Below are 57671 nucleotides of genomic sequence, written 5' to 3'. Positions count from 1 at the left end.
AATTCGAAGTGCCGCCACCTTGTAAATGAGCCAGGTGTATGCGGTTGAATGAGCTCCACGTAGAACTGGGACAAATTGGACACCAAGTCTCGAAGTCTACTGCGGTAGTGAGAGAGCTTCGCATCATCACGGCTCAATGGTTGGGCCCAGTTGATGAAGAATGGGGGTTAGAAGTGGTAGATGGGGCGTGATCGATCTGGGCGATGAATTCGTTGACCCATTGAACGGCGGAGATGACATCAGCGGCTACGTTGAGTCCATTTGCTGCTTCGGCATAGAGGGATTCCCAGTCGGTTTCTTCAACCGCTACAGGTGGCCAAGGGTGCGCTTTGCGGTAAGTGAAGAGTCGGACGCAGGTTGATCGTACTTGCGTGAGATCTAGTTGCTCTTGGGTGCCCAGCAGCTGAAGGTCTACGAGGTCCCGGGCTCGGTCACTTCCAGGAGCGGTAGATGCATGGATTTTCTGGGCGATTTGATGATCTGCTGGCATTACCGGCACAGGAGCTGGGGATGGTAAGCCGAGAGAAGTGAACATGTCGATAAGGTTCTCAGCAAGAACCAGTACGGGGTGTTCCGCGTCGCCGATTTCATTGTGGCCCAGTTCAAAGGGGACGGTGCACCATGCTTTACCCTTGTAGTCGAGCTTGACGTCGAAGGGTTTCATTACATAGGAAGCCGGGACTCCTGCGGGTTTCAGTTGCTTCTTTTCAACAAGACGTCCGGTGAAGCCCTCCCATCCTTCTAGGAGGCGATCTGCGAAATCATCGCGGAACTTTGCCAGTCCACTGGCCCGTGCGGCGTCGAGGTCACGCGTGAATCGTGTTCCAGTGCCATATCGCAATGCCATAGCACTTCCACCTTTTACGGATCCTCCGGGGAGCATTTGCCCGACAATGACCAGTGCCATGGAGGTGCGTCGCCGGGTGACTAAGCTTTCCTCACCTTCTAAGTTTCTAATGCGCTGGTTGAGCGCTGTGAGATTTGCGGGTGGGGTTGGATACTTCATACGGAAAGTTCCTTACGTACCTGGCGCCATTCTGCAGAGGTGAGAAGTCCTTCGGCGCGGGCCCTGGTCGCGGCGTCTCGTAGTCGTGATGCGGGTACTTGTCCGCGGCATTCAATGAGGGCTTCGGCAACCCGTTGCGCCGGAATCCCCTGATAGTGAGTCACTTTTGTGTCTACGGAAGCTCGAACGAGATTTATATAGCTAGGCATGGCTCGACGTACGCGATGGGTTGTACCAACTGTAATCTTTCGAGGGTTCACATCCGCCAGGCCCAGGAGGGCAAGGACAGTTTCTCCTCGCAGGTGGGAATCGGCGCCCGCCCGCAAGGTGGCTTCCGCGAACTGATCGTGGTCAGTTGGTGGAATGTCGGTGACCCGGTAAAGGCGGTACCCGGTGTGTTCCAAACCGCCTCGGGCGGCAAGTTTTGGCAGCTCCACCGCCGGCACACCAGCGTCGGTGGCGCCGGTGACAGTGACGTAGCCATAGTTGTCGTAGGCGATCTCTCGCAAGATGTCTCTATAGCTTTGCTTCATGTCAATATTATACCGTTAACAGTATAAAATTGACACCACTATCAGCGGGCAAAATCCCTGTGCTGTATTGCCGAAGGCCGTGACGACAGGACTCCTCAACCCAGCGAATCCTGCAGTATGCGCTCAATGATGCTCGCCCTAGGTCTATTCGCGAATGGCATGTTCAGGTAATGCCGCTGTTTCGTCGCCGGCGGAGTGAAGTTATTTGCTGAACGCCCTAACGTGCTCGGTAGCCCAACCCGCAGGATGCCAACGACGAAGCCCGGTCTTGAGCTACCCAGGGTAGTTCCACTGATGATCAAACGAGGCGGAAACCAGAACACAGCGCGCGTCTCGTACTTATATATACGTATATACGGCAAGAGGCCGGGAAGCTGTTCATAACGAACAGCTTCCCGGCCTCTCGATGGCTGGAAGCAGCTAGCTGGCCGAGGTGGCCAGCGAAACTCCGCGCAGCCGGTCCATCTGCGGATCGTACAGCGGGTCGTCGACCACGGTCGCGGCGATCGGCTTACCGAAGTACTCGATCTGCACCGCATCTCCGGTCTGCACCGACTTCGGCAGCCAGGCGTAGGCGATGGGCTTGCGCACCGTGTAGCCAAAGGTGGCACTGGTGACATAGCCGGCCGGTTCCCCGTCCACGTAGACCGGTTCCTTGCCCAGAACCACGGACACGCCATCATCAACGGTCAGGCAGCGCAGCCGCTTGGTGGCCGCGGCGGCGCGGTCCGCCAGGGCGGACTTGCCCGCGAAGTCCACGGTCTTGGCGGCCTTGACCGCGAAGCCGAGCCCTGCCTGTTCCGGCTCGTGCTCGCTGGTCACGTCGGTGCCGAAGGAGCGGAAGCCCTTCTCCAATCGCATGGAGTTGAACGCTTCGCGTCCACCGGCGATGATGCCGTGCTCTTGGCCGGCTTCGAAGAGTACATCCCAGAGCCGTGCGCTGACATCCGCCGAGGCGTAGAGCTCCCAGCCGAACTCGCCCACGTAGGACAGGCGCATCGCGGTCACCGGAATGCCGGCGATGGAGATCTGCTTGGTGCGGAAGTACTTCAGCCCCTCGTTGCTCATATCGTCTTCGCTGACCTTGGCCATCACCTCTGGGGCCAACGGCCCCCACAAACCGATGCAGGAAGTCCCGGCCGTGATATCGCGTACCGCGACCCACTGGCCCGGGTTTGCCTCGTTGAACTTGCGGGCTTCCCGGCTGAGGTAGGCGACATCCACATTCGAGTTGATGCCGGCCTGGTAGAGCTCTTCGGAGATGCGGGCCACGGTGATATCGCTGGTGATGCCGCCGGCGGCGTCCAGCAGCAGGGTGTAGCTGACCATGCCCGGGGCGCGCAGCATATTCGCCGTGGTCAAGCCCTGGAGCATCTGCCCGGCTCCGGGGCCGGTGACCTCCACGCGCTTGAGCGGTGTCATGTCGAACATCGCCACGGCGGTGCGCGTCTTCCAGGCTTCCACCGCGGCAATCGGCGAGTGGAACATGTCCGACCAGTCATCGCGCGCCGGGGCGGCCCAATCCTCGGGCAGCTGCTCGAGCAGGGCGGCGTTGGCCTCGTACCAGTGCGGGCGCTCCCAGCCGGTGCCTTCCAGGAAGAAGGCTCCCAGTTCCTGCTGGCGGGAGAAGAACGGGCTGGTGCGCACATTGCGTGGCTTCAGCCGCGGCTCCAGCGGGTGGCGGATATCGTAGATTTCCACGAAGTTCTGCTGCGAGGTTTCGCTGACGTACTCCTTGGTGGTCTGCATGTCCTCGAAGCGGTTCAGGTCGCAGTCGCTCAAATCGGTCTTCGACTGCCCGGTGGTGATCAGCTCGGCCACGGCCTTGGCGATGCCCGGCGCGTGGGTGACCCACACGGCCTCGGCCACGAAGAAGCCGTCGACCTCCTTGGACTGGCCCACCAGCGAACCGCCGTCCGGGGTGAAGGAGAAGATCCCGTTGAAGCCGCGCTGGATCTGCGTATTGCGCAGATCCGGCAGCAGCTCCTTGGTCGCTTCCCATTCGGCGGCGAAGTCCTCGGGGGTGAAGTCCAGCGAGGAGGGCATCCGCTCGGAGGTGATTTCCTCGGGCTTGTAGGTCCGCAGGGTGTCCAGGTCCACGGGCATCGGGCGGTGCGCGTAGGAGCCGATGCCGATGCGGTCTCCCCACTCGCGGTAGTAGAGATCGCGATCCTGGTAGCGCAGGATCGGCCGGCTGGCGCCGTTGGGCAGTTCGTTGATGCCCGCGAGGCTCGGTGCCGGGGTGGTCCAGGCGAACTGGTGTCCCAAAGGCAGCAGCGGGATCTCGGTGCCCACCATCTTTCCGATATTCGGGCCCCAGAAACCCGCGCAGGAGACTACGATATCTGCCTCGAAGCGGTCCTCGCCGCAGATGACCGCGGTGACCTTTCCGCCGGATTGCTCGATATCGGTGACCACCGTGCGGTCGCGGAATTCCACGCCCGTGGCCTTGGCGCGTTCCATCACCAATTGGGTTCCCTTGGCGGCCAGGGCCAATCCGTCGTTCGGCGTGTAGAGGCCGCCGAGCACCAGCTCGGGGTTGAGCATCGGGAACTTCTTCAGGCAATCCTCCGCGTCGACCACGTGCGCTTCCACCCCATAGGAGCGGTTCCATCCGGCGCGGCGATGCAGATCGGCCAAGCGCGCCTCGGTGGTGGCGATCTCCAGCCCGCCCACGCGCAGGTAGGAGCCACGGCCGTCGGCGCCCACCAGCGAGTCGAGCTTCTCGATGGTGTACTGCGCGAATTCGGTCATGGATTTCGACCCGTTGGACGAGAAGACCAGGCCCGGGGCGTGCGAGGTCGAGCCGCCGGGGATATCCAGCGGGCCCTGTTCGATAACCAAGGTATTGGTGTGGCCCAGTTGGACAAGTTCGTCCGCCAGGTTGGCGCCGACGATTCCGGCTCCGATGATTACTACCCGAGGTGAAGTTTGAGACATGGGGGACTCCTTAAGTACTGATGGTGTGGTGGAGCAACTGCTGGCGGTACGGGAGGATGTGGCCGCGATGCCTAGGCATCGATGACCAGATCGGTTTGTGCGGTGGAGCAGCAGGGCAAGAACTTGCCGGCGGTGATCTCCCGGGCGCGAATGCCGCCCTGGTGGTTCATCTCCACGTCCCCTTCGAGCTTGACGACCTTGCAGGAGCCGCACATGCCTTCCTGGCAGTTGGCCCCGATGCGCACTCCTGCGCGTTGGGCTACCCCGAGGATGCGCTCATCCGAATTGATCTTGACGTTGATCGCGGTCCGCAGGAAGGTCATGGTCAGCTCGCCCTCGCCCACCGTGGGGAAGGAGGAGGCGGCAGGTGGCTCTTCTTCGCTGACCAGCGGCTCGGCCGGCGGCAACGGAGCATCGGAGTCGACCACGACCAGCTTTTGGCCGACGGCCTCCAGGGTGCCCGTTTCGTCATAGTCCGGCTCGTACATGCTCAGTTCCGGGGGCTGGCTCTCGTAGAACTCCTCCACCGATTCGGCGACTTCTTCCGCGATGCCCTCTGCCAGTGCGATTTCTGCCTGGTATTCGAGCAGCGTCTTGCGGTCGCCGGAGAAGAACTCCATGAACACCGAGGTGTCATCCACGCCGACTTCGCGCAGCAGCTTGGTGGCCGAGTTCAGATATCCTTCCGGACCGCAGGCGAACACCTTGCGGCCGTTGGCATCCGGGGCTACCGCCTCGATCATTTCAGCGGTGAGCCGTCCGGAGTATCCGTCCCAGTCTGCGGGTTTTTCGCGGTTGCCCAGCGAGTAGGAGACCCTGATGCGCGGATCGACCTGCTTGATGTATTCCAGCTCGCGCCAGAACGGGAAGTCTCCGGGCACGGTGCCATGGCAGAGCACCACCACATCGGCCTGGCCGGGCAGCGAGTGGATGGTGCGCACCATCGACATGATCGGGGTGACCCCGGCCCCGGCCCCCAGGAACAGGAAGCGGGCGCGGCGGTCGGAATCGCCTAGGTGGAAGGCCCCGACCGGGCCGAGCATGTCCAGCACCATGCCCGGACGCAGGTTCTCGTGCGCCCAGGTGGAGACCAGTCCCTTGGGGTCGCGCTTGATGCTGACATTGAAGGTCCAGGGCACGGTGGGCGCGCTGGAAATCGAATAGCTGCGATCCACCGTCTCCTGGTCTTCGCCATGTACGGGAAAGGCGATGTTCAGGTACTGGCCTGCGCGGAATGCCAGCGGGGCGCCATCGAGGCGGCGGAAGACGAAGGTCATCAGCCCGCCGGCTTCCTCGATGGTCTGCACGCATTCGGCCAGGAATTCCTGGGGGTGCCAGGGGCCCAGTGCGCGGGCTGCGCTCGCCGGGCCTTCTTGGCTGCTGAGCACCCTGTTCCAGGGCATTTCCAGCCCGCGCAGGCGCTGGGCGCTGCTCAGGAGCTTGGCGGTACCGGTCATGCCAGGTGCTCCAAAACGCGCTGCGTGTACCAGTTGATGAATGCTTCGACCTGGTATTCGCTCTTCATGTACGGGCCGGGTTCGTAGGCGGGGCTGTTGGCTCCGGACTGGCAGAGCTCGACAAAGGCCTTGTCCTGCAGATTCGTCTGCTTCCAGGTGTGGGTGAGCGTCTCCAGATCGTAGTCGTCGCCCTCCACTGCATCGTCGGCCACGAGCCAGGTGGTGCGCACCAGGGTCTGATGCTCGTTAATAGGGAACGCGGCGAAGGTGATCACGTGGTCGGACTGGAAATGGAACCAGCTATTGGGCTGCAGGTGCATGGAGCAGCGGCCCAAGCGGAAGTCGCGCAGCTCGCCGAGCAGCTTCTTCGAGAGCCGGTGCCCGTCGGCGGAGAAGGACTCTCCGTCGCCATCCAGGGATTCACGGGAAATGCGGATCCCCGCGACGCGGGTGTCCAGCTCCTCGACGACTTCGTACGGGATCCCGTAGCGGCGGCAGCGCTCTTCCAGCCCTGCCTGGGCTTTCTGGTTGCGTTCCCAGACTTCTTCGAGATGCGTAGGGACGGTCTCGTCGGTCAGTCCCCAGGTGGGGAACAGCGAGCAGGCTAGTTCCGGGTGGCCATCGCAGTGGTAGCACTCGCGGTTGTTCTCCATCACCAGCTTCCAGTTGCCCTCTTCGATGATGTTCTGCTGGTAGGCGACCTTGGCGCGGGAAATATCATGCGGGGCCAGGTAGGGTTCGAAAATTTCGGCGACCTGGTCGAAATCCTCAGGTGGCTCCTTGGCCAAGGACACAAAGATCAGCCCGGCGTGGATCCGGCCGTGGGCGCGCTTGAGCGCAAAGCAATTCTTGTCAAAGGTTCCCTCGCCCGGAGCCGAGGCGTGGATCAGGTTGCCCTCGGGGGAGTAGGTCCATGAGTGATAGCCGCACACCAGGTTGCCGGTGCTGCCCGAAGCTTCGGTCAGCACGCGGGCCCCGCGGTGGCGGCACACGTTGTGCAGCACGTTGACGCCTCCGTCATCGGTGCGCAAGACGATCAGCGAATGCGGCCCGTAGTCGAGGGTGACGTAGTCTCCGGCCTCCGGGATTTCGGCAACGCTGGCGGCAAAGAGCCAGTGGGTTCCGAAGATTGCCTGCATCTCGACCTTGAATACCGCAGGATCCGTATACAACGGTGCTTCAAGCGAGTAGCCCTTGCGCCGATTCTGAAAGAGTTCGGTAATCTCGGCGAGCTGTTCATCGCTTACCGTTGAGGCGAGCTTGCCACGCGTCGAGTGCGGAGTGCTTACCGAAGCGGTCATATTTTACTCCTAGAAGCCGGACGCCTGCAGGCGCCCATGAATGTGAAAATAGGGAAGATCCTTTGTGAGTCGAATCACCATATGAGTCGAGACTAGAAACAATCGGCCAACAAGAAAAGCGCAAGAAAGTGAATGAAATCGTGCAGAATAGGTGCATGATTGATCCTCGACTCATTACCCTTCGAGTCTTCTCCTCGGCGGGCACCATTGCACGGACCGCCGAACTCACCGGATACTCGCCATCGGCGGTCTCCGCACAGCTTCGTGAGCTGCAGCGTTCCCTGGGAATCAAGCTGATGATCAAGGATGGGCGCGGGGTGCGGTTGACCGTCGCGGGCCGGCACTTTGTGGCGGGACTCGACGACATTGTGACGCAATGGGAGCTGCTGCGGTCCTCGGCGCTGTCGGCCGAAGGGCAGGTCCAGGGCGATTTCGGGCTGGGCGGTTTTTCGACGGCGGCAGCGCAGCTGCTGGCCCCGCTGGCATCGACCCTGCGCAGAACGCGGCCGCATGTCGAGGTGCGGCTCATGGAGGCCCAGCCGCAGCGCTGCCTGGATCTATTGCTGGCCGAGCGGATCGACCTCGCCGTGATCGTGGCATCGCAAACACCTGGATCAAGTGGCGGCAACGCCAAGTTCGAGCAGACGGTGCTGCTCGATGACCCGCTCGATGTGGTGCTGCCCGCGGAGCATCGGCTGGCGATGAATAAATCGGTGTCGCTCTCAGAGCTCGCCGAGGATCCGTGGATCTCGGACTCGGAGCAATCGGTCTATCGAGCCCTGTTCGTTGCCGCCTTCACCTCGCTGGGGGTCACCCCGCATATTGCCCACGAGGCGGTCGAGTGGGAAACGATGATCGCCTTCATCGGGGCGGGACTGGGAGTGGGGTTGATGCCGCGCTTGGCGACCTTGGGCAGTGCGGAGAATGTGGTGCGCCGCCGAATCTCCGGAGCAATCAAGCCATCGCGGCGAATCGTCGCGGTGACGCGCAAGGGCAGCAAGGGGGCGCCGCTCATCGAGGAATCTTTGACGGTTCTGCAGAGCACCGCAAAGAGCATTATTTCCCAGCGATTGACCGAGGAATTGGACGGGTAGCCCCTCCCTCTGGCATCGGCGGGAGCGCGAGTCAAGTTTCGGTTTCCTATTGACATAGATCACACTCATGAGGAGACTTGGCCTAATTCCAATTAGTATCCAACTGATATTTCAAGGGAAAGGTCCACCATGGGCAACTTGGCAGTAAGCTACGCCGGCGCAGGCAAGGTCGAACTCATCGATTCGCCGTATCCGGAATTCGAATTGAAGGACGGCCCGGGAGTCCACCCGGCAAACATTGGCCGCCAGGTCCACCACGGCGTCATCCTGCGCACCATCGCCACCAACATCTGCGGCTCCGACCAGCATATGGTCCGTGGCCGCACCACTGCCCCGGAGGGCCTTGTGCTGGGCCACGAGATCACCGGAGAAGTGATCGAAGTCGGCCGCGACGTGGAATTCCTCAAGGTGGGGGACATCGTTTCGGTGCCCTTCAACATCTCCTGCGGCCGCTGCCGCAACTGCAAGGTCGGACAGACCGGCATCTGCTTGAACGTCAACCCGGACCGTCCGGGTTCCGCCTACGGCTACGTGGACATGGGCGGATGGGTCGGCGGGCAAGCCGAATACGTGCTGGTTCCATACGCAGACTGGAACGCGCTGAAATTCCCGGACCGAGACCAGGCCATGGAGAAGATCCTTGACCTGACAATGCTTTCGGACATCTTCCCCACCGGCTACCACGGAGCCATTGGCGCCGGGGTAACCGTCGGATCGACCGTATATGTCGCCGGCGCCGGTCCCGTGGGCCTGGCGGCGGCCACCTCGGCGCAATTGCTCGGCGCGGCCACCGTCATCGTTGCGGATCTCAACGCAGACCGGCTAGCCCAAGCGCGCAGCTTCGGATGCGAGACGGTGGACGTCTCGCTCGGCGATCCGGGCGAGCAGATCGCACAGATCCTGGGCACGCCCGAGGTCGACTGCGGCATCGACGCCGTCGGCTTCGAGGCGCGCGGCCACGGGCACGACGCCGGGAAGGAGCAGCCGGCCACCGTGCTGAACTCGCTCATGGAGATCACCCGGGCCGGCGGCAGCCTCGGCATCCCCGGGTTGTATGTCACCGGAGATCCCGGAGCCAGCGACGAGGCGGCCAAGCAGGGTTCGCTATCCATGCGCTTCGGGCTAGGTTTTGCCAAGTCCCATACCTTCGTCACCGGCCAGTGCCCGGCGATGAAGTACAACCGAGGATTGATGCAGGCGATTCTTTCGGACAAGGTCTCGATCGCCAAAAACGTCAACGCAACCGCCATTCCGTTGACCGACGCACCCAAGGGATATGCGGCCTTCGACGAGGGCGCGGCGCAGAAGTTCGTGCTCGACCCGCACGGCCTGATCGGCGCCTAGCTCGCGGAGCGCAGCGCGGGGACGCAAGGTTTACTCCTTCGGCCCCGCGTTTGTGCCGTAGCCGGTGCATAATTCGGCGACCGCCGTGCCCCTGCCAGTTCATCGAGCACGGCGGTCGCCGCCTTTAACCTGACCGAGCAACGACTTTGTTGCGCCCGTTTTCCGGTTGCGGGCAGGCCAAGCCGCGGAGCCATTGCGGAAGGCCGTCATGTTCCACCATCAAAGGAAAATCTATGAATCGCAGTGATCAACCAGTTCAAGATCTAGTCAGCGAGCTGCATTCGGCTCGCCGGCGCAGGCCGAGAAAATACCCGTCAGGCGGGACCGACTATTGGGTTTTCGGAATTGCCGGCGCCCTGGCGCTGGCGTTCATCGCTTGGGGGTTCGCCTCGCCGACAGGTCTGGGAAATACCGCGGGCAAGGCCTTGGACTGGGTGATCACGAATACCGGTTGGATGTTCGTGATTGCGGCTACCGTCTTCACCATATTCGTGCTGGTCGTGGCGGCCAAGAACTTCGGCCGCATCCCGCTGGGCAAGGATGGCGAGAAGCCGCAATTCAGCACCATCTCCTGGATTTCCATGATGTTTGCCACCGGAATGGGCATCGGACTGGTGTTCTACGGTGTGGGTGAACCGTTGTTCTTCTACATGTCCCCTCCGCCGGGAACGGTTGAGGGGCAGAGCGCCGCGGCCGTCGGCACCGCCATGGGCACCACGCTGTTCCACTGGACGCTCTTCCCCTGGGCCATGTATGCGATTGTCGGCTTGGGCATGGCCTACGGAAGCTTCCGCTTGGGGCGGCCGCAGCTGTTCTCCGCGATGTTCAGCTCAATTTTTGGTGAGCGGGTGGTCAACGGCTGGGGCGGCAAGACGATTAACATCTTGGCCATCCTGGCGACGCTTTTCGGGTCGGCTTGCTCATTGGGACTCGGTGCGCTGCAAATCGGCGGCGGAATACAGTCTGCCGGACTCCTGCCAACCGTGGGCTCCGGAGTTCTGGTCCTGATCATCGCGGTTCTCACCGCCTTGTTCGTCGGTTCGGCGGTTTCCGGCATTGAGCGCGGAATTCAATGGCTTTCGAATATCAACATGATTCTTGCGGTCATCCTCGCGGCCATCGTGTTCATCGGTGGGCCAACGTTGTTCATCTTGAACGTGATTCCAAACGCGGTGGGGTCCTTTATCAGCGATCTGCCTGAAATGGCTTCGCGAACGGCTTCTTCCGGCGACGGAACCATGGCCACCTGGTTGTCATCCTGGACTATCTTCTACTGGGCCTGGTGGGTTTCATGGACCCCGTTTGTCGGTCTTTTCATTGCCCGCATCTCGCGTGGCCGCAGCATCCGCCAATTCGTCACCGGAGTGCTGCTGGTGCCGTCTACGGTGACGTTGATCTGGTTCGCCATCTTCGGCGGCGGTGCGATCGGCCTGCAGGAGCGGGCGGAACGTTCCGGAGACATGGGCCAAGCCATGACGCAGATGGTGGATGGGGTGCCGAATATCAACTTCAATTCGGTGCTTTTCGATCTGCTTGGAAGTTTGCCCTTCCCCGCATGGTTTGGAACAGTGCTCATCGCGTTGACGGTGGTATTGATCGCGATCTTCTTCGTCACCGGAGCCGACTCGGCCTCCATCGTCATGGGCGCGCTGAGCGAACGCGGTGCCGAGGAGCCGTCCAAGAAGTCGGTGATTTTCTGGGGTGTTTCGGTTGGTGCGGTGGCCGCGGTCATGCTGCTGGCCGGAGGAGACCACCCGGCTGCGGCATTGAACGGATTGAAGAACATCACCATCGTCTCGGCGCTGCCGTTCGTGCTGGTGATGCTGCTGCTCTGCGTGGCGATTTGGAGAGATCTGAGCAAGGACCCCCTGGTGCTGCGAGGCAGGGTTGCGCTCGAAGTCCTCGAACAAGCCGTAGACGATGGGATCGATCGGCACGATGGAGAGCAGTTCTGCCTGATGACCACCGAGCAGACAATCGTGACGGTGCAGAATGCGCCCTTGAACGGTGAAGCGAAGGACGCTTTTGCAAATTTGGACGAGGAGTACGTTGCGGAGTTGGGCTCCCCGAATGGCATGCCCGATTCCCTTGGCTCCGACGGGGATCTGGAGACCGAAAAGGCAACCAAATAAGCCAAGGTCCTTCCGCACTAGGCCTGACGGGCCGAGCAATCCATCGCCTAGCTCGGTCCGTCAGGGTGCGCGACGCAAGGCCTGCTCAAAGTGCGTGACGTGCGCCGAGACCAACTGCGCCGCCAGCTCAGCTTCGCCTTCGAGGATTGCACGGAGCAAGGCCGAATGTTCGGTGATGTGCTCGGCGATCGGCGGCATTTGATCAATCACCAGGCACCAGATCCGTGTCACCAGATTATCCAAGCGGACGAGGGTTTCCTCAAGGTGCTTATTGGCGCTGGCCTTGTAGATGAGCCGGTGGATTTGCACGTCTAGCAGCAGCAGCGAACGCTGATCGACGCTCCCATCCAGGGCATCGATGGTGTCCAGGTAGTTGGTGATCTCGGCCCTGACTCCGGCATCTTTATTGGCCGCCGCATTTCGGGCAGCCAGGGGTTCGAGGCTCTGGCGGATTTCGGAAATATGGTTCAGCTCGTGGAAGTCAACGGCCGTGGCAAAGGTGCCGCGGCGCGGGTAGGAAACCACCAGGTGATCCGTTTCCAGCCGTTTCAAGGCTTCCCGAATCGGAGTGCGCCCCACGCCGAGTTCTTCGGCTAGTTGCGGCTCATGAATTGGGTGGGTGGGAGCGATTTCGAGCAGTACCAGGCGATCGCGAAGTACGCCATAGGCATGATCGGCCATCGATTGGGTACCCGTATCGGTGCCTGCGGTCTTAGGGGGCATCAGATTGTCGCTCTCTTCACTGGTCATATATCAGTTGCCAATAATCAAAGGGTATCGCTCGAGTGCCAATCGGTCACTTCCTCAGAGCTGCGAAAGAATCGTTGCGGACCAAGCGCCAGCGGTTCACTCACCGGTGCGGCGCCAGTACGAAGATCAGGCCTTGGCGCACTTGCGCCGCAGGCGGCCCTGAAAGCCAAGAAGGTGCGCCCGTTTGCCTGGGGGAACGTGGATCCGTAGGGTGGCAAAATCGCTTGATGCAGCGGTTTTCCGGGCAATGAAAAATCCCCTAAGAAACTTATTGACGCTGTGACGCAGCGAACATAGACTTGTGATCAGTTATTGATATATCAGGGATTGGAATCAGGGTTTGATCTGTCGATTGCCGAAGTTGAGATGCAGAAATCAACTTCCGATTTCGGAACGGACCTTGGGGCCGTGCGGGATACTGGCATTGGATTCACCCCTAATCTAAAATCATTGCTCACAGCAGCGATACCCTGCTTGGGAGGGGTGCGGATCTTCTGGCATTGGTGAGCCAATGCAAGAAGGAGGGCGTGGTTGGTCAACAACGACAGATCGCAGGCGTAGACCACATCGATTCCCCACGAAATGTACGAGGCATGACGGGACACTGTCATCTCGGTGAACCTAAGGAGCGGCAAAATGACCGAACTGAACAATAAATATGTCTTGACCCTCACCTGCGCAGAGCGCCCGGGGATTGTCCATGCCGTGACCGGTCTGCTGCTGAAGCACCATGGGGACATCCGGGAGCTGAAGCAGCATGATGACCAGCGTTCTGGGACGTTGTTCATGCGCATTGAGTTCGAAGTGTCCCAAACTTCCAATGTCGCTGCCGAAATCGCCGAATTGGAGTCGAGCTTGACCGAACTGGCGACAGAGCACGAAGCCACCTGGGGCCTGCGGGCCTCGGGCAAGAAGAAGCGCGTGGTGATCATGGTGTCAAAGTTCGGGCACTGCCTGCATGACCTGCTGTTCCGCGCGCGCATGGGGGAACTGCCGGTCGAGATCGCGGCGGTCGTCTCAAACCACCCGGATCACCGCCAGCAGGTGGAGTGGAACGGCATACCGTTCTTCCACGTTCCGGTCACCGCCGAGACCAAGCCGGAGGCAGAGGCCCGGCTCATGGAGCTCGTTGACCGTTTTGATGTGGACTTGGTCGTGCTCGCCAGGTACATGCAGGTCCTCTCCGATGATCTCACCCGGCAGCTCACCGGACGCGCGATCAACATCCACCATTCATTCCTCCCGTCCTTCAAGGGTGCCAAGCCTTATCACCAGGCCTTTGAGCGCGGCGTAAAGACCGTGGGTGCGACGGCGCACTACGTGAACAGCGAATTGGATGAGGGGCCGATCATCGCCCAGCAGGTCCAGAACGTTGATCACAGCTACGGGCCGGAAGATCTTGTCGCGGCCGGTCGGGATACCGAATGCAAGGCGCTCTCGGACGCGGTGCGCTGGCACTGCGAAGACCGGATTTTCCTCAACGGTTCACGCACGGTGGTGCTGCGCTAGCGTTTTTCCCGCAAGCCAGCCGGCAGATGCGCAGAGTTCCGCGTGGCGGGCTGAAGGTCGCATGCCGTTGAAGGGTGCTCGTGGATCGTTCGTGGCGAACGGTCTGCGAGCATCCTGCTTTATAGCGCTTCCCGTCAGTGGCGTTGGCTCTGCCGGTAAACGCTCAGGCTCAGCGTCAGAACCGTCAGCGTGCGCGCATCATTCAGATCCGCTTCAAGCAGTGATTCCAGCAGCGCGAGGCGCTGGTAGAACACCGAACGCGACAGCCGGCAGCGGGTTGCTGCCTGGGAGCGGTTGGTTGGCGAGGCCAGATAGGCTTCGAGCACGCGAAGGCACTCATCGCGCCGGTTGGCTTCCAAGGCCAAAATCGGCGCCAGCACTTGCTGTGGCAGGCGTTGCACGGCCGGTTCGTGGCGCAATTCATGGGTGAGTAGAGCCAGCGGGTAGTCGGCGGCCAAGACTACCGAAGTGCTTGGTTCCAAGCGCAGTTCACAGCCCTCGGTAGCCTGCTCGATCGAGGTCCGGATCTGCCCGAGCCCTGCAACTGTTTCGCCCAGATAGAGGGGTCCTTCGAGGGCATGGGATTCCACTGCTAGGCGCATCGCTTGCTGGAAGGCGTCTTGCAGCTGGATGCTCGCGGTCGAAACGATGCCAAAGAGTTTGGGCGTTGGTGAATGAAGTGCACCAATAACTAGATTCATCCCATTTCCGGCATGCTGCTCAATTTCTTTCACTGCGGCTTTCGGGTCTTGCCCCGAAGCAAGCCGCACAGCGAAGCCACGCAGGGCCCGTTGCCTGACCGGGAATCCGGCAGCCTCAAATTTTCCGGTCAGCAGCTTCAAATTGGTTTCCCGGCTATTGAGCAGATCGTCGAGCAGCTCGCAGGCCGTATCGAACTTCCACAGCGCCGGACCTCTTGTGCGCAATAGCTCGGTACCCAAGGCGATGGCAGCCATGGTCAGCACATGCAGCGAGCCGGCCGGGTGGGCGGCGGAGCCCGGTGCGATCAAGGAGCCAAAATTCTTGCCGTGGATTTGCACCGGAGTCACCTGGCGCGCGGTATTTCCCATGAGGTGCGAGGCTCGCGAGCGATCCTGCCAGTGGTCAAAGAAATCCGATGGCAATTCCACCGTGCTGGCGTAGCGCCGCAGATTGTATCCGGAATCTTCGAAGACCACCGGGCAGCCAAGAAACCTGGCACAGTCGTTCAGAACTGTTGCTGCCGGGGCGCCTAGTTGCATCAGGCCGGTGAAATGCTCGGTCACTTCACCGCCTGCTTCGATTCGCCGGGTTTGCGCGGAGAACAGCAGCTGATGCAAGGTCTCGGTGATCTCGACGAATGCCACCGGCTCGTGCAGCAGAATCAATGGCAGGCGCTGCTCCTTGCAGGCGCGGACAAGACCCGCGGGAGCTTCGGGGCAATGGGCCCCGAGCTCCACTACCAAGGCCGCTGCTCGAAGCTCAACTAATTCGGCAACAAACGGTTCAAACTCCGCCTGTGCGCCCCAACCGATGCCGGTGGTCAAGACCAGCTCCTGGCCGCGCAGGTAGGAGGCGGGGTTGAGGTTCTCCAAGACATGCGCCCAGCCAATGTGACGCTTCAATGACGGGGCATCGGCGATTACCTGCGGGCTGCCGACCAGCATGCAGGGCAGCTGCAGCAACTGTTCGACGGTGAGAATCGCATTGCCCGGACAGTCTGTCCGATTGGTCGGCGTTTTTCCGACAAGTGTCACTGTTGATAAGCCTCTCGCTGTGTAAAACTGTCAACGACATGGATCTTTGGTGATTCAGTTCACACGATACAGAATGTTTGGCTTTGGAAGGGGAATGCGTCGATGTTTGGTCTACCAACGTTCACGACCGTTGTCATCCTTGGGGTCCCGGCCCTCTGGGTAATCTATACCGCGGTATTCATGTGGCTCAGCCGCGGATGGAAGCGTGAAGACGTGGAGGACAACCGGTGAGCCTCGAAATCATCTTTCTCATCATCTACTTCATCGCCATGGCAGGTATCGGCTTCTGGGCGATGAAAAAAGGCCAGCAGGACTCCGAGGGATTCCTGCTCGGAGGGCGCAGCATCGGCCCGGGCGTGACGGCCCTGCGACTGCAAAGTTCCTCGATGTCCGGCTACATGTTCATGGGCGCCGGATCCCTGGGCTACACCCAGGGCTACTTTGGCATGTGGTACGCACTGGGCGATCTCGGCGGCGGCATCCTGAACCTTTCGGTCCTGGGCCGTCGCATGCGCAAGCTGTCCCAAATTCTGGGTTCCATTACCTCCATTGAATATCTGGAACACCGCTACCCGTCGAAATGGATCCGGCTGATCGCCGCCCCGGTGGCGCTGTTCTGCATGTTCTTCTATGTCCTGGCCCAGTTCATTGCCGGGGGACGCGGGCTGGAGATGGTCACCGGGGTGTCCTTCCCCGTGGCGCTGGCTATCGCCATCGGGGTGATCGTGCTGTACACCTTCCTCGGCGGCTACCTCGCGGTGGCCTACACCGACTTCGTCCAGGCCATCATCATGGTGGTGGGCATGGTCTGGATCCTCATTGCCACCCTGATCGCCATTGGCGGCTTCACCAAGGGCAACGAAGCCATTGGCGCCATCAACCCGAATATGCTGACCATGTGGGGCGCCGACCTCGGTTTCCAAGGCCAGTGGGGCGTCATCATCGGTGCGCTGCTGGTCTTCTCGATTGGCTATATGGGGTGGCCGCATGTGGTGGTCAGCCACATGGCCATGAAGAAACCGTCGGTAGCCCGCACCGCCGGTGCCTACTCGCTGATCTTCAACCTGCTATTCATTCCCGGCCCGTACCTTGTCGGCATGTTCGCGTTGATTCTGCTGCCTAACCTGGCCAATCCGGAAACCGCGATCTTCGAGGTCGCCGACGCGGTCTTGCCGACCTTTGCCGTGGGCATCGTGATGGCTGCGATCATGGCGGCCATCATGTCTACCGCCGACGCCTTGCTGCTGCAGGCCGGAACCATTGCCAGCCAGGATATCTACGCGCGCTTCATCAACAAGAAAATGAGCGACGGGCAGATGGTGTGGGTCTCGCGCATCACCGTGCTGGCTCTGGCGCTCATTGGTTTCGCCATTGCGGCCTTTGAACCGCCGGCGGTGGCGGCCATCGTCATCTTCTCCACCACGGTACTTGGCAGCGCCTTTGTCCCGGCGTATGTCTGCGCGGTTTGGTGGAAGAAGGCCAATACCGTCGGGGCTATCTCCTCGATGATCGCCGGCACGGCAGTTTCCGTCCTCTGGCAGGTATCGGGAGCCCCGGAGGCCACCGGCATCGATCCGATGGTCACCGGAATCTTGGCCTCCACCGCGGCCATGATCATCGGCAGCTTGGCTTCCCAGGCGAACCACCCCGTTCCAGAGCGCATCGTCCGGGCCTTGGACGAGACGGCGAAGATCGGGCCGATCCCGACGAAGATGCTCATCGGCCAGGACGCGTTGCTGGCGGGGCAAGCCGAAATGGCCGGCCGCAATGAGTGAGCTGGTGCTGCGCACCTTGGTCGATGAGCACTATGCCCAGTCGATATTGCAAGCGAAAGCTCCGGGCCTGGAGGTGACCTCCGCTCGACTGCGGCACCACCCATTTGCCGGTTTCATCTTCGACGTCTCGCACCTGGCCGGTCGCGTCGGAAGGACCCACGCGCTGGTGGACTACTACACCGGCAAGGCATTTATCAGCGGCCCGTGGCAGGCGGCCGATCCGGACCGGGCCACGCAGCTCAGCCCGGTGCAAGACCCGCAATGGAACACCATTGATTTCGACACCGCACGGCAGAAAGCCAAGTCGCTGCTGGCAACCGCCGCGCTGCGCCGCGCCCGATTGGCGTGGAAAGGCGGAGTGCGGGAACACCGCAGCGTCAACAAGGTGTGGAAGCCGAACTGGGTGCTCGACGCGAAACTCGACGGAAAGTCCTACCGCATCATGGTGGATGGGCTGAACGGAGGCTACTTCTTTATCGACTGCTGAAGTCGGGCACCGCGATGTAACTGGCAGTGCGCCTGCGCGACGTCTCTCCGCGGGAATCCAGTCGGGAACAAGCAGAGCGCAAGCCTATGGAAAACTGGGACACAATACGCACTTGCCAAGTTCGTGAAGGGTCGCGAATGCAGTGAACTGCTCGCCAGAAGTCGGACTGGGAATGCAGGAACCAACATCTGTAGGCAATTCACACGTTGCGCCGGCCCAAGGGGAAAGGCGAATCAAGACGGTCGGCTGCTACAAGCTGGCTGCTGTTGCCGATCGATATGGAGTCGCTCGGGCAGGCGGCCCGCTACAGTTCCAAGCTCGTCGGTGCTGGTGCGTTGGAGTTCTCGGACCAAGCCGATGCAGGCATACCAGCTAAGGTTCGAGTTCTTGAAGGTGGGTTGCAATTGCGCTGCGAGCTGTTCATGATCAGGCCGCGGGTAAGCGCACAGATCCCGTCGATATGCCCGGGGCAGGAAACGGTCAGCTGACGCGATGCGGTAGCCCGCGGTGTTGCCGGCCGACCGGTATCCATCGATTTTCAGAGGGTAATTGGAAGCTTGGAAGCCTTGCTCTTGGAGGCTCGTGCTTTGGAAAGGACATGGATTTGTTTCTGAATCACGTGATTCCGACTCAGGGTCCCACGCCACTTTGGCCTAACCCGCTGCCCGTTTGGCTGCCAAGATCATCGGAAGAGATGCAATTTGGCTCCCATGCCCAAAGGCACCGTGCGTTGCGCCTCCTGGAGTAGGCCATTGGTATTAACCCTGGCCTCGATAATGGACATACCTCGATGACTAATATCTTGCTAAAAATGAGAGTCAGCACACCTGGTGATGCACAGCACGCCGAAGCCGAGGAGGAAATCTTGAACGTACAGTCTCGATTCGCAAAGATTCTGTCAATGAATTTGGATGCCGCCGAAAAGAAGCAGATTCCAGAGCTAACGCAGCAATTGGCACAGAAGCTAATCGACCGAATCGACACGATTCCTCTGTTCGCGCATGCCTACTCGCTACTGGGAAATTTCACTTATGGCACCTACCGCCCCAGCGACTTGCTGACCTACGCTTTTGAGCATGAACTGGACGGTGTCTGCATCCACCTGCTTGATGGCGAAGAGCGCAGCCTGGGACAGGCCAGCGATGAGGAGCTTCGGGAGTTCGGAGCCACCGCGCACCAGCTGGGGCTCAAAGTACATCTGGAAATCAGCAGCACCCGCAAGACGGACCTCGACGAGGTGGTGCGCATTGCGCGGATCCTGAACGTCGAGCACATCCGGGTGTATTCACGCTACGAAGGACTGCTGTCCGAGGTTCTCACCATGGTCGACAGCGACTTGCAATACCTGATCGTGCTGGCCGAGAAATACGACCTTCAGTTCTACTTCGAACAGCACGAGGAATTCAAGAGCTTCGAAATCGCAGCAATCCTGGAACGTGCAAACCATCCCCGGCTGCATGCACTGTTCGACTTCGGGAACATGATCAACGCCTACGAGCGCCCTTTGGACGCGCTTAATCACTTGGCGCCGCACATCGGCCAAGTTCACCTCAAGGGCATCAAGATCATGCCGGAAAGCGGAGGCTTCGGCCACCGCGGGGTATTGCAAGGCAGCGATGACGACGACATGCCAAGCCCGCGCATGCTGTTGGACCTTTTGCTCTTGGGAGAGGATGAACCGCAGTTGATCGCCTTCGCCCTAGAGCAGGAAAACCACTACCGTGCTCCGGCTTTCCGTCGCGCAGATGACCCGGAAGATCCGTTTATCGCCTATCGCGATCTGAGCACTACCGACCTTCCGGCCTCACTGACCTTGGACCAAATGTTGGTTGAAGAGCCGCAGTGGGCGGTCAACCAGCTGACCTATGTTCGAACAGTCCTTGCTCAACTGCGTGAACTTGCCATGTGCCGACTGGAATCGGCGTCCGAGGACGCGGCCCGCAACGAAACTCTTCAGGAGACCTGCTAATGAAAACGATCAACAAGGCCAAGTGGGGCAAATTCGTCCTGCTGATCATGGGCGGCGGCACCATTTACAAGCTGGCCAATCTCAAGGACGTTTTCTATGTCCCCATGCAGGAGCACCTCGGGCTAAGCAACACCGAAATCGGACTGCTGCTAAGCATCAACTCGATCGTGGCCACCGTCCTGTTTGTAGTCGGCGGATACCTGGCTGACCGTTTCCAGACCCGCACCGTGATCAGTGCAGGCCTGATCGGCGCCGGTGCCATCGGCTTCTACATGGCCTCGTTCCCGGACTTCAACATGATGATGGTTGTGTTCGCGCTGCTCGCGGTGTGCTCGGACTGCCTGTTCTGGCCGGCGCTGCTCAAGAGCGTCAGGCAGTTGGGCGACGGCGACGAGCAGGGACGCATGTTCGGTTTCCTCGAGGGCGGACGCGGTGTCATCGACACCATCGTGGCGTTCTCGGCCCTGGGAATCTTCATCGCCATGGGATCGGGCCTCGCTGGATTCCGTGCCGCGATTATCGCATACTCTTCGATCAATATCGTGATCGGCATCCTGCTTTTCTTCCTGTTGCGCGGCAATTCTGCGCCGGACATCCAGGATGCCGCGGCAGCTGAGACTAAGGCGCACAAGCCGACCGTAGGGGATTCCTTGAAGCTGATTGCGCGCATGCCGCAGCTGTGGTTGGTCAGCTTCACCGTGTTCATGGTTTACATCGTCTATGTGGGGCTGACCTACTTCATTCCGTACCTGTCCACCGTGTACGGACTGCCGGTGGCTCTGGTAGGCATCTTCGGCATCATCAACCAGTACGGACTGAAGATCATCGGCGGTCCGCTGGGCGGCTACCTGGCCGACAAGAAAGTCAAGAGCTCCAGCAAGTACCTGAGCTATTCTTTTCTGGCCCTGCTTCCCGTAATGGCGCTTATTGTCTTCCTGCCACAGGACGAGAAATTCACCGTACCGGTCATGGTTGCCTGTCTGGTCTTCTCATTGATCGTGTTCTCGATGCGCGGTGTTTTCTGGGCGCCGATGGATGAGGTCGGCATCCCTGATCAGATCAGCGGCACCGCCTTTGGCGTTGCCTGTCTCATCGGATATGCGCCGGGCATGTTCGGATTCCTGATCTACGGAGCGATCCTTGACGCATACCCGGGAGCCACCGGATTCCATCTGGTCTTCGCGATCATGTGCGGGCTGGCAGTAATCGGCAGCGTGATCGCCATGCTGGTGGCCAAGACCGCTAAGAAGGCGAAAAAGGTCACCACTGGCGCCTAGCGACCTCGGCAGCGCATTTCACGGCGGGTCGGCCCATAGAATACGAAGGTATACTGGGCTGGCCCGTCGTCGGCCGTGTCCTGCGGTCCGAAGCTGCTGGGGGGAGAAGGATCCATGGTGAAGGGAAGCGGAGGAAAGTTGCTGGGCGACCTGCGGCTGGACCGAGCTGGAGACAGCCCGTTGCATCGACAGATCTACACGCAGATCCGCACCATGATCCTCAGCGGACAGCTTCCCGGCGGCACGAGGCTCCCCTCTACCCGAACCCTGTGCACCGAGCTCAATGTTTCCCGGATTACCTTGGTTAACGCGTTCCAGGCTCTGGCCAGCGAAGGATTCCTGCGTTCCAGAGCTGGCGATGGCACCTACGTGGGCGACGAATGGCACAACGACTTCAGCTTCTCACCGGTGTCTCGACGCCCCGAACTATCGGTGCGCGCAGGGCTGAGCACCTCAACCCGCGGCAGCGAGCTGCACAAGCAGGCGCTGACCTCCTGGAACCCGGAAGACTCCGAAACTTTCGTGGCCAGCCAAGTCGGGACCGACCTGTTCCCCGCCCGCACCTGGAAAACCCTGGTGGCTCGCCACAGCGAACGCCGCTCCATCGACATGCTCGGTTACGGCGAGCCGCTGGGTTACCTGCCCCTGCGCGAAGCGGTGGCCGAATACCTGCGCGATTCTCGGGGCATCACACCGGCGGCCGAACAGATCGTCATCACCACCGGCGCGCAGCAGGCGTTCAATGCGCTCATGCTGCTGATGACCGATCCAGGGGACCACGTCTGGATGGAGGACCCGGGACACATCGCCGCGGCCAAGGCGATGCTGGCAAACGGCTGCACCGTGCACGGCGTCCCTATTGATGAGCAGGGTGCGAACCTGGCCGCAACGGAAGACTTTCCGGCCGGTCGTCTCATGTTCCTGACTCCCGCCCGACAGCACCCCTTAGGTGTGCGCATGTCCCTGGCCCGTCGCATGGAGTGGATCTCCTGGGCCAATGAGCGCAACAGTTGGATCATTGAGGATGACAGTGATAGCGAACTGCGCTATCGCGGGGCGCACTTGCCGCCGCTGTTCGGTCTGGATCGCGGTGCGCACGTGGTGCATGTGGGATCGTTCAGCAAAGTCATGTTCCCTTCTATCAGGGTCGGCTACGCGGTGCTGCCAGAGGACCTGGTCCAGCCCTTCGGCGCCGCGATCTCCGTGACCGGTCGGAGTCCATCCACACTGATCCAGGCGGCCGCGGCCGACTTCCTGCGCGAGGGGCACCTGAACTCGCATATCCGACGCACCCGGAAAATCTACGAAACCCGGCAGGCGGCGTTGTTGAAAGAACTGCACCGGCAGGTGGATCCGTTCATCCATGCCAGCCCGGTGGACGCGGGGATGCATTTGATCGCCAAACTGCCGCCGGGAATCGACGATCAGCTTTTGGCAGCGCAGCTGGCCGACCGCGGGGTCTACACCTATGCACTGGGGGACTACGTGCTGCAGCAGCCGGCTCCGCCGGCCCTGCTCATCGGCTTCGCGGCTACCGAGGCGCGGCATATGCCCGACGCCGTGGGCTACATGGTCCGCGCACTGCATCATATTGGCCATCGCTGGTAGTGCTGCCTCGCAGAGGCAGCCGCCTGCTCACCGGATTATCCGGTGAGCAGGCGGCTGCCAGCATATTACTGCCCGTTACTTGTTCGCGGTCAGCAGCGACATCATTTCGAAGACCAGCGTGGCCGCGGCCAGCGAGGTGATGTCCGCGTGGTCATAGGCCGGAGCGACCTCCACCACATCGGCGCCGACGATGTTCAGGGTTCCCAATCCGCGCAGGGTCTGCAGGATCTCGCGTGAGTGCATGCCTCCCATCTCGGGGGTGCCGGTGCCCGGCGCATAGGCGGGATCGAGCACATCGATGTCGATTGACAGGTACACCGGGGTGTTGCCAATGCGGTCCTTGATGCGCTGCACGACCGCGGGGATGCCCATCGTGTCGATGTCCGAGCAACGGATGATCTGGAACCCGAACTCGTGGTCGCGGATGAAGTCGTCCTTGTCGTACACCGGACCGCGGATGCCCACATGCATGGAGCGCTCCTCGACCAGCAGCCCCTCTTCGAAGGCCCTCCGGAACATTGTGCCGTGGGTGATCTCCTCGCCGAAGTACGTGTCCCAGGTGTCCAGATGTGCATCGAAGTGCAGCAGGGCCACCGGCCCGTGCACCGCCGCGGTCGCGCGGATCATCGGCAGGGCAATGGTGTGGTCGCCGCCGATGGCGATCACGGTCTTGTCCTTGGCAACCAGGCGGGTGGCCTGCTCCTGGATCTGCTGCACGGCCAGCGCGTTGTCATAGGGGGTGCAGGACAAATCCCCGGCATCCACGAACTGCGCGGACTGGACCGCGGTGGTCTGCAGTTCGGGGTGGAATCCCGGGCGCAGCAGGCGCGAGGCCTCGCGGACGTTGGAGGGGCCGAAGCGGGCTCCCGGGCGGAACGAGGTTCCGCCGTCGAAGGGTACGCCGACGATTGCGACGTCGTAGTCCGGCACTGATCCAAGCTGTGGCAGGCGGGCGAAGGTGCCCAGGCCTGCGTAGCGTGGCACCTCGGTGGCGGGCACGGGGCCGACGGGGACGAAATCAACCATGATGGTTCTCCTTGGAATTCTTTGCGCAGCCTATGGAAGGGTGATCCACACGGTTTTGGTTTCGGTGACGTAGTCCAGCTGTTCCGCGCCCAGATCGCGGCCGAAGCCGGATTTCTTGTAGCCGCCGAACGGCATGGCCGCGTCGATGGAGCTCTGCGCGTTGACGTAGACGGAACCGGCCTTCAGATCCTTGGATAACTGGTGCACGCGGTTCAGGGACTGTGAGTAAATGGTGGCGGCCAGGCCGTAATCGCTGTCGTTGGCCAGGGCCAGCGCCTCCTGTTCGGTGGAGAATCGCTGGGCCACCAGAACCGGGCCGAAGATCTCCTCGCGCACCACGACCATTTGGTTGGTGCAGTCTCCGAAGATCACCGGCGCCACGTAGTTGGTGGCGCCGTCGTCGATTGGGCCGCCGCACAATAGCTTGGCGCCTTCCTCCACACCGGCTCTGATCAGGTCGGTCACCGAACGGTACTGGGCCTCGGAGACCAGTGGGCCGATGGTGGCTTCCGGATCCAGGCCCGGGCCCAGTTTCCATGATTTGGCGTTGACAACCAGCTTGTCCATGAACTCGTCGTAGATCGAGCTCTGCACGTACAAGCGCGAACCGGCGTCGCAGATCTGCCCGGCGTTGAAGAAAATGCCAAAGGCGACTTCTTCCACGGCCTTGTCCAGATCGCAGTCCTCGAAGACCAGGACCGCGGACTTGCCGCCCAGTTCCAGGGTCATACGGGTCATGTTCTCCAGGGCCGCATGGCCCACCGACATCCCGGTTTTGGTAGATCCGGTGAAGGTGATCTTGTCGATGCCCCGATGTGCGGCCAGCGCCGCGCCCACGGTGGAGCCCTTACCGGTGAGGATGTTGATGACCCCTGCCGGGATGCCGGCCTCCAGCGCCAATTCGGCGAAGCGCAGGGTGGTCAGCGAGGTGACCTCGGGCGGCTTGACGACTGTGGTGCAGCCGGCCGCCAGGGCCGCGCCCAGCTTCCAGGCCAAGGTCTGCAACGGGAAATTCCACGGCACGATGACGCCGATGACGCCGACCGGTTCCTTGCGGGTATAGGCAACGTAGTTGCCTTCGAGTCCTGCTGGCTCGCCGCTGCGGCCGGAGATCTTCGAGGCCCAGCCTGCGAAGTAGCGGTAGGTATCGATGGTGCCCTGGATGTCCATCTCGGCCTCGGCGAGAGGCTTGCCCACGTCGATGGATTCCAGGATGGCCAGCTCCTGGAAATGCGCTTCGATCAGGTCCGCCAAGCGGTGCAGCATGCGTTCGCGGGCCAACGGGGTCTGCGTAGCCCACCCACCGGATTCGAAGGCGCAGCGGGCCGCCGCGACGGCTTCCTCCAGGTCCTCGACGGTGGCGCTGGCAAGGGTGGAGACCTGCTGGCCGGTGGAGGGCTCGATGACCGCCACGGTGGCGCCGTCGGAGGCCGGCCGCCAGACGTTGTTGATGAACAGCTCGTGCTGGCGACCCAGGAATTCCTGGACGCCGGCGGGTACGTTGTAGGCGGCCAGGTAGGCCTGCGGGTTCTCGAAGGTCTTCATTGCTGCCTCGGTATTGATTGGCGAAGTCATGGTCTGCTCCAAAGGATTCGTGCTCGAAGAGCTCTAGTAGTTGACGACGAGGCGGCCTTCGGCCTGCCCCCGGTCCAGGGCCTGGAAGGCATCGTTGATCTCGGCGAAGGGGAGGGTCTTGATCGTGGACCTGATCTTGCCCTCCTTGGCGAGGGCGAGAACCTGGTCGCGCTCCAGCCGGGTGCCGTCGGCGCTGCCGATGATCGTGATGCCCAGATCGATGATTTCTGCCGCGGCGAAGCTGAACGGCTTATTGGGCAGTGCCACCTGGATGAAACGAGCGGTCGGTGCGGCCAGATCGAACATGCTGCGGAAGACCTGAGGGGAGGGGGCGAAGCTCAGGCAGGCGTCGGCGCCGCCCAGGGCCTGGATAGCCGCCACCGCGTCATCGCCCGGGATGTAGGCGGCGTAGGCGCCCAGTTCCTTGGCGGTTTCGAGCTTGGCGGGATCCAGGTCGATGCCGATCACCTTGGCGCCGTACAGGGCCGCGCACTGAATGGCGTACTGGCCCAGGCCGCCCAGACCGAAGACCACCGCGACGGACCCCGGCTCCAGCTGGGCCTTGCGGACCGCGCTGTAGGCGGTGACGCCTGCGCAGAGCAGCGGTGCGGCATCCGCGGAGGAGAGTTCTTCCGGGATCAGCGAGACCCAGGCGGCCGGGGCGATGACATACTCGGAAAAGCAGCCATCTACATGGACTCCGGTGGCCTTCGAATCGCGGCAGTAGGTTTCCAGGCCGCGGCGGCATTCGCGGCAGCTGCCGCAGGCCTCGTAGACGAACCCGACGCCCACCCGGGCACCGAGGGCAAGGTCTGCGCCTTCGCCCCGGACGGCCACGGTGCCCACGCCTTCGTGGCCCAGGATCGCCGGCTTCTCGCGAGGTAGTTCGTCTTCGCCCTTCCAGAAATGCACGTCGGTGTGGCAGACGCCGCAGCTTTCCATCTTGATCAGCACTTCGCCCTTGCCCGGGGTCGGGATCCGGGTCTGGCGAAGGTCGAGCGGGGCGTTGTCTTCGGTGTAGAAGGCGGCAAGCATGGTATTGGTCATTGCGGTTCAGCTCCTATTTAGTGGTAGTTGAAGTGGTCGAATCGGAGGTGTACGCACCCAGTCCGCGGGGCAGGATGAAGAGTCTTGAAGCGATCCAGTACACGCTGCCGGCCGCGGCGGCGGCCAGCAGCGAAGCGGTGGTGTAGCGGAACCATTCGCTGTGCTCGAAGGAATACGGGTTGAAGGTCACCGTGAAGACGGCGGCTCCGATGGCGAAGGCCGACATCGCTGCGATGTTGAACCCGCCGGTGAAGTAGTAGCGCGAGGCCTTGCCTTCGATGAACAGGTCCTTCAGCGCCACGTGCGTGCGGCGCAGAATGAAGTAGTCCACGATCATGATGCCGGTCAGGGCGCTATACAGCGCCGCGGTCCAGACTAGGAAGACCATGAATCCGTCGTAGAGTCCGGGAAGGACGAACAGGACGACGGCAGGGACCAGACAGAATCCTGCCACCAGCTGTTCCCAGCTGAATCTCCTGAGCAGCGTGTCGAACATCTGCCGTAATCCGACCACTGCGGTGTACAGGATATTGGCCATGCTCGTCACGTTGGCAAAAGCGACGAAGAGCAGGACGATCACGCTGAGCCACAAACCGCCGGACTCGGTCATCCACTGCGTGGGGTCCGCGCTGCCGAACTTGATGGCGCCGACCAGGCCCACCGCTTCGCCAAGCGAGGCCGCTGCGCCGATTCCGATCAGGTTTGGCCAGAACGCCACGCGCTCGTTTTTGGTGATGCGGGACAGGTTGCCCAGATACGGCCACCATGAGAAGCCTGCGGCGATGTTGATTTCCACGGCGATCATGAAGTTCACGGCGTTCGAATCGAACGGCTGACTCAGTGCCGGAAGGGACAGGAGCTCGGCGAGGCTGGAATCCTTCAGGAAGATGTAGATCATCACGCCCATCACCAGGAACAGGGCCGGGGCGACTATGGTGTTGAAGACCTTGATGGAGGTGGGGCCCTTGGCCACGACGAATGCGGTGATGGCAATGGCAACCAGGGTGATCGCGTAGATATGCCAGCCGGTTGGCTCCGGTTCGCGTTGCAGCACCACGGAGACGGCCGAGTCGATGGAACGGCCGAACATGATGCCCAGCACGACCAGCCAGCCGACGGTGAGCAGGATCATGGCAACGATGTAGATCAGCCGGCTGCCGTGGTGTCCGAAGACGCTGCGCATGAACGTGTATTGCTCGGTGCCGTACTTGCCTGCGCTGACCGAGACCGCCAGTCCGACGAGCAGCACTCCTAGAACGTTGCCAAGAACGATTGCCGACAAGCCTTGCTTAACATCGACCACCAGCGCCAGTGACCCACCGATCAGGAAACCCCAGGTGGCAATGGCAAGTGCAGCGTTGGCCCAGGTGTATTCCCAGAAGCCCCAGAGGCGCTTGCTCGGCGGGAGCGGTGCCCTGCCGCGTTCTGCTTCGATGGCGTAATCCATGTGAATTCGCTTTCAGGAGGGTCCGGAATTCTCAGAATTTCCGGGCGAGAGGCTATTGGAGTGCGAGGGTCAAGACGTAGGCAATGGCGAGAAGGAGTCCGACGACGAGGTATTCGCCGCGGGAGAGCTGCCCCTTTTGATGCGTTGCTTCATGCGCTGCGAAGTCTTCGCACACGTGACTTCGTTCGGTGAGGAAGGCCTGCTCGTCGGGGGTGGCGTCGTGTGAGCTTGCAGTGTTCATGGCGACCACTTCTGTGTAGATTTTCGAGTTGCTGCTTGAAGGCCCGGTGTGGTGAATCGAGCCGGACGGCGGCTCATCCGTTGAGGGTTTCCTCTGGTGGCCGCGTACTTTGATATTCCATAAATCCGGGTATGACGTGATGTATTCGGTCGTTTCGGACTTGTATCCATCTTCCGGCCAGGATGTGATCCGGGCAACAGGTGAACTGTAATCACTTGGCGGAGCGCGGTGTTACACTCTGTAAATGCCCTTGACGATCCGCCAATTTCTTCAGAACCCGGCGTTCAACAGATCGCGTCCCCACATCCTCGGTGACGGGACACGATTGGACGATGACGTGCGCGGAATCCACATCGCCGAATCCGCGGATCTGGCAGGACTCATCGAGGGCGGGGAGCTGATCCTGTGCTCGGGATTGGGGTTGAGTCAATCCGTTGAACAGGCAGCCGCGTTCCTCGACGAGCTCCATCGCTCCGGGGCCAGCGGAGTGGTCTTCTCCTTCTTGGCCGACGAGGCCCCGGTCAAGGCGGCACTTCGCACGGCGGCTACTTCCATGAGCTTCCCCGTGGTCTTGCTCGATGACCGCGCGCGTTTCATCGAAATCATCGAAGCCTATAATGAGATTTCGCGATCCGCGATGGTGGTTTCCGGCCCCGACGCGGTGGCGGATTTTCTGAGTTCTCCGGTCGCCGAACAGCTTTCGGCTCTTGATCTGCTCCGCACCGCGGCGGACCTGCTTGATAGGCCGCTGATCCTGGAAGACGAGCTGTCGGTAGTCCTGTTCCAGCGCGGTTTAGGCATGGAGCAGATGTCCCTTTATGCGCAGTCTCGCCAGCGAGCATGGGGGTTGGAGCAAGGCCGTTTTGAGCTGGCTGGCGAGCAGTGGGTGCACAATCCAGTATTCGTCGATGGCCGGAGGGTCGGACGCATCGTCTGCCCGTTGTGGCGCGAGTCGGCAGGATTCGCGGTCATCCTGGATCGGCTTTCCCGAATTCTCGGGCAAAAGCTGAGCGGAGACCTTGACCGGCTGCACCTGCTGCGCCAGGAATTCTTGGCTGATGCCATTGCGGATCTGCGGACCAATCAAACCGTAACGGAACAAGGCGCATGGCTGCGCCTGCGCCTTTTCGGGGTCACAGATGTGCTGGAGCTGATTCCCGCGGTGTTGTGCATTGCTTCGGGCGCAGACGAAGAAAATGATCTCAGTTCGCTGATTCGCAGATTGCGGATCGCCTTCGAGGATTTCCCGGTCCCGGTGATTGTGCGCAATGGACTAGGCGACGAATCGGAAGCCGTTGGAATGATGTTCTGCTTGGCTTCTCATGAACACCCCGAGGTGCTGCTGCAAAGAGCTTACCGGCTCGTTGAATCAGAAATTGGCCATCGGCAATGGAGTATGGGAATTGCCGGAAGCTACGAATCATTGAAGCGGGCCGCGACGGACGGACTGCTCGAAGCCTATCGAGTGGCGCGCGGGGCATTGAGCATGGTGGTGCGCAAGCCCAAGTACTACCTGGCGCACGATCTGGGGTTCCGCTGGATACTTCAGACGCTCGTGAGCACCCCCGAGGGCGCAGCTTTCGTTCGGGATCAGCTTGGTCCTTTGAAAGAGGAGCCGGAGCTGCTGGCGATTCTGGAGGCATATCTGGGCGCCACGGGAAATATCGCGGAACTGTCGAGGTCGGTGCACCTTAGCCGCCCCAGCGTCTACGCGCGGCTTCGGCGGTTGCACGAGGAGTTCGGCATCGACGTGGAGAATGCGGACACGCGCACTTCCTTGCATATGGCTTTGGCGTTGTATCGGCTGGAGGGCCTGTAATCCATGCGCGCATTGAATTCTCAGTCCCTCGAAGCCCCGGCGTTCCTGCCGCATTTGCCGAAAGGGAATCGAGCCTGACCAGGCTGGCACCGGGACCCGGGGCCTGCCTGCATGACCTGTTGTTTCGCGCTCGCACGGAGAACAGGCGGGCGAGATCGATGCGGTCTCGCAGTTCTCCCGGACCGTCGGATTCCCGACTAGCCCGCGCCCCCGGCCAATGCGCGGCGGAAGATCTTCGCGACTACTTCCCGGTCGGGTATCTGATCGGACAGGACCAACTGCAGCTGCAGGCCGCACAATGCCACGCCCAGCATCTTGCCGGTGATCTCATCGGAGCGGTGGCACAGGACCCGGGTCAATCCGAGGTCCCAATCCGCGGCGGCCTTGCGCAGTGCCAGCCTGGTGTAGGCCAGGGCATAGAGGTGCGACTCGAAGACGGCGGCGGTGCTGTTCTCGCCCAAAAGGTCCATGACATATCCGGTGAGCACTTCTGCCATATCCGCGTCGTCCGGCAATCGGCCTGCCCACTGCTGGAGCTCTTCCACGCCACGCTGCGCGGCCCGACCGCCACGGCCAGCCGGGAAGGATCGTTCTACGGACGGTACCGGCTCTGCGCGATCGATGGGACGATCCTGACCTTGGCGGACATCGAGCAGAACCGGTACAAATACTCGAAGCATGCCGGTCACCACGGCGGGACCGGGTACCCGCAAGCCCGCCTGCTGGCGTTGATCGCCTGCGGCACGCGCAGCATCATGGATGTCGTGTTCGGGCCGACGACCATCGGGGAAACCACCTACACCCCGCAGCTGCTGCGCTCCATGGATGAAGGGATGCTGATCATGGCCGACCGGAACTTCGCCTCCGCCGGGCTGCTGCACCAGCTCCGGAAGACCGGCGCGCAGTTCCTGGTGCGGGTCAAGCTCGGACGGCAGCTGCCGGTGCGCCAGATACTGCCGGACGGATTCTATCTTTCAGTGCTGGCCGGACAACCGGTGCGGGGGCTCACCGCGAACATCACCGTGCATGCCGAGACAACCAGACGCACCGAAACCTACCGATTGGTGACCAGCATGTGCACCTGGACTCGACCCGCGTCGGCTTGCCCTTCCGCGAGCACACCAGCCGTCCCGGGGTCTGGGGCATGATGGGCAACGACCGGGAGAACTGGCGCGACGTGGAAATTGGATTGCCCGAGCGCGTGGCCGGAACCCTGGAACGGATGATCGCCCGCGGCACCACCAGTTGGCGTACCTTTGCCCAGGTGGACGTGGACTGCATGCTCGTGAAATATGAAGCCGTGGTAGCCATCAAGGAGAAATTCGCCAACGAGGCCGACGTGCAGATCATGGTCTTCCCTGTGCCCGGCATCCTTCGGGAGCCGGGCACAGGGAAATACTTGGAAGACGCGCTCAAGGCAGGTGCCGACTTCATGGTCGGCATCGATCCCTGCGAGCTGGACCGCGACCCGGTCCGCCATTTGGATGTGGTGTTCGGCTTGGCCGCCTCGTGCAGGTGGACATCGGCATCCACCTGCACGAGGCGGGCACGCAGGGAGTCTTTTCCGCGGAACTGATTGCCGAGCGCACCCGGGCGCTGGGCATGGAAGGCAGGGTCAACCTGTCCCACGCCTATGGACTGGGCGCAGTCGGCGAAGCCACCAGTCGGAAGCTGAGCGACACCTTCGCCGAGCTGGACTTCTCGCTGACCTCGGTCGCACCGAGCACCTCCACCCTCCTGCCGCTGCTGGGCCTGGCCGAACCCGTGGTGCGCTTCGGGCTGGGAAAGGACGGGCAATGGGACTATTGGAGCCCTTATGTCAATTGCGAGATGCTGGACCGGACCTGGCAGCTGGCCTTCGTGTACGGCATGCCCAAAGACGAGCAGATCGAACATGCGCTCGCCGTGGCCGCCATGGGCGGCGCGTCGATCATGAAGCGCGAGATGCCGCGGCTGGCGTCCGTGGCCGACCGACCGGGCATAGCCGTGGGAGACCGTGCGGACCTAGTGCTGATGGATGGCCAGACGGTTGCCTCGGCCGTCATGGAGCGCGGCGCCGACCGCACCGTCATCCGTGACGGGCGAGTGGTGCCACGGGTTGAGGGTACTGTCGGTCAGCGAGCCATTCTGAGTTGGTGGATTCAAGGGATCGTGTGCAGCACGCCAAGTCCCAGACAGGCACAACGGACAGGCCCGCGACATTCGGAGCTGCACGGAACGCTTCACCCCGGCAATACCGCCGGTACCCCCGGTAGGCTATGCCCGAAATTTTGAAGACCGGCACCGCCTTGGCACCGGGATGACCGCCGCGCGAGCACGGTATCGATCCTTCAACGTGCCAGGGTTGGCTTGCGGGGTCCGCCCTCGTCTGCGGAAATGACTGCACCCCGGAGCAAGAGGGCCGTATTCTAGAGTTTTACAGGATGTCGAAATACGGTGCCCGGTCTGTAATACTGGTGGTGTGCAAAAATCCTCCCGTTCAACACGTGCTCTCAGAGGCACCGCCGCCGCGTTCTTCGCGACGTCCGTTTCTCTGGTTTCCCACGTACTTGCGGGCGGAGCCATACCGGACATCCTGAACATCGCGCTACCGCTGTCCCTGTCGCTCATGGTCTGCATCTTGCTCAGCGGCAAACGGTTCACGTTCTGGCGGTTGTCCATCATGGTGGGGTTCAGCCAGATGCTCTTCCACCTCCTGTTCTCCATGGGAGCAGGTCATTCCGCTCTTTCAACCGCGGGGCAAGGCATCCACGCACATCATGGAATATCCCTGGCGGTCGATGTGACCGGCTCGGCCAGTACCACCATGGCAAGCCACGGCGATGGCAGCATGCTGCTGGCGCACTTCCTTGCGGGGTTCGCTACCGTTCTGGTGCTTCACCGCAGCGAGCAGGTACTCATCGCGGCTTCGGAGATCATCGGCCTGTTCACCTGGAAACTCTTCTGGCGCCTGGTCAACTTCGCTTATCAGCCAGTGCGCCCGCAGACAGCGCCTGTGGAACCGCGCGAAATCCCTGCCTGCACGGTGGCCGTGTATGCCACGTCTGTCGTTCGCAGGGGCCCGCCCGTACTGGCAACGGTGTAAGACAACCTTGCAGTCCTTCTGGGCTGCGACTTTTCCGCTCCTGTTTGCAAAGGACCCGGAATCGGGCTCTGCCATGTCCCATCCCAGGACAAGCTACTGCGCTCGTGCACAATGATTTTTCCTGAAAGCATGCTGGCGAACGAATCTCACTGAGTTCGTTCTATCAGCGTTGCCTTTCCAGTCTCCAGTGCGTCCTCCGTCCTGAACCCCGGAGGCCAACCAGTCCTGCCTCGCACCGCACCTTCGCAAGCCCTATTCGACCAGGGCTTTTTTCTCCCCTGCTGTGCCCAGCACAATGTTCCCTGACCGCCGATAGCAACATCGGTGTTTTCAGGCTCCACAGCAGCACTGATTCGGAGCACCCTATTTGTGCTTCCCTCATTTTCCTAGGATGAACCGTGAAAACTTCTTTTGCCCTGCGCACCACTGCCCTATCCGCTGCCGCGTTGATCGCCTTGGCGGGTTGCGCCGCCACCCCTGCTGCTAACAGCAACCCGGCTCCAGCTGGCGCTTCTGTCACCATGAAAGATCCATGGGTGAAGGCTATCGACGAGGGGATGTCGGCGGGATTCGGCACAATTGAAAACACCGGAGACCAGGACATCACCGTCACCTCGGTCACGAGCCCGGCCTCCAGCGATCTGGAACTGCACGAAACGGTAGCCAACGAATCCGGGGCCATGGTGATGCGCGAAAAAACTGGCGGATTCACCATCCCCGCCCACGGCGAACTGCATCTTGAACCAGGGGGAAGCCACATCATGCTCATGGACCTCGCCGAACCGCTCAAGCCCGGCAGCGTCGTGAACATGAGCCTGGAATTCTCCGATGACACCAGCTTCGAGATCACCGCCCCGGTGAAGGACTTCGCCGGCGCGAATGAAAATTATGAGGGCTCCGAGCACGAGGGCATGGGTCATGACGAGTTGGACAAGGGCGACTCCGCATCCGAAAGCGCCCACGATCACTAATGCCACACGAAGACACACCCGCCAAATCAGGCCCTAGCAGGCGAGGAATTCTGTTCGGCGGCGCCGCAGCCGGACTGGGAGCGATCGCCGCTCTGGGGATCGACTCCCTGGCCGGCGCTGCTGCGCCAGCCGGCGCTTCGGAGCCGTTGCACGGCCAAACCGTGATTCCGTTCTACGGCGAACACCAGGCAGGAATCGCCACCGAGCCCCAAGCCCACGCCAACTACATCGCGTTGGATTTGCGCGATGACCTTGACCACGAGTCCCTGCAACGCCTGCTCCGGTTGCTCAGCGATGACGCGGCAAGGCTCACCCAAGGCCAAGCGGCCTTGGCAGACACCGAACCGGAACTGGGCACGGTTCCAGCACGGCTCACCGTGACCTTCGGATTCGGTCCGAAACTCATGGAACTCGCGGGGTCCTCGGCCAGCGAAGGCCAACCGTTGCCGGGGTTCAAGATCGACCGGCTCGAAGAACGCTGGAACGATGGGGATCTGCTGCTGCATATCGCTTCGGACGATCCATTGTCCGTTGCGCATGCCCAACGGATGATGCTCAAGGATGCCCGCCGGTTTGCCTCGGTGAAATGGGTGCAGTCCGGGTTCCGCCGATCACGGGGATCCGAGGCCAGCGGCACCACGATGCGGAATCTGTTCGGACAAGTCGACGGGACCGTGAATCCCATCCCCGGTTCGGAGGATTTCAACTCTGTGGTGTGGAACGCGGATGGGAGCACCACCATGGTCCTTCGGCGCATCCGAATGGATGTTGATACCTGGGATGAGCTTGACCGCTCCGGCCGGGAATTCAGTGTTGGGCGGACCCTGGGCAACGGAGCTCCGACCACGGGAACCCAAGAACACGATGAGCCTGACTTCGAAGCGACCAACGCCTTGGGGTTCACGGTCATCGCCGCGCAGGCGCACATCCGCAGAGCCCGGTCCGATAACACGAACGAGCGGATCTTCCGGCGTGGATACAACTACGACGAGCCGCCCAACGGGAATGACATCTCCAATTCGGGGCTGATCTTCGTGTCCTACCAAAAGAGCGTGGCCAAGCAATACACCCCGATGCAGCAACGCCTATCGGACCTTGACGCGCTGAACCAGTGGACGACTCCCATCGGCTCGGCCGTCTTCCTGATCCCCCCGGGCTGCGCCGAAGGAGGATTCATCGGTGAAACCCTTTTCGCAGCCTAGCCACCTGTACTCTTCCTACTTTTCCCTCAAGGACCGTTCATGACTTTTCTGGAAACCACGACCCCGGAATCCCAGCCACCGCCCGTGCCTTCGGGGCCCACCCGAAAGGGATGGCTCGGCCAGCTGCTGCTACGGCTGCACTTCTATGCGGGAATCTTCATCGGCCCGTTTATCCTTGTGGCCGCGGTGAGCGGCGCCTTGTATGCAATTACTCCGCAAATCGAACAGGCTGTCTATGCCGATCAGCTGCGCGCGCCGATAGCTGATTCCTATTTGCCGCTGGCCGATCAAGTTGAGGCGGCCAACACCTACCTGGGCAGTGATGATGCGCTGGTTGCGGTTCGCCCGGCACCGCACCCCGGTGATACCACCAGGGTGATGTATGCGGACGAGAACCTGGGAGCCAGCGAAACCAGGGCCATTTTCATCGACCCGGCCACCGCTGAAATCCGCGGAGACTTGACCGCCTACGGGACCAGCGGTGCGCTGCCCCTGCGGACCTGGATTGACCAGTTGCACCGCAACCTGCAGCTCGGTGAGCCGGGGCGCATGTATAGCGAACTGGCAGCCTCCTGGCTGGGAGTTATCGCCCTGGCAGGATTTGGCCTGTGGATTCTGCGCATCAGGAAAACCAAGCGAAAAAAAGACCTCATCCGCCCCGCTGTCAAGGCAAAAGGCTACCGGCGCCTGGCCAGCTGGCATGGATCGCTAGGGATCTGGGTCTTGCTCGGCGCATTCTTCCTCTCCGCCACCGGCATCACCTGGTCGACCTACGGTGGCGCGAATGTCAGTGAGCTGCGCGCCGCGCTGAACTGGGGAACCCCCTCGGTGGGCACGGAGCTGTCTGCCGCGGAGGGCAGTGCAGGTGATGAGCACGCCCATCACCACGGGGCCGCGCCCGCGCCAACCGGCGACTCGGTGAACCCGGCGGCATTCGATACCATGCTCTCGATCGCCAAGGAAGTCAACGTCAATACGGGACTGGTTGAGATCAAGCCGCCAGCCGCGAAAGGAAAGGCGTGGGTGGTCCAAGAGATCCAGCGGTCCTACCCGACCGAAGTCGACGCGGTCTCTATCAATGGGCAAACACTGGACGTCGTGGACCGTGTTGATTTCAGGGAGTTCAGCCTCGCCGCGAAACTCTCGCGATGGGGAATCGATATCCACATGGGCTCCATGTTCGGACTTCCCAACCAGATCCTGTTGTTCCTGGTCGCCTCGGCCATCGCCTCCATGGTGGTGCTGGGCTATGCGATGTGGTGGAAGCGCCGCCCCACGAAGAATCCCGCACTACGCATGGGCAAAGCCCCTGCACGTGGCGGCTTAACCCGCGCCCCATGGTGGGGCATCCCGTTGGTCTTGCTGGCTGCAGCTGCCGTCGGCGTCTTCCTGCCTCTTATGGGGATCAGCCTGGCCCTGTTCCTGCTCGCGGACCTGGTCGTTGGCTGGATTCATCGAGCCAAGAGCAAACGGCCGGCCACCAAGTAGCCAGCTGGCCTCAGTGGTGTTTGAACAGTGCCCTGCGTGCGATGCGCGGAGGGCACTTTTCTTCCCTGAAAGATCGATCTCGGTGCCTCGTAAAAGGCGCGCTCAGAGATGCAATTTGTGAAGCCGTATCAAGAAGCAGGATTCGTGCCAGCGGCCAATCCGGAAGGGTCGTTGAAGGGCCGGCCGTAATTCGGCAGGGCAAGCTCCTCATGGGCTTCGATTGGAGTGGCGTCATTGATCTTGTCACCGGGCCAGGCCTGCCAGGACCAGTGGAGATGTCCTAAGGAAGAGATAACAGCTCGCAGTGCGCGACCAGGGGCAGGGCGAGCAGCTCGTCAATGATCAGGTGCTGCAGCTCGCCGCTGTTGGCCACCGCGACATGGACCAGGTAGTCCTGGCTGCCGCTGACGTTATACAGCGCGAGAGTTTCGGGCAAGGCCGGTGCCGTCTGCGCGAAGTCGTTGGCGGTGTCGCGGGCATGAGGACGGATCTGGATGCCCAAGAATGCCTGCTCGCCCTCGCATTGCAGACTCGGCAGCGCATGGGCGCAAGCGGCCTCGACGGAGCCATTGCGGCGCATCCACCTGATCCGCTCCAAGCAGGTGTTGGGGCTACTTCGACCTTGGCGGCGATTTCCTTGTTCGGCATGGACTCATCCACCTGCAGTAATTCCGGTACCGCCCATTCAACCGAATCCAATTCAGGAGATTGGACCGAATTGCCCTTTGACCCAACCATGGACAAATCCTGACGAATCTGGCGCCTGGTCTGAGTCTGGAAACATGCTGGCGGACCGGAGGGCTGGCAGGGGAATCGAATCATGGGCGGCTTTCGCCCTGGCGCTTTTGGCGGCATTGGCGGTGCCCGGCGCGGAGCTGGAAGCCTCAGCGCTGTTTCGGGTCGAAAAAAAGCGCACCTAGAATTCCGGCCGACACGCCCAAGAGGTTCGCCAACGCCCGTTCAAGCATCACGCTGGCATCCACACTCGGGTCAGCCAACTCCAGCATGAGCATGATCTGCGGGGTGAAGAAGCTGAGTGCCAGTCCGTAATTCCGGGTCATGTAGCCTTCGGTGGGGAACATCAAGAAGATGACGGCCAGCCCGAGCCAAACCTCGGGAAGCTGAAGAGAATAGATGCCCAGCAGCACGAGCAGGCCGGCGACGGTGCCGGCGACGCGATGCGCCCCTCGGCTCAGTCTGCCGCGCGCGTTGCCTGCCGCCAGCGGCACGACGGCACTGGCCATGACCCACGCCAGATGATCCACGCCCAGCAGCATCGCGATGGATCCTGCCAGCAGGACGACGCAGCCATAGCAGCCCGCTCGGCGCAAGATCTCTTGCCAGGGCAGTCCGCGTCCGGTGTTCCGCCTTTCGGATCCCACGAACCGGGCCGTCTGGCCAAGCACGATGCTGAACATCGCGGTCAAAACGAACGCCGCGAGACCCGATGTTGCAAGCTGTTCTCCGACGGGCAGGCTTCCCAAGGCGCCGAACGCGAACAGGGGGAAGAAGGACCCTCCGGGTTTCAGGCCGAACCGATCCGAACACAGCGAGCTGCATAATGCCACCATGATTCCGGCGGCCAGGAAGGGCCACGGGGCCAGATGCCACGGGGCGATGAAAATTGCCGATATGCCCGCGGCAAGCATCATCGCCGCCGCGAGTGCCTGGTCCTTGAGTCGTTGCAGGCGATTCGGATTTCTTCCGTACATTCCAACGACCGAGCCGAAGACCGCATAGACCATCAGCTCGCCGTGGCCCAGGATCAGCAGGACGATTCCGGGAATGGCGAGGCCGAACCCCACCCGCAAGGCCGGCCGCAGCTCGGGTCGATGCGCCGCGCGCAGCAGCTGCCAGTTTGGTGTGCCCCACGCGGACGTCGTGCGAAGCCTGACGTCCATGCCCGTTGAACCTACTTTCCCTAGTCCGTTGAGCTTCGCGACGGCGCAAAATCACCCGGTGGTTCAAGTGTCCGTGAGCAGGCTTGATCATGTCCAAGAATTACTTCCAATGGATCAATAGATCGACCTTATTATACTAGGTCAGTAGCGTAATCGGCGTTCGGGAAGATCTTGGTCACAGTTTGTAAGAAAGTTCGTGGCACCGGCGGCAGCGATTGCGCGCAGTGCATCACGAGCACCATCTGGGCTGTGACGTGCGGAGCGACCAAGGCCGTCTGCTCAAGTCCGGGCAGCAGCCCGAAGGGATCCAGCCATTGCTTGGGGACGATACTGGCCCATTGGCCGGTAGCCACGTAGGCAATGAGCGAAGCCACGGAATCGCACTCTATGCGTGGCTCGGCGCGCATTCCGCTAGCGGCAAGCGCGGCATCGAGTACTTGCCGGCCCCGCAAGCTGCCGTCCAAAAGGCATAGCGGAAGTTCCAGCGCTGCGCTCCAGCCTGCAAGGGTGCGATCTTCGGGCAACATCCCGACCGCGCTGAGCAGCACATGCTCTTCGGCGTACAGGGGGACTACCCGCAACCCCACGAGGTCCTCGGGCACGGCATAGATGAGCCCGGCGTCCAGTTCGTAGTTCTTGATGCGGCGCACGATGTCAGCCGAGCGAAGGCTCGATTCCAGGACGATGCCCACCTGGTCGTAGACGCGCGCGAATGGGTCCGTCAGCTGGACCACGGTGGTCGCCGCGGCCGGAACAACGCCCAAGCGCAGAGATCCCTTGATCCCTGATCGCAAAGCATGAGCCTCTTGGCGCAGGGAGTCCCTGTCGCTGAGCATGCGCCGCGCCCAACGCAGAACCGACTCGCCTTCCAAAGTTAGCCCTTGGAAAGAATGCCCGCGGCGGACCAGCGGCACGCCCAGTTCGTCTTCGAGCTTGCGAATGGATTCCGAGAGCGCCGGTTGGGAGATGCGGCAGAACTGCGCGGCCCTCGCGAAGTGCTGTTCGCGGGCCAGAGCCACAAAGTATTCCAACTGCTTCAACATCATGGATCCATTGCATCATGGATGCGGATGCAAGGCCGGACGCTGTTCAGGCCGGAGTGCGGATCGGCTGGACTGCGCGCAGGTTCGGCTGCGCGCGCACCGGCTAGCAGTGGCAAAGCCGGAGCGCCGCAGTGCGGGAACCGCGAAGTCCCCGCGCCACGGCCCTGAAGGCGGCAGGCTAGCTGGGCACCAGCGCGGCGAACGTTGACGCGGCGACCTCGGTCACCGCGCGCTCCCAGTCACCGAGCAGGCCCAGGATATTCTGCCCGTCGGCCCGGCGCGATTCCAGCTGATCCGCCAGCATGGTGAGCGTCGAGCTGCGCAGCTCTGTATTCAGATTGACCTTGCCCACCCCATAGGCGATGGACCGCGACAGATCCGGCGCAGCGATTCCCGACGCACCGTGCAGGACCAGCGGAACCGTGGATTCGGCATGGATGGCCTTCAGCACATCCCAGTGGATCTTCGGCTCGCCCTTGTAGCGGCCGTGCACATTGCCGATGGCTACCGCCAACAGGTCGGCGCCGCTGGCATCAAGGAACTGAGCCACCTGTTCCGGATCGGTCAGCTGCGAGGCGCTTTGCTCAAAGGCCTTGTCCTCGTTGCCGGGCAGCGCGCCGAGTTCTGCTTCCAGCACGATGTCCGGGCCGATCAGCGAGCGCACCTGCTGCACGAAGGAGATATTCTCCTCCAGCGAGCCGGCCGAACCATCGGCAAGCACCGCGGTGGCGCCGGCCTGCACCGCGCGGGCAATCAGCTGCGCGTCGCTGGCGTGATCCAGCTGCACCGCCACCGGCACGGTGGCCTGTCCGCCCAGGGTGCGCAGCGCGCAGATCAGCCGCAGCCCGGAGGCGCTGGACGCGGTTTTCGGCGCGACATTCAGGATGGCCGCGCGGTTCTGCGCTTCGGCTTCGGCCACCACCGCCAGTGCGGTGGTGAAGTCGTAGCAGGTGAAGGCCGGGACGGCGTGGCCTGCGGCCATGGCCTCGGCGACCAGCTGGTTCATTCGGATGAGCATGGATTAGACTCCTGCGGCGGTGACGATGGCGTAGACAAGGGAGGTGAGCGCGAATCCGGCGACACCCAGGACGGTGGTCAGCACGGTCCAGGTGCGTAGCCCGTCGGCGACGGACAGTCCCAGGAAGCGGGTCACGATCCAGAAGCCCGAGTCGTTCACATGGCTCAGCCCGAAGGCGCCGAAGCCGACGGCCGCCAGGATCAGCGCGGTCTGCACGGTGGAGAAGCCGCCGGCCTCTACGGCGGTGGCCAGCAGGCCGGTGGTGGTGATGATCGCGACCGTGGCCGAGCCCTGCGAGGCACGCAGGATGGCCGCCAGCACGAAGGCCATGACGATGATCGGCAGGCCCGCGGAGGAAAGCGATTCGGCCAGCACGGTGCCGATGCCCGACTCGGTGAGCACCTTGCCGAACACGCCGCCGGCGCCGGTCACCAGGATCACGATGGCCGCCGGGGCCAGCGCCGAGTCCATGACCTTTCCGGTCTGTTCGCTGGACCAGCCGCTGCGCACGCCAAGCAGGTAGTAGGCAACCAGCACGGTGGTCAGCAGCGCAATCGCCGGGGAACCGACGAAGCCCAGGACATTCGCCGCGGTGGATTCCGCGGTGACCAGCGTGCCGCCCACGGTGCCGAGCATGATCATCACGATGGGCAGGAGAATCATGGAGATGACCATGGACGAGGTCGGGGCCTTGGTCTTGGTCAGGGTGTCGCCCGCATCGGTGCTCTTGCCGAAGGAGGCGAACTGCTCCGCGGTTTCCGGAAGCATGGGGACATCCCGGCGGTTGATCCGCTTGGCCACGAAGTAGCTCAGCACGCCCAGCGGGGCACAGAAGGCCAGACCCAGAATGGTGGCCCATCCAACGTCGGCGCCGAGGATCTCGGCGCCTCCCACGACACCCGGGTGCGGCGGGACCACCACGTGGATGGCCAGCATGATCGCGCCGACCGGCAGCCCGATCTTCACCGGGGAAACGTTCAGCGCCTTGGCGAAGCCGTAGATGATCGGCACCAGCACGATGAATCCGACGTCGAAGAAGACCGGGATGGCCAGCAGGAACGCCGCGGTGGTCAGCGCCGCGATGACGCGGCGCGGGCCGAAGAGCTTGGTGAACCGGGTGGACAGCACTTGGGCTCCGCCGGAGATCTCGATGACCTTGCCGAGCATCGCGCCGAGGCCCACCAGCACCGCTACGCTGCCCAGCGTGCCGCCCATGCCCTCGGTGATCAGCCCGGCCACATCCTGCAACGGGATCCCCGCGGCCAGGGCCACCAGGATGCTGACCAGCAGCAGGGCGATGAATGCGGGCATCTTGAATTTGATGACACCGACCAGCAGCAGGGCAACGCCGGCTACCGCGATCAGTAAGAGCAGAAGTGGGCTCATGAAAATTTCGTCTCCTTTGACGGGAATGCTCAGGGGCAGCTGCGTGCTGCCGACTTTACTTGGCGGACTTCGGGGCGAGAACCTTGATCACGGCCGAATCATCTGCGGCCGCCAGCTCGTGGGCCTCGCCCAGCAGGTAGAGCTGTTCGGCGGCCGAAGCCACCGGGGTGGGCAGGTGCAGCGCGCGGGCCGCGGAGGTCACGATGCCCATGTCCTTGACGAAGATGTCCAGCCGGGAGAGCACCTCGGCGCCCTGATCGGCGTAGGCCTGGAGCATGCGCGGGCCGCGGTTGCCGAGCATGAAGGAGTTCGCCGCTCCGGCCTGCAGCGCCTGCAGGGTGGTTTCCTGGTCCAGGCCCAGCTTCTCGGCCAGCGCCAGCGCTTCGGCGGCCGCGGCGATGTGCACGCCGCAGAGCAGCTGGTTCACGGTTTTCAGTGCCTGGCCGTCGCCGGGCTTGTCGCCTACGATGCTCAGGGTCGAGGCCAGCAGCTCGAGCACCGGGCGGACCTTGGTTAGCTCCGCCGGCTTAGCGCCGACCACGATCAGCAGATCTCCTTCGCCGGCGCGCACCGGGCCGCCGGAGAGCGGCGCGTCCACCAGGCCGACGCCCAGCTCACCCAAGCGGGCCGCAGTGGCGGGGACCGCATCCAGCCCGACGGTGGAGGTCAGGATGACCACCGCTCCGGGCTTCAGCCACTGGGCTACGCCCGTTTCGCCGAACAGCACGGAGTCCAGCTGCTCGCCGTTGCGCACGGCCAGCAGCAGCGCATCGGCGCCGGTGACCGTTTCGCGGGCGTTTTCGAAGGTGCTGATTCCGGCCTTGCGGGCCAGTTCCATGCGCTCGGCCGCGATGTCGAAGCCGTGCACGGTCAGTTCGGTGGCCAGGCGGGTGGCCATCGGAAGGCCCATGGCGCCCAGGCCGAGGACTGCAACAGTGGTGGTGCTCATTGGTGTCTCCAAATCTTGGGGTGGTGCTAGAAGGTGGTGCTCAGGGTGCGGGTGACCTTGGTCAGCGAGCTGTCATCTCCGACATTTCCGGCGAAGACCACGTAGGGCATGCCCGCTGCCGGGCCGTCCACCGATTCCCAAAGCGAGACGATGCCCGGCAGCATCGGTCCGCGTACGATCGCGTGGCGGATCTCCAGGCCGTGGGCGGCGACATCCGAGGAGGTGATCCCGCCCTTGGCGATGACGAAGCGCGGGGGAGTGCTGTGCAGGATCCGGTTGACCACGCTGACCACCGCGGCGCTCACGGTGCGCGCGATCTCCAGGGATTCGGCCGCGTCGGCGGTCTTCACCAGTGTCCGCGAGGTGTGCACGATGACGTCTTGGGTGGCCAGGGCGGTGCCGATCTCGGCGGCCTTGGCCGCGAGGTAGCTTTCGCTCTGCTCCGAGAGGATGGTGGGCACCTCCAGCTCGATCACGGTGGCGTTCGCATGCTGTGCGGTCAGATCCGCCAGCTGCCGGGTGGTCACACCCACGTGGGAGCCGACGACGATCAGCCCGCCCGCGGTGCGCATCCCGGCGTCATTCCCGGCAAAGATCTCTTCGGCGCTCAGCGGCTGGCGCATGTCCTGGCCGATGCGGGCGCGGACGAAGGGCGGGCCGACGCGGTAGAGCACCCGGGTGCCGGCCGCCTCGGCCAGTTCCAGGCCTTCGGCCAGCGCGCGCATGTCATTTTCGGTGACGATATCGGCGGTGGCCACCTGCGCGTTTTTTGTCTGGGCCAGCTTGCCGGCGATGCCCTGGGCGCCGGAGCGGATGGTATCCAGATCCAGCACGAGGACATCGGAGGCCGCCACGCGGCCGCCGGTCTTTTCGGCCACGTAGTCAGGCAGGTAGCTGGTGCTGAAGCCGAAGGTGGCGTCCTTGGCGAATTCGGTGGCGCTGACCTTCGCCAGCTCTCCGCCACCGGTGCGCATATAGTGCTCGCCGCCAACGGTGAGCCGTCCGGCGTCGCCGAAGGCCGGGACCATGAGCACCGCGTCCACCGCATTCTGTGCATCGATGTCCCGCAGGGTTGCGGCTATGGTGTCGGTTTCCAGCGGGAAGTGGCCGCGCAGGGTTGAATCGCTGCGGCTGGCAAAGCCCAGGGTGATACCCGCCTCCGCCGCGGCCTGCGAGGCGGCGGCCACGATCTGCGCATTGCGTTCGGCGGCATCGACCGCGTCGAGGGAACGGGTATTGGTCAGCACGTAGACGGCCAGCGCGCGCTCGCCGTCCAGCCGCAGGTCGAAGGCCCAACGGAAGTCCGCGACGTCCCAGCTGGTGAGCACCGGCAGGTTGCTGACTGATTGGGTGCCCGTCGGGTCATCGTCGAGCACCACTAGGACGCGGCCGGTGGCGCGTGCCGCGGCGGCGATCTCAGCGGGTTCGATTTCGCGTTCCGGGAGGTATCCGGCGAGCAATTCGGACTCAAGCATGAACAAGGACTCCTTCGTCTTTGGGCGACCAACTGACTTCATTGGTAAGATGTCAGACATCTGTCATGAGGAATAGTGTTCCACGGAATTCCGCGCACCGCAACAGCCGCGGGCACATAGACTGGATAGGTCTGCAAAGGGGCATCGGGCCTCAAGGATGGAGGAACCGTGTCTCGAAAGTCACTGGTCACGCAGGTCGCTGATGACGTGCTTGACCGGATCATCGGCGGGGAATTAGCAGTTGACGAGCTCATTCCCGGCGAACTGGAGCTCTGCGCGGCGCTCGACGTCAGCCGGATGACCGTGCGCGAAGCGATCAAGATCCTCGCGGCGCAGGACATCATCAGGGTTGAGCGCGGCCGCGGCACCTATGTGAATCCCGTGAGCATGTGGAGTTCGCTGGAAGCGGTGCTCCGGGCAACCACCGAGGGCGTCGGGGCCGCTGCGGCCGCCGTGCAGCTCATCGAACTGCGCAGAATGCTGGAGACCGGAGCCTGCGAGCTGGCGGCGAGCAAGATCAGCGACGCGCAGCTGGCCCGGCTCGATGAACTGGTTTCCGAGATGAAGGCCGCCCACCGGGAAGCCGACCTGGACCGTTTTGTGGATGCAGACCTCGAATTCCATGACCAGATCCTGCGCGCCTCGGGCAACGTCTTCCTAGCGGCCCTCTTCGAGCCGCTGGGCCGGGTGCTGGCATCCCGCCGGCGGGAAACCAGCGCCTTTCCGCAGATCCAAGCCCATGCCATCGCGGAACACGAAAAAATCCGCCAGGCGCTGGGGCAGCGCGACAGTTCCCGCGCCCGCGAAGCCATGGATGACCATATGCGCCAGACCCTCGAAGATCTCAATACCTTCGTACTCCGCCAGCAGCCAGGAAAAGACTAGCTCCCGGGCCCTAGGCGCTCCAATAGGCGGAACCGGAAATGCCGCAGGCATTCACTGCTCTGCTGCGGGGAAGAGCCAACGCGCGTTTTTTGCCGGTGATTTAGTCCATGATTCACCCAAGTGGCCTACTCGGCGGAGGGCTTTTTGCGTTGCTGCTTCGTTTCCGAGCGGCGCGACTTCGTGGCCAGGCGGCGCCGTTGCGACCCCTTGGTCGGCTTCGTTGCACGTCGGCGGGGGCCGTCGGGAGCCAGCGCCGTGCCGACCAGATCGGCAATTTTCTGCATGGCGATCTCGCGGTTGCGCAGCTGGGAGCGCTGCTCGGAGGCACTGACGGTGAGGACCCCTGCGATGAGCCGAGAATCCAAGCGATCGAGCAGGCGCTGACGCTGCTGCTCACCGAGAACGCGCGAACCAGCTACGGACCAGGACAGTTCGACGCGGCTATCGGAGGTATTGACATGTTGCCCGCCGGGACCGGAGGAACGCGAGAAGCGCCAGCTGAGCTCCGACTCCGGAATGCTCAGTGCGCGCGTGATCTCTATATCCATATATCAAGCTTCCCATGGGAAGCGAAAGCGGAATCTCCTGGGTTCAAGTCATCCAAACGGGCGTACATTTAAATTGGAGGGTTATCCGTTTTCGATTGGTCGAGGAGATGTTCAGCCATGAGTGCTGAAATGAAGTACAAGATGCCTTTCAACTACGTTCAAGTTGTCATCGCCGCGTTTAGCGCGGTGGTCACGAGCGTTTTTGTGTTCTTTATCAGCGGGGTTGCCGGCGGTTCGATGAGATTCACCGGAGGCATCTTCCAGAACGTTGATTTCTTCGGTATTGTCCGCTTCATCGCGCTGCCATTTCTCATTCTGGGATTCCTGACCTTCCTGATTGGGCGTGCCCGTCCGGGGTTCTGCAAATTCGCCCAGTGGGCCGGTGCCGCGGTGATGGTTGTTTCCGTCATCAACCCGATCCTTTTCGCGGCCGATCTGGCCAGCGGTATCGGGCTTTCGCTGATTCTGCTGGTTGTTGGTGCCTCCTGGTACATGGCGGTGGACAATTCGAACAAGCTGGCCAGGAAGTCCAAGCTAGAGCGGTTGCAGGCGAAGCAGCTTCGCGTGGCCTGACGGGACGGAGGTAGGCTGAGATATGAATCATCGGTAGCCCAACGCCAGTTGGGCAATGAAGGGAAATTCATGTCGATCGTCGTCATCAATGCGTTGAAGGTGCCAAGCGAAGCCGGTCCGGAGCTGGAAAAGCGTTTCGCGGCTCGCAAGCACTCGGTGGATGGCTCGCCGGGTTTCGAGGGGTTCAAGCTTCTGCGCCCGGTGTCCGGCGAGGACCGCTACTTTGTGTTCACCCAGTGGGCTACGCGCGAGGATTTTGAGAACTGGCGCGAGACGCGTGCGGATGCCGCGCATGCCGGTTCGGAGAAGAAGCCTGTCGCTTCCGGCGCGAATCTGATGGAATTCGAGATTGTCGAACTCTAGCGCGCAACGATAGCTGCCGGAGGCCGCTGCGCCGTCAACGAGGGGTGGATCCACGCAGCGTTTATGAGTCGGTGACGGAGAACTGCACGCGTTGCCAGCCGCTGGCCCCGTTGGGCACCGGATCAGCCCGCTCGCTGGTTTGAATTTCTCCCTCGGCATCGTAGGCGCGCACCGTGACCGAATGGTTGCCCGGGGATCCGCCCTTCCAGACGTAGCGCCATTGGCGCCAGGTATCCAGCGTGGCTTCTTCGGCCAGCTCGGCCTCCTGCCAGGGTTCGTCGTCGATCTTGACCTCGACCTTCGAGATGCCGGTTGTCTGCGCCCATGCGGTGCCTCCCATGACGACCTCTCCGGGCGGGAGCTGAGTGAAGGAGCGCGGCACGTCCACTCGCGAAGACATCTTGATTGGTCCGCGCTCCGACCAGCCGCGGGTGGTCCAGTAGGCTTCCTTGTCGGCAAATCGGGTGACCTCCAGATCCACTACCCACTTGGTCGCCGAGACGTAGCCGTAGAGGCCCGGGACAACCATGCGCACCGGGAAGCCATGCTCCAGCGGCAAGGGCTCATCGTTCATGCCGACGGCCAACAGGGCCATGCGGTCATCGGTGAGCACCTCAATTGGCGTCGAAGCGCTGAAGCCATCGCTGGATGTCGACAGCACCATATCCGCACCGTTTTGCGGAACGGCACGTTCAAGTAGATTGCGCAGCGGGTAGCCGAGCCATTTGGCATTGCCCACAAGATCTCCGCCGACCGGGTTCGAGACGCAGGTCAGCGTGAGGTAGCTTTCCACCAAATCTTGGCCCAAGAGCTCATCGAAGCTCATGGTGAATTCGTTCTCGACCATGCCGTGCACACGCAGCGACCACTCGGCGGGGTCGAGCCGCGGGACCGACAGCGCGGTGTCGATGCGGTAGAAATCCTCGTTGGGAGTGACGAACTTCGGCATTCCTGCAAGCTCTACCTGCGCTCCAGCCGGAACCTTGGCGGCTTTCACCTTGGCCGCAGGCAAACCGAGTGCCAGGCGGGCCGCCTCGGCGGCATTTCGTGTTGCGGAAATCGAGGCTCCGACACCTGCGACAACAAGCGCCCCCAGCAAGGAGAGCGAGGAAGCCAGCAGGAACTTTCGCCGGGAGGGGCCGGGGCTGGTTTCCTCCGCGGCCGCCGGTGAGTAGCTCGTGGTGGCCAGCCCGGTCAGCCATTTCAGCGTTCCAAGACCCAGCAGCGTACCGACCGCCACCGGGACCAGATCCATGGGGTCGGTCGCCGAACGCGTGATGACGGCAGCGCCGATCACCGCAGCCAGGACGAGGATGGCCGCCGCCGCTGCGGCAAAGCTTCGCCGAGCGAGCAGTCCCACCAGCGCCGCGAGTAGCGCGGCAACAATTCCGATGGAGATGAACAGGGCGAGCTTGTCGTTGGTCCCGAAGGTCGCAATGGCAAAATCCTTCAGCCACGGCGGGGTGAAGTCGATGAAGGTCGAGCCTAGCGCTACTCCCGGCGCAGAGGAGGTGGCGAAAAATACCGACACCAATTGGGCGACCGCAAAAAGCACCGCTGCGGATACCAGGCCCGCAAATCCAAAGGCGAAAAGCCCGGACCTTTTCTGTCCTCTTGAATCGTCCATCTCAGACCACCTCATACGTTGTCATGCCCATGCCCCCAATAGGCAAGGGGGCCGCCTACTGGGTATTCGGAACTGTAGCGCATCTGGATTGGCGGATGCGGAAGTTTTTGGATATTAATTGCGCTGCCGCAATTTCATCTCGCTGTAGGCTTCCAGCGCTTGTTCGCGTGATTCCTTGAGATCGACCAGTGGTTCCGCGGCCAACGGCGCGTACCGGGCCACATAGGATCCGCGCGGATCAAATTTCTTGGCCTGCAGTTCGGGATTGAAGACCCGGAAGTACGGGCTGGCATCGGCTCCGCTGCCGGCGACCCATTGCCAATTTGCGCTATTGCAGGCCACATCCGCGTCGACGAGCGTATCCCAGAACCACTGCTCGCCGACTTTCCAATGGACCGCCAGGTTCTTCACCAGCAGGCTTGCGGTGACCATCCGCACGCGATTGTGCATCCAGCCGGTGTGCCAGAGCTGCGCCATCCCGGCATCCACGAGCCCGAAGCCGGTACGGCCGCGCTGCCAGCAGGCAACTTTTTCTGCCACCTCTTTGCCGTCTGCGGGCCAGGCCCACGCGAAATCGTCGAATTCGGACCGCAGGTTTTCGGTGGGAAGCTGCGGGTGGTGGTAGTAGAGATGCCAGCAGAAGTCCCGCCAGGCCAATTGGCGGCGCATGGCGGCCGCTCCCTGGGCGGCACCGGGGGAGCGGGCGGCATATTTGCTGAGCTCATCCCATACCTGGTGGGCGCTGAGATGGCCCCAGCGCAGCGCCGGGGAAAGGGCGGAAGTACCATCGAGGTCCGGGCGGTCGTGATGCTCGGCGTAGTCCTGCGCTATCGAGGAGAGGGTCTCGGCCAAGCGTTCCTGGGCCGCTGGCTCCCCTGGGGTCCAGGTCGCAGCAAGCCCCTCCGACCAATCAGGGGTTGTCGGCAGCAGTTTCCAATCATCGAGCGATTCGCTGGGCGGGAGCGGAAAGCCCGGGCGCTGCTGCGGCGCCGGCGCGGGCAACGGCGGGCGTAGTTCCTGCGCGCGCAGCGAATTGTAGAAGGGCGTGAAGACCTTGTATCCGGTCCCGTTCTGGGTCAGCAGTTCCCATGGTTCATGCAGCAGTGCGGCGGCGTAGCTGTGCACGGTGATCCCGTCGCCGCGAAATTGGAGCTTGAGTTCCGCGTCCACCGCGCGTTCGGCTTCGCCGTAGCGCCTGTTCCAGTGCACCGCGTCCAGGCTGCCGTCCTGGCTCAGCTCGGCGAGGATCCTGGCCGCGGGGCCGCGGCGCAAGATCAGCGGGATGCCGAGGTCATCCAGTGATTCGCGCAGGCTGAGCAGTGCCTGATGCAGCCACCAGCGCGCGGCGCCGCCGAGCGGACGGATGCCGGGGGATTGCTCATCGAGGATGTAGAGGGCAACAGTGTCTCCTGCGTCCCGCGCCGCGTGAAGCGCCGGATGGTCCACGGTGCGCAAATCATCGCGGAACAAGACCAGTTGAAGTGCCTGTGACGGTTGGCTCATGGATTCTTCCTCATGAACAAAGCTTAGTGTATATCTAGCTAGGCTAACTAAATAACGCCCATGGAGGTCAATCGCACGGTATCTCTAGCCGGCGAGCACCATCACCGGATCGGTGGTCGGGGCTTGCGAGCCACCCGCAGGTTCAACCGTCAAGGCTATGGCCGTGCCCTCGGGCATGACGGGGAATTGCGCGGTCCAATTGCCATGGGGCATCACGTCGGCGGGAACCGGGGACTCGCCGGCGGCTATGGTCCACAACTGGTAATCGTGCTGATCGTCGATTGCCGGCAGATCCTGTCCCAGGACAACCGACCCTGTCGAGGAGGCCAGCAGCATCATCTTGCCCTGCCCTTCTGCCATTTCCGAGCTGATGACCTTCACCTGCTGGCCGTCGAGGATGGAAAGCAATTCGTTGCGCTGGGTCTCGGCGGTGGTGGCCCGCTCGTGCTGGTTCACCGCAATGGTTGTCGGCACCGCGATCAGCACCACTGCCGCCGCCGCGGCGGCCAGCCAGCCGAATCGAGGGGCGCGGCGCTGCTTCTGCTCGCGCCGCTCGCTGAGCGAAATCGGTGCCTGGTCGGCTTGGGCCGGCAACGCGGCGAAGATCTTGTCGCGCAACTCCGCCGGCGGCTCGACCGAGGCCGCCTGGTCGATCTGCGCGATCGTTTCGCGGTAGCCGCGAAGCCAGTTGGCGGCTTCCTGGTTGGAGCTGGCCAGTTCCTCGGCCTGTTGGCGTTCTTCGGGGGAGTCGAGGGCTTCCAGCGCCAACCCGGTCAGCAGCTCATGCTCGTGGGCGCTCAATGAGCCGTCAGTTTCCTTGTAATTCATTTAGGCCACCTCCAAACATGTTTTCAAGCGCTGCAGGGCGCTGCGGATTCTTGATTTCACCGTAGCCAGCGGCATCTCCCGGCTTTCGGCCACCTGGGCGTAGGTCCGCCCGCCGTAGTAGGTGTCCAAAACCGTCTGCTTTTCCTTAACGGTCAAGGTGTCCAAGCAATGGCGCACCCGCTGCGAATCGACCTGTTCCATGAGGACCTCATCGATTTCGGGGACTTCCCGCTCGACGGTGAAGCTGCGGTCCTCGCGCTGGGTTCGCGCTTCCTCGGAGCGAATCCGGTCGATCGCCCGGCGGCGGGCGATCGTCGAAGCCCAGGCATAGATGGTGCCGGAACCTGCGCGATAGCCTTGGGCGTTGTTCCAAATCTCGAGCATGACCTCTTGGGTCACCTCCGAGGCTTGGGCCGAATTGCGTATCAGCCGCACCGAGATTCCATAGACGATCGGAGACAGCTCTGCGTACAGCGAATCGAACGCCTGATGCTCGCCGTCGGCGACCCGCTGGCAAACATCGGTCCAATACTCGGCGGAACGGTCGCCAACCGGAGGCCTTGTGCCAGCCGCGCTCCGTGGTGATTCCATGGAGTCGAGCCTAGCACCGGGACTCGCATACAGGCGTACCAAATTACCTCTGTTCGTAGTTCATGCCCCGGACGGCCATCCCGAGTTCTGCCCATTAAACGTCTAGTGGCCGGTGTTTGAAGAGTGAACCACCAAACACCGACCAGCTAAACGCCTGGAGAATTGCTGCTACCGGCTGAGGTTACTTCTTTGCCGGTGGCATCAGCACTTCGTCGACCAGGTAGACGGTCGCATTGGCGGTCTGCACGCCACCGCAGATGACCGAAGCACCATTGACTTCGAGCTCGTCGCCGCTGCCGGTGACCTCGAGATCCTGGCCTGCAACGGTGGTGTAGGAGCCCGAAAGATCCGAAGGAACAATCTGGCCGGGGACCACATGGTAGGTCAAGATGCCGCTGAGCGTATCTGCGTCCTCAACTACCGCGTTGAGGTCCTTTTCCGGGATTGCTGCGAAAGCGTCGTCAACCGGGGCGAAGACCGTGAACTCGTCACCATTGAGGGTGTCCACGAGATCTACATCAGGGTTCAACTCTCCCGACACGGCGGCGGTCAGGGTCTTCAGCAGCGGGTTGTTCGAGGCTGCTACCGCCACCGGGTCCTTGGCCATGCCTGCGACCGATCCGTCGCCGCTTGGAACTGCCTCGGCGTAGGCGGCGCAACCGGAGCCAACGAGATTCGCTGCGGGATCCATTTCCGCGTCACCCATGGCAGATTCGCTGGCCATGGCCGAGCTGCTTGGTGCGGCCATGGAGCTGGAGGCCGAAGGCTCGGCGGTTTCTGATCCGGTCGAGCAGGCGGTGAGCCCCATCGCGGCCACTGCCATCAGTCCGAGAGCACCGGCGAAATTGCGATTCATGCGTTTCATGTCTATCTCCTTGCCTTACGACGACTACTCTCGCCGTACTTCCCCGACCCTGTCGGTGCGGGCTGTCATGAAGCATTCGGAGCCGGATGGGCAAAGGATTGAAAAAGTTCTAAGAACTTTTCGGGGAGCTTGAAATCTACCGTTTTCTGGCGGATTACGAGGCACTGAAAGTATCGGGTGGTGTCAGTTCCTCAACTGGTACCACCCAGTAGGTCACGTTATGTGCTGGTGTGATGCGAGAAATTCCCATCGGCAATTCCGGCCCGGCTAGGCGCTCGCCGGCTCCCTGATTTCCAGCATGGAGGCGGCCAGCTCAATGACCTCACGTCCGCCCGCGTCCAGACGCTCAGAGACTTGGAGCCGCCGGGAATCAGGCTGGATCATCGCCAATCCGCAACATGATCGGACCAAGGAATTTATTGTCGAGAACTACGCACTCAAGCGGCAGGAGATCTTCAAGATCAGTCCTTCAGCGCGTCTGCCAGGAGCCGGTAGGCCTCCAATCGGTCTTCGGGGTCACTGGCGAGTGTGTTGAGCATAAGTTCATCAGCCCCATGGGTGTCCGCCAAAGCCAAAAGCTCGGCTCGAACCTTGGACGGAGTCCCAACGATCAGTGCCTGGCTGCGCTCCTGGGCCCTCGCGCGTTCCGCCGTGCTCCACTGGTAGCGTGCGGCGGTGGCCGTTGAGGGGATGGGACCGTCGTGCCCAAAATCCTTGCGCACCCGCCAAAGCAGCAGGGCTTCGGCCAGAGCCCTGGCCTGTTCCTCGGTTTCGGCGGTGACAAAGCGGACGGCTAAGACAGTGTGTGGAGTGTGCCCGGAAGCTACTGCTGCCTCACGATAAGCGCTGGTCGCGGCCTCGCCGCCGGTGGGGCGCAGGAAGTGGCCATGAACGTAGCCGGCACCGAGCGTTCCCGGCAACGGCGCGGACGAACCGCCGGCGCCCAACACCCATACGCGCCCGGCAGGCTCGTTGTTTGAAGCAGGGTGGCTAGCATCGAGCTCGTGCACCAACGACGCAACCTTGGCGGCATAATTTGGGTCGCTGAGCGAGGCGCGTCCCACACCGGTATCCACGCGGTCCGGATGAACCGCCGCGAGCAGGCCCATCGCTTCGGTGACTTTTTGCGCTGAATAGTAGGGCAGGAGGATGGCGCCGGTACCGATTCTGATCTTGGCTGTGCGCTCTAGCGCCAGGGCAGTCATCATTTCTGGGGCGGCGCTGGCGAAGGACTGCGAATTGTGGTGCTCGGCAAACCAGATGCGATGGTATCCAAGCGCGTCAGCATCCTGTGCCAGTGCTAAGCCGCTGGATAACGCGGCGGCCCGAGTGGGCGCATGCTCGGTGAGTGGAACCTGGTCAAGGATTGAAAGTCTCATGCCGACCGACGTGCTAACTGGTGCTTAGCGGTAAGCCTTAGTGGCATGATGAAGTCCTCTCGACGGTGACGGGTCCGTGGGTGAGCTTACCCCGTTGAGCAGCCAGGTGCTGGATGCTGGACCGCAGTTGACGGTCACAGCGGGGCGCGACATTTGCCAACGTAGAGCTCAGGATCTGTATATATCGTTGTGCAGGGTCGTCACTTTTACCAGCGGCGAATAATTTTCGACATCTACTTAGGCTCGCCCGCAGCGTCGCGTCCCACACCGACCCGATGTTCGGCCAGCGCGGATTAGTTCACGTCGTATTGAGGGTTCGACGAGCAGGTTCATGATTATCTGGTCCGCTTCGAGGTCCAGATTTGGAGTTGCCGTGTCAATTAGGAGGATCTTTGGGTTGCGCAGCAAAACGCGGGCAATTGCGATACGCGTCCGATGTCCTCCAGAGACGCCCGTGCCGGTCATCTGTATTTCATGGGCAGCGCTGAAGAATATCGCACATTGGTTGTTCAAATTTTGCGAACGGAGATGAGTTGTTGAAAACTGACACGGTATTCGGGTGAAGCAGCCGCTGATTAAAGGATTTGTCGAGCAATCGGCGGGAACCCAAGACCGGGACGGACCGGGTATAGAGGAGCAGAGGTGGATTCGAGTACGATTTGACCTCGTGTTGCTACCTATCGGAGTGTAGCCAACCAGCCTGAGGAACTCTGGTCGTATTTCAATATCCCAACCACCAACTTCCACTACTCTAACTATTACTTTCACACTATCGCCGCTTACTTCAACAACTTTCACAATTATTGCTGGGAAGAGTGAAAGTAAATGGTTAGAGTAGAGATGTGAGTAGTTCAAGTGATAGTCGAGATATGAATGTCCCTACGGAGACTAGCCAAGGCGAGCTAAGCGCAGTGGTAGATCGATTGCGTGCCATTGACACGGATTCACGTTTCATAGAGGTTAAGTCGGCCGCCGGGGGGTTCCCCAAATCGATCAGGGAAACTATCAGCGCGTTCAGTAACAGCGCTGGGGGTGGACTAGTTCTGCTGGGGCTAGACGAAAGATCAGGTTTCGAGCTCTCCGCTGGATTCGACGCACAAGCCATCGCAGAAGCGGCAATCGCTATGGTTAGACCGCGAAAGCTCAAAGAAGAAAGTGGTCCGATAACGCCGACGCCGATTGTGGACGTTAACATCGCTCCTTTTGAAGGCGGCAAAGTGGTGATGCTTGAAGTTAGCGAACTTGAACCGCATCAGAAGCCTTGTTTCGTTACCGACAAAGGGCCTAGCAATGGAAGTTTCCGTCGACTGCACGACGGCGACCATAGACTCAATGAGTTTGAAGTCTACACATTGCAAAGTAATCAAAAGCAGCCCAAAGACGACGTGCAACCTGTTGAGGGTGCAACCCTGGAAGATCTCGATTCGGAAGCTATACAGTCTTTTCTGCGGAAACTACGTACCGGTCGCGGAGCAATCTTCTCTAAGCTCAGTGATCAAGAGACGTTGGTCAGAAACGGGATTTTGGCCGCCGATGGTAGAACACCAACACTTGGCGGTTTGTTGAGCTTCGGAGTCTATCCGCAACAGTATTTGCCGCAGCTGATGATTACAGTCGCCGAATTTCCAGGAACGGATAAAGGAACGGTCCTTGAGGGAGTTAAGCTCCTGAACCGGCAGACCATTGAAGGGAACATACCGCTCATGCTTGAAGGTGCGGTGACCGAAGTAATTAAATCGCTTAAGGTTCGTCGCGTAGTCCGTGGTGCAACAGTGGATGAAATTCCAGAGATCCCGGTAGTGGTGATACGCGAGGCCATCGCCAACGCATTGATGCACCGCGACTATTCAGTTTTCACACAGGGAGAGCAGATCCGTGTCGAATTATTTACGGACCGCCTTGTGGTAGAGAATCCCGGAGGAATCTATGGAGGCAGGGATCGAGAGGACCTGTGGCGTGGAATTTCCTTATCTAGAAATGGCATGCTTGCGCGCTTACTGCCGATGGTGAGAATGCCGGGTAGCGAGACAACGGTTTCCGAAAATTTAGGTACCGGTTTGCAAACGATGCTGCACGGCATGCGGGAAACCGGGTTGGATGCACCCATTATCTATTCGTCACTTCAGCAATTTAGCGTCACGCTACCGAGATATGGCCTCATGACCGAGAGCGTGCGAGAGCGGATGCAGCAAATTGGAGCAGGAGAACTCCACCTTGATCATCAGCGCGTCATTGCTTTAAGGGACACTGGACAGCCTTTGTCAGTGGGCAGTATTCGACAGCTTCTTGCCATCGATGGCGAAGATATTCGAGACATACTTGAATCGTTGGTCAAGGGTGGTTGGCTCGAGTATCCGAAACGCCGCAATGATCCATATCCGGACGGACCTCGCTTGCGCGAGCTTCCCGGAATCAACACTAAGTCGAATGCTCCGAGTCGCGCGTCAGCCGGTAATGCCGAAGGCCTCATTCGTGCATGCTTTGAATCTCATGAAGAACTCAATACGCAGGCTGTTGCCGCGTTGACTGGCTATCACCCAAATACAGTCAGACGTTATGTAAGTAAACTTGTCGAAGCAGGGTGGCTTGTCTCTGTTGGGTCAACCACCAGTCCGCAGCGAACCTATCGAAAGAAATAAACGACGCCTTTCTTCTGCGGTGTGCGACCGGCTTGCCGCCCAGGCGATCGCACATCTTCGACCTGGTCTGGTACAGGCCTGTGGACTCCACGTTCTTGCAGTAAGACTTGTACTTCCCGGTGATCGAATCCAGCGCTACGGGTGAGAGTGAAGCGGGCCGTTTGGACACGCGGTGAGTGGCTGGACATGACATCGCCGGTGGCGGGACGCCACAGGCCCATGCGGAACATGACGGCCGCTCGTTATTGTAAGTCTGCAGCAGTGACTCGTCGATTCGTCCGGGTTATGTGCTGCCGCTGGCCATGAATCTGCTCCTTAAATAAGACTGCCTGCAGAGTAAGAGTAGCCGGAGCATCACGCTGCTTATTTGTTTGTTTTGTAGTACTTCGGGTGGAGCTACTAGCGCCGAGATCTCCATTCACGGGGCGAGGTGAAGCCGTCCATCCTGCTTGTACTGTGGATCTTGCCGCGAAACCCAACAAAGCAAACATGAGCGAAGGAAAAGAATGAAAATTGCCCAGAACACGAAGACGAAACGAATCTCGAAAATTCTCGGGGCAAGTTCATTGCTTGTTGTCTTGGGTCTATCGGCCACCGCCTGCGGCATGGTTGAGTCCTTCGGCAGACAGACCGCGGATGCCTGGAGCGTCACCTACGAAGTGTCGGTGACCGGGGGAACCGTCAATGGCATTGATGACGTGAAGTACCTGGAGGCACCGACTCGAGGCGAAGTTTCCAGTGAAACCGCGGTTGGCGAGGTGGCGACAACAAATGATCCGGCAAAAAAGCGGAGCGCCACATGGCAGGAAACGGTCATGGTGACGGCCGAAGAAGAAGCCGGAGTCTCAGCCGCCCCACGTGTCGGAGCCACAGCCACCTGCCGAGTCCTGCTCGACGGCGTCAAGGAAATCGCGGCGGTCACCGGGGAGCCCGGAAAGCCGGTGGAATGTGCGGTTAGCACGCCGGCCTTCGCCAAAAAATAGCAGGACCGCACCAGCCATTGGCACCGATCCGCCGAAGATGGCCGCCGCCCGAAGATCCCAGCCGCAGGGCGCGCAAGTCGTGCAGTTCTAGAATAGGAAGAGACCAAGGCCAACTACTTCCAAAACGTTGCACTGGCGCCATATTGCACACGAAACCTGAAAGTAGGACCCGGACGATGAAGGAACCCTCGGGAGGCGGTGAAGCGGCCCAAAGCGCCGGCCCCGCAACGCGTGGTTCGGACCGGTCCGGGCAAGGCCTCGGACGGTTGGCTGCGCCTTCGGCTCTTGGGCTCATC

At 61.7% G+C, this 57671-nt stretch carries 52 protein-coding genes (1 of these 52 only partly in view); 24 read left to right on the top strand and 28 right to left on the bottom strand.

Going from position 1 to position 57671, the window contains the following annotated elements; all coding sequences use genetic code 11:
* Positions 1–133: 133 nt before the first annotated feature.
* From CQ015_RS15005 to CQ015_RS14985, 5 genes are all read right to left on the bottom strand, one after another.
* Complete coding sequence (locus tag CQ015_RS15005) at positions 134–1006, bottom strand: nucleotidyl transferase AbiEii/AbiGii toxin family protein (RefSeq protein ID WP_105569413.1); 873 nt, start codon at positions 1004–1006, stop codon at positions 134–136.
* Positions 1003–1539 carry a hypothetical protein gene (locus tag CQ015_RS15000; protein WP_105552559.1) on the bottom strand — a complete coding sequence of 179 codons (537 nt, stop codon included), beginning with the start codon at positions 1537–1539 and terminating at the stop codon, positions 1003–1005. Before CQ015_RS15000 ends, CQ015_RS15005 begins: the two co-directional genes overlap by 4 nt.
* Before the next feature lie 420 nt (positions 1540–1959).
* The gene (locus tag CQ015_RS14995; RefSeq protein ID WP_105650522.1) at positions 1960–4479 is read right to left on the bottom strand and encodes an FAD-dependent oxidoreductase; all 2520 of its coding nucleotides are present in this window, start codon (positions 4477–4479) and stop codon (positions 1960–1962) included.
* 71 nt (positions 4480–4550) lie between these two features.
* Positions 4551–5936 (bottom strand): flavin reductase family protein, encoded by a 1386-nt coding sequence (locus tag CQ015_RS14990; protein ID WP_105650521.1) that lies wholly within the window; start codon positions 5934–5936, stop codon positions 4551–4553.
* Positions 5933–7237 (bottom strand): SRPBCC family protein, encoded by a 1305-nt coding sequence (locus tag CQ015_RS14985; protein WP_105650520.1) that lies wholly within the window; start codon positions 7235–7237, stop codon positions 5933–5935. The genes CQ015_RS14990 and CQ015_RS14985 overlap by 4 nt, the downstream gene beginning before the upstream one ends.
* Before the next feature lie 155 nt (positions 7238–7392).
* Here CQ015_RS14985 and CQ015_RS14980 point away from each other — a divergent pair, with 155 nt between their 5' ends.
* The 3 genes from CQ015_RS14980 to CQ015_RS14970 all read left to right on the top strand — a co-directional run bounded on the left by CQ015_RS14980 (position 7393) and on the right by CQ015_RS14970 (position 11807).
* Positions 7393–8331: a LysR family transcriptional regulator gene (locus CQ015_RS14980; RefSeq protein ID WP_105650519.1), complete on the top strand. Its 939-nt coding sequence runs from the start codon at positions 7393–7395 to the stop codon at positions 8329–8331.
* Positions 8332–8460: 129 nt separating this feature from the next.
* Complete coding sequence (fdhA, locus tag CQ015_RS14975) at positions 8461–9675, top strand: formaldehyde dehydrogenase, glutathione-independent (RefSeq protein WP_105650518.1); 1215 nt, start codon at positions 8461–8463, stop codon at positions 9673–9675.
* 233 nt (positions 9676–9908) lie between these two features.
* Complete coding sequence (locus CQ015_RS14970) at positions 9909–11807, top strand: BCCT family transporter (protein ID WP_105650517.1); 1899 nt, start codon at positions 9909–9911, stop codon at positions 11805–11807.
* Between the two features lie 60 nt (positions 11808–11867).
* On the opposite strand, the gene CQ015_RS14965 is transcribed toward CQ015_RS14970, so the two are convergent.
* A complete protein-coding gene (locus CQ015_RS14965; RefSeq protein WP_105650529.1) occupies positions 11868–12530 on the bottom strand; it encodes a GntR family transcriptional regulator in 663 nt (220 codons plus the stop codon).
* Positions 12531–13193: 663 nt separating this feature from the next.
* Between CQ015_RS14965 and purU the strand changes: the two genes are divergently transcribed.
* Positions 13194–14066: a formyltetrahydrofolate deformylase gene (purU, locus tag CQ015_RS14960; protein WP_096255420.1), complete on the top strand. Its 873-nt coding sequence runs from the start codon at positions 13194–13196 to the stop codon at positions 14064–14066.
* Between the two features lie 134 nt (positions 14067–14200).
* Here purU and CQ015_RS14955 read toward each other — a convergent pair whose 3' ends face one another.
* The gene (locus tag CQ015_RS14955; protein WP_146114075.1) at positions 14201–15802 is read right to left on the bottom strand and encodes a PucR family transcriptional regulator; all 1602 of its coding nucleotides are present in this window, start codon (positions 15800–15802) and stop codon (positions 14201–14203) included.
* A gap of 102 nt (positions 15803–15904) precedes the next feature.
* Between CQ015_RS14955 and CQ015_RS19435 the strand changes: the two genes are divergently transcribed.
* The 6 genes from CQ015_RS19435 to CQ015_RS14925 all read left to right on the top strand — a co-directional run bounded on the left by CQ015_RS19435 (position 15905) and on the right by CQ015_RS14925 (position 22918).
* Positions 15905–16033 (top strand): hypothetical protein, encoded by a 129-nt coding sequence (locus tag CQ015_RS19435; protein ID WP_258138630.1) that lies wholly within the window; start codon positions 15905–15907, stop codon positions 16031–16033.
* Positions 16030–17577: a sodium/proline symporter gene (locus tag CQ015_RS14950; RefSeq protein ID WP_105552567.1), complete on the top strand. Its 1548-nt coding sequence runs from the start codon at positions 16030–16032 to the stop codon at positions 17575–17577. Before CQ015_RS19435 ends, CQ015_RS14950 begins: the two co-directional genes overlap by 4 nt.
* The gene (locus CQ015_RS14945) at positions 17570–18064 is read left to right on the top strand and encodes a hypothetical protein (protein ID WP_105650515.1); all 495 of its coding nucleotides are present in this window, start codon (positions 17570–17572) and stop codon (positions 18062–18064) included. Before CQ015_RS14950 ends, CQ015_RS14945 begins: the two co-directional genes overlap by 8 nt.
* Positions 18065–18965: 901 nt before the next feature.
* Entirely contained in the window at positions 18966–20033 is a 1068-nt protein-coding gene (locus CQ015_RS14935; protein WP_219844319.1) for a sugar phosphate isomerase/epimerase, read from the top strand.
* On the top strand, positions 20033–21310 hold the full coding sequence (locus CQ015_RS14930) for an MFS transporter (protein ID WP_105650514.1): 1278 nt from the start codon (positions 20033–20035) through the stop codon (positions 21308–21310). Before CQ015_RS14935 ends, CQ015_RS14930 begins: the two co-directional genes overlap by 1 nt.
* 114 nt (positions 21311–21424) lie before the next feature.
* Positions 21425–22918, top strand: coding sequence for a PLP-dependent aminotransferase family protein (locus CQ015_RS14925; protein ID WP_105650513.1), 1494 nt, complete (start codon positions 21425–21427; stop codon positions 22916–22918).
* A gap of 75 nt (positions 22919–22993) precedes the next feature.
* Here the strand turns inward: CQ015_RS14925 and speB are convergent, their stop codons facing one another.
* Genes speB through CQ015_RS14900 form a run of 5 tightly spaced genes read right to left on the bottom strand, consistent with a single transcriptional unit; the run spans position 22994 to position 28254 of the window.
* Positions 22994–23944: an agmatinase gene (gene speB / locus CQ015_RS14920; protein WP_096254347.1), complete on the bottom strand. Its 951-nt coding sequence runs from the start codon at positions 23942–23944 to the stop codon at positions 22994–22996.
* 30 nt (positions 23945–23974) lie between these two features.
* The gene (locus CQ015_RS14915) at positions 23975–25519 is read right to left on the bottom strand and encodes an aldehyde dehydrogenase (protein ID WP_219843905.1); all 1545 of its coding nucleotides are present in this window, start codon (positions 25517–25519) and stop codon (positions 23975–23977) included.
* Between the two features lie 33 nt (positions 25520–25552).
* Positions 25553–26566, bottom strand: a complete 1014-nt coding sequence (locus CQ015_RS14910; protein WP_096254348.1) for an alcohol dehydrogenase catalytic domain-containing protein — start codon at positions 26564–26566, stop codon at positions 25553–25555.
* 13 nt (positions 26567–26579) lie between these two features.
* Positions 26580–28013 (bottom strand): cytosine permease, encoded by a 1434-nt coding sequence (locus CQ015_RS14905; RefSeq protein ID WP_096254349.1) that lies wholly within the window; start codon positions 28011–28013, stop codon positions 26580–26582.
* 52 nt (positions 28014–28065) lie between these two features.
* Complete coding sequence (locus CQ015_RS14900) at positions 28066–28254, bottom strand: hypothetical protein (protein WP_105650512.1); 189 nt, start codon at positions 28252–28254, stop codon at positions 28066–28068.
* Between the two features lie 244 nt (positions 28255–28498).
* Between CQ015_RS14900 and CQ015_RS14895 the strand changes: the two genes are divergently transcribed.
* On the top strand, positions 28499–30073 hold the full coding sequence (locus CQ015_RS14895) for a PucR family transcriptional regulator (protein ID WP_105650511.1): 1575 nt from the start codon (positions 28499–28501) through the stop codon (positions 30071–30073).
* 197 nt (positions 30074–30270) lie between these two features.
* Here CQ015_RS14895 and CQ015_RS19035 read toward each other — a convergent pair whose 3' ends face one another.
* Complete coding sequence (locus CQ015_RS19035) at positions 30271–30534, bottom strand: hypothetical protein (RefSeq protein ID WP_181148334.1); 264 nt, start codon at positions 30532–30534, stop codon at positions 30271–30273.
* On the opposite strand from CQ015_RS19035, the gene CQ015_RS14890 reads away from it, so the two are divergent.
* The 7 genes from CQ015_RS14890 to CQ015_RS14860 all read left to right on the top strand — a co-directional run bounded on the left by CQ015_RS14890 (position 30496) and on the right by CQ015_RS14860 (position 36819).
* Entirely contained in the window at positions 30496–31221 is a 726-nt protein-coding gene (locus tag CQ015_RS14890) for a transposase (RefSeq protein ID WP_181150439.1), read from the top strand. The two genes, CQ015_RS19035 and CQ015_RS14890, sit on opposite strands and share 39 nt — an antisense overlap.
* The gene (locus CQ015_RS19430; RefSeq protein WP_258138625.1) at positions 31218–31649 is read left to right on the top strand and encodes a hypothetical protein; all 432 of its coding nucleotides are present in this window, start codon (positions 31218–31220) and stop codon (positions 31647–31649) included. Before CQ015_RS14890 ends, CQ015_RS19430 begins: the two co-directional genes overlap by 4 nt.
* Complete coding sequence (locus CQ015_RS14880; protein WP_258138623.1) at positions 31583–32347, top strand: amidohydrolase family protein; 765 nt, start codon at positions 31583–31585, stop codon at positions 32345–32347. Before CQ015_RS19430 ends, CQ015_RS14880 begins: the two co-directional genes overlap by 67 nt.
* Before the next feature lie 187 nt (positions 32348–32534).
* A complete protein-coding gene (locus CQ015_RS14875; protein ID WP_096254355.1) occupies positions 32535–33158 on the top strand; it encodes a hypothetical protein in 624 nt (207 codons plus the stop codon).
* 398 nt (positions 33159–33556) lie between these two features.
* Positions 33557–34129, top strand: coding sequence for a copper chaperone PCu(A)C (locus CQ015_RS14870; protein ID WP_096254356.1), 573 nt, complete (start codon positions 33557–33559; stop codon positions 34127–34129).
* Positions 34129–35331, top strand: a complete 1203-nt coding sequence (locus CQ015_RS14865; RefSeq protein WP_096254357.1) for a Dyp-type peroxidase — start codon at positions 34129–34131, stop codon at positions 35329–35331. Before CQ015_RS14870 ends, CQ015_RS14865 begins: the two co-directional genes overlap by 1 nt.
* A gap of 39 nt (positions 35332–35370) precedes the next feature.
* Positions 35371–36819, top strand: a complete 1449-nt coding sequence (locus CQ015_RS14860; protein WP_170947721.1) for a PepSY domain-containing protein — start codon at positions 35371–35373, stop codon at positions 36817–36819.
* Positions 36820–37099: 280 nt separating this feature from the next.
* Here CQ015_RS14860 and CQ015_RS14855 read toward each other — a convergent pair whose 3' ends face one another.
* The 7 genes from CQ015_RS14855 to CQ015_RS14825 all read right to left on the bottom strand — a co-directional run bounded on the left by CQ015_RS14855 (position 37100) and on the right by CQ015_RS14825 (position 44591).
* Positions 37100–37399: an Lrp/AsnC ligand binding domain-containing protein gene (locus CQ015_RS14855; protein WP_219844318.1), complete on the bottom strand. Its 300-nt coding sequence runs from the start codon at positions 37397–37399 to the stop codon at positions 37100–37102.
* A gap of 304 nt (positions 37400–37703) precedes the next feature.
* On the bottom strand, positions 37704–38720 hold the full coding sequence (locus CQ015_RS14850) for an FUSC family protein (RefSeq protein WP_096254358.1): 1017 nt from the start codon (positions 38718–38720) through the stop codon (positions 37704–37706).
* A 131-nt stretch (positions 38721–38851) separates the two neighbouring features.
* The gene (locus CQ015_RS14845) at positions 38852–39766 is read right to left on the bottom strand and encodes a LysR family transcriptional regulator (RefSeq protein ID WP_105650508.1); all 915 of its coding nucleotides are present in this window, start codon (positions 39764–39766) and stop codon (positions 38852–38854) included.
* A gap of 175 nt (positions 39767–39941) precedes the next feature.
* A complete protein-coding gene (locus CQ015_RS14840) occupies positions 39942–40781 on the bottom strand; it encodes a class II fructose-bisphosphate aldolase (RefSeq protein WP_105650507.1) in 840 nt (279 codons plus the stop codon).
* 3 nt (positions 40782–40784) lie between these two features.
* Positions 40785–42167 carry a GntP family transporter gene (locus tag CQ015_RS14835; RefSeq protein ID WP_105650506.1) on the bottom strand — a complete coding sequence of 461 codons (1383 nt, stop codon included), beginning with the start codon at positions 42165–42167 and terminating at the stop codon, positions 40785–40787.
* 55 nt (positions 42168–42222) lie between these two features.
* Positions 42223–43116 (bottom strand): NAD(P)-dependent oxidoreductase, encoded by an 894-nt coding sequence (locus tag CQ015_RS14830; protein WP_105650505.1) that lies wholly within the window; start codon positions 43114–43116, stop codon positions 42223–42225.
* Between the two features lie 26 nt (positions 43117–43142).
* Positions 43143–44591 carry a four-carbon acid sugar kinase family protein gene (locus CQ015_RS14825; RefSeq protein WP_105650504.1) on the bottom strand — a complete coding sequence of 483 codons (1449 nt, stop codon included), beginning with the start codon at positions 44589–44591 and terminating at the stop codon, positions 43143–43145.
* A 168-nt stretch (positions 44592–44759) separates the two neighbouring features.
* On the opposite strand from CQ015_RS14825, the gene CQ015_RS14820 reads away from it, so the two are divergent.
* Positions 44760–45476: a FadR/GntR family transcriptional regulator gene (locus tag CQ015_RS14820; protein WP_105650503.1), complete on the top strand. Its 717-nt coding sequence runs from the start codon at positions 44760–44762 to the stop codon at positions 45474–45476.
* A gap of 125 nt (positions 45477–45601) precedes the next feature.
* Here CQ015_RS14820 and arfB read toward each other — a convergent pair whose 3' ends face one another.
* Positions 45602–46024: an alternative ribosome rescue aminoacyl-tRNA hydrolase ArfB gene (gene arfB, locus CQ015_RS14815; RefSeq protein ID WP_105650502.1), complete on the bottom strand. Its 423-nt coding sequence runs from the start codon at positions 46022–46024 to the stop codon at positions 45602–45604.
* A 117-nt stretch (positions 46025–46141) separates the two neighbouring features.
* On the opposite strand from arfB, the gene CQ015_RS14810 reads away from it, so the two are divergent.
* Both CQ015_RS14810 and CQ015_RS14805 read left to right on the top strand, forming a co-directional pair.
* Positions 46142–46597: a DUF6069 family protein gene (locus CQ015_RS14810; protein ID WP_096254366.1), complete on the top strand. Its 456-nt coding sequence runs from the start codon at positions 46142–46144 to the stop codon at positions 46595–46597.
* Between the two features lie 69 nt (positions 46598–46666).
* Positions 46667–46960 carry an antibiotic biosynthesis monooxygenase gene (locus CQ015_RS14805; protein ID WP_105650501.1) on the top strand — a complete coding sequence of 98 codons (294 nt, stop codon included), beginning with the start codon at positions 46667–46669 and terminating at the stop codon, positions 46958–46960.
* Positions 46961–47021: 61 nt separating this feature from the next.
* Here CQ015_RS14805 and CQ015_RS14800 read toward each other — a convergent pair whose 3' ends face one another.
* From CQ015_RS14800 to CQ015_RS19600, 7 genes are all read right to left on the bottom strand, one after another.
* Complete coding sequence (locus tag CQ015_RS14800) at positions 47022–48587, bottom strand: molybdopterin-dependent oxidoreductase (RefSeq protein ID WP_105650500.1); 1566 nt, start codon at positions 48585–48587, stop codon at positions 47022–47024.
* A gap of 114 nt (positions 48588–48701) precedes the next feature.
* On the bottom strand, positions 48702–50090 hold the full coding sequence (locus tag CQ015_RS14795; RefSeq protein WP_105650499.1) for a deoxyribodipyrimidine photo-lyase: 1389 nt from the start codon (positions 50088–50090) through the stop codon (positions 48702–48704).
* Between the two features lie 84 nt (positions 50091–50174).
* Complete coding sequence (locus CQ015_RS14790) at positions 50175–50918, bottom strand: anti-sigma factor domain-containing protein (protein ID WP_096288379.1); 744 nt, start codon at positions 50916–50918, stop codon at positions 50175–50177.
* Complete coding sequence (locus CQ015_RS14785; protein ID WP_105650498.1) at positions 50919–51509, bottom strand: sigma-70 family RNA polymerase sigma factor; 591 nt, start codon at positions 51507–51509, stop codon at positions 50919–50921.
* Positions 51510–51690: 181 nt separating this feature from the next.
* Positions 51691–52374 (bottom strand): fasciclin domain-containing protein, encoded by a 684-nt coding sequence (locus CQ015_RS14780; protein ID WP_096288383.1) that lies wholly within the window; start codon positions 52372–52374, stop codon positions 51691–51693.
* A 461-nt stretch (positions 52375–52835) separates the two neighbouring features.
* Complete coding sequence (locus CQ015_RS14775; protein ID WP_105650497.1) at positions 52836–53753, bottom strand: LLM class flavin-dependent oxidoreductase; 918 nt, start codon at positions 53751–53753, stop codon at positions 52836–52838.
* 237 nt (positions 53754–53990) lie between these two features.
* Positions 53991–54500 (bottom strand): ATP-binding cassette domain-containing protein, encoded by a 510-nt coding sequence (locus CQ015_RS19600; RefSeq protein ID WP_374955694.1) that lies wholly within the window; start codon positions 54498–54500, stop codon positions 53991–53993.
* A 122-nt stretch (positions 54501–54622) separates the two neighbouring features.
* Between CQ015_RS19600 and CQ015_RS14765 the strand changes: the two genes are divergently transcribed.
* The 3 genes from CQ015_RS14765 to CQ015_RS14755 form a co-directional block, all read left to right on the top strand.
* The gene (locus tag CQ015_RS14765; RefSeq protein WP_105650495.1) at positions 54623–56392 is read left to right on the top strand and encodes an ATP-binding protein; all 1770 of its coding nucleotides are present in this window, start codon (positions 54623–54625) and stop codon (positions 56390–56392) included.
* Positions 56393–56898: 506 nt separating this feature from the next.
* Entirely contained in the window at positions 56899–57375 is a 477-nt protein-coding gene (locus tag CQ015_RS14760) for a hypothetical protein (protein ID WP_105650494.1), read from the top strand.
* Between the two features lie 176 nt (positions 57376–57551).
* Positions 57552–57671, top strand: the beginning of a protein-coding gene (locus tag CQ015_RS14755; RefSeq protein ID WP_105650493.1) for a glycerophosphoryl diester phosphodiesterase membrane domain-containing protein. Its footprint extends 1782 nt past the window's final position; the window shows 120 of its 1902 coding nt (coding positions 1–120); it begins with the start codon at positions 57552–57554; the stop codon falls past the right edge of the window.

Source organism: Arthrobacter sp. MYb221, from assembly GCF_002979835.1.
Taxonomy (GTDB): domain Bacteria; phylum Actinomycetota; class Actinomycetes; order Actinomycetales; family Micrococcaceae; genus Glutamicibacter.
This window is presented reverse-complemented; position numbering and strand designations above follow the sequence as displayed.

Bases quoted from the DNA above. Each gene is read 5' to 3' on its own strand.
- CQ015_RS14995 (WP_105650522.1), bottom strand. From the start codon at position 4,479: ATGTCTCAAACTTCACCTCGGGTAGTAATCATCGGAGCCGGAATCGTC.
- CQ015_RS14800 (WP_105650500.1), bottom strand. From the start codon at position 48,587: ATGGACGATTCAAGAGGACAGAAAAGGTCCGGGCTTTTCGCCTTTGGA.
- purU (WP_096255420.1), top strand. From the start codon at position 13,194: ATGACCGAACTGAACAATAAATATGTCTTGACCCTCACCTGCGCAGAG.
- CQ015_RS14825 (WP_105650504.1), bottom strand. From the start codon at position 44,591: ATGCTTGAGTCCGAATTGCTCGCCGGATACCTCCCGGAACGCGAAATC.
- CQ015_RS14895 (WP_105650511.1), top strand. From the start codon at position 28,499: ATGCCCTTGACGATCCGCCAATTTCTTCAGAACCCGGCGTTCAACAGA.
- CQ015_RS14985 (WP_105650520.1), bottom strand. From the start codon at position 7,237: ATGACCGCTTCGGTAAGCACTCCGCACTCGACGCGTGGCAAGCTCGCC.
- CQ015_RS14775 (WP_105650497.1), bottom strand. From the start codon at position 53,753: ATGAGACTTTCAATCCTTGACCAGGTTCCACTCACCGAGCATGCGCCC.
- fdhA (WP_105650518.1), top strand. From the start codon at position 8,461: ATGGGCAACTTGGCAGTAAGCTACGCCGGCGCAGGCAAGGTCGAACTC.
- CQ015_RS14780 (WP_096288383.1), bottom strand. From the start codon at position 52,374: ATGAAACGCATGAATCGCAATTTCGCCGGTGCTCTCGGACTGATGGCA.
- CQ015_RS14765 (WP_105650495.1), top strand. From the start codon at position 54,623: ATGAATGTCCCTACGGAGACTAGCCAAGGCGAGCTAAGCGCAGTGGTA.
- CQ015_RS14970 (WP_105650517.1), top strand. From the start codon at position 9,909: ATGAATCGCAGTGATCAACCAGTTCAAGATCTAGTCAGCGAGCTGCAT.
- CQ015_RS14915 (WP_219843905.1), bottom strand. From the start codon at position 25,519: ATGACTTCGCCAATCAATACCGAGGCAGCAATGAAGACCTTCGAGAAC.
- CQ015_RS14790 (WP_096288379.1), bottom strand. From the start codon at position 50,918: ATGAATTACAAGGAAACTGACGGCTCATTGAGCGCCCACGAGCATGAG.
- CQ015_RS14865 (WP_096254357.1), top strand. From the start codon at position 34,129: ATGCCACACGAAGACACACCCGCCAAATCAGGCCCTAGCAGGCGAGGA.
- CQ015_RS14835 (WP_105650506.1), bottom strand. From the start codon at position 42,167: ATGAGCCCACTTCTGCTCTTACTGATCGCGGTAGCCGGCGTTGCCCTG.
- CQ015_RS15005 (WP_105569413.1), bottom strand. From the start codon at position 1,006: ATGAAGTATCCAACCCCACCCGCAAATCTCACAGCGCTCAACCAGCGC.
- CQ015_RS14965 (WP_105650529.1), bottom strand. From the start codon at position 12,530: ATGCCCCCTAAGACCGCAGGCACCGATACGGGTACCCAATCGATGGCC.
- CQ015_RS14810 (WP_096254366.1), top strand. From the start codon at position 46,142: ATGAGTGCTGAAATGAAGTACAAGATGCCTTTCAACTACGTTCAAGTT.
- CQ015_RS14855 (WP_219844318.1), bottom strand. From the start codon at position 37,399: ATGCGCCGCAATGGCTCCGTCGAGGCCGCTTGCGCCCATGCGCTGCCG.
- CQ015_RS14945 (WP_105650515.1), top strand. From the start codon at position 17,570: ATGAGTGAGCTGGTGCTGCGCACCTTGGTCGATGAGCACTATGCCCAG.
- CQ015_RS14795 (WP_105650499.1), bottom strand. From the start codon at position 50,090: ATGAGCCAACCGTCACAGGCACTTCAACTGGTCTTGTTCCGCGATGAT.
- CQ015_RS14845 (WP_105650508.1), bottom strand. From the start codon at position 39,766: ATGATGTTGAAGCAGTTGGAATACTTTGTGGCTCTGGCCCGCGAACAG.
- CQ015_RS14850 (WP_096254358.1), bottom strand. From the start codon at position 38,720: ATGGACGTCAGGCTTCGCACGACGTCCGCGTGGGGCACACCAAACTGG.
- CQ015_RS14925 (WP_105650513.1), top strand. From the start codon at position 21,425: ATGGTGAAGGGAAGCGGAGGAAAGTTGCTGGGCGACCTGCGGCTGGAC.
- CQ015_RS19435 (WP_258138630.1), top strand. From the start codon at position 15,905: ATGTTTGGTCTACCAACGTTCACGACCGTTGTCATCCTTGGGGTCCCG.
- CQ015_RS19430 (WP_258138625.1), top strand. From the start codon at position 31,218: ATGATGGGCAACGACCGGGAGAACTGGCGCGACGTGGAAATTGGATTG.
- CQ015_RS14990 (WP_105650521.1), bottom strand. From the start codon at position 5,936: ATGACCGGTACCGCCAAGCTCCTGAGCAGCGCCCAGCGCCTGCGCGGG.
- arfB (WP_105650502.1), bottom strand. From the start codon at position 46,024: ATGGATATAGAGATCACGCGCGCACTGAGCATTCCGGAGTCGGAGCTC.
- CQ015_RS14840 (WP_105650507.1), bottom strand. From the start codon at position 40,781: ATGCTCATCCGAATGAACCAGCTGGTCGCCGAGGCCATGGCCGCAGGC.
- speB (WP_096254347.1), bottom strand. From the start codon at position 23,944: ATGGTTGATTTCGTCCCCGTCGGCCCCGTGCCCGCCACCGAGGTGCCA.
- CQ015_RS14860 (WP_170947721.1), top strand. From the start codon at position 35,371: ATGACTTTTCTGGAAACCACGACCCCGGAATCCCAGCCACCGCCCGTG.
- CQ015_RS14935 (WP_219844319.1), top strand. From the start codon at position 18,966: ATGAATTTGGATGCCGCCGAAAAGAAGCAGATTCCAGAGCTAACGCAG.
- CQ015_RS15000 (WP_105552559.1), bottom strand. From the start codon at position 1,539: ATGAAGCAAAGCTATAGAGACATCTTGCGAGAGATCGCCTACGACAAC.
- CQ015_RS14980 (WP_105650519.1), top strand. From the start codon at position 7,393: ATGATTGATCCTCGACTCATTACCCTTCGAGTCTTCTCCTCGGCGGGC.
- CQ015_RS14910 (WP_096254348.1), bottom strand. From the start codon at position 26,566: ATGACCAATACCATGCTTGCCGCCTTCTACACCGAAGACAACGCCCCG.
- CQ015_RS14785 (WP_105650498.1), bottom strand. From the start codon at position 51,509: ATGGAATCACCACGGAGCGCGGCTGGCACAAGGCCTCCGGTTGGCGAC.
- CQ015_RS14760 (WP_105650494.1), top strand. From the start codon at position 56,899: ATGAAAATTGCCCAGAACACGAAGACGAAACGAATCTCGAAAATTCTC.
- CQ015_RS14905 (WP_096254349.1), bottom strand. From the start codon at position 28,013: ATGGATTACGCCATCGAAGCAGAACGCGGCAGGGCACCGCTCCCGCCG.
- CQ015_RS14805 (WP_105650501.1), top strand. From the start codon at position 46,667: ATGTCGATCGTCGTCATCAATGCGTTGAAGGTGCCAAGCGAAGCCGGT.
- CQ015_RS14830 (WP_105650505.1), bottom strand. From the start codon at position 43,116: ATGAGCACCACCACTGTTGCAGTCCTCGGCCTGGGCGCCATGGGCCTT.
- CQ015_RS14900 (WP_105650512.1), bottom strand. From the start codon at position 28,254: ATGAACACTGCAAGCTCACACGACGCCACCCCCGACGAGCAGGCCTTC.
- CQ015_RS14930 (WP_105650514.1), top strand. From the start codon at position 20,033: ATGAAAACGATCAACAAGGCCAAGTGGGGCAAATTCGTCCTGCTGATC.